Consider the following 57,671-nt stretch of genomic DNA (forward strand, 5'->3'; position numbering starts at 1 on the left):
GGTTGCCTCGCCTTGTGCGCCGCCGCGGTGCTGGAGCGCGGCCGGCTCGACGAGGCCGCCGCACTCATGGACCGGACCCGGGAGGCGGCCGACCGCACCCTCGTGCCCGGCCAGCTTCCACCGATCTACGCTCTAAACGCGACCATCGTCCTGCTCCAAGGCGATACGTCCCGAGCCGGAGAGCTTTGCCGAGCCGGTGTGACCTCGGCTCGGGCGGTCGGTGACCGGGTCAGCGAGACCCGATGCCGAACCGTGCTGGGCCAGATCGCCATGCTGAGCGGCCAGGTGGACACCGCGCTGCGCGATTTCGGCGCGGCGTACGCCTGCGGAATCGGCACTGCGGCCGACGACCAGGCCAGGGTCGCCGCAGCGCTCTGCGCCTTCATCTGCACGGCGATGGAGGACCCGCGTGCACGGGACTGGCTGGACAAGGTGGGCGACACACTGCCCGCTGATCCGGGGGTGAAATCCTTCGCGCAGTACATAATCGGCCAAACGCTGCTGGCCGAGGGCGATCCGGCGGCGGCCGCGACGTACGCGGAGGATATGCTCCGCGTTACCGAACAGGGCGACTATCCTCAGATCGCCTGCATGGGGAAACTGCTGATGGCGCAATGCGCGGCCGAACGCGACGACTGGGATGCCGCCGGGGAACTGTTCAGCGAGGCGATGGATGCCTCAGAGGCATGCGACCAGCCTCTGCTGAGGTGCGACGTACTGCTCAGCGGAATCGACACGGTACTCAAGATTGACGAGCCGATGGGCAATGGCGAGCTCGACGATCTCGATGAGATGGCGCAGGAGGCAGAAGCGATCGCGCGCAGGTCGGATGCGCCGGGATTGATCGCCCGGGTACTCCAGGCCCGGCAGCAGATCAGGGGCCGCCGACGCGGCCCGGTCGGATCCGGATTCGCCGGGCCGCTGCTCAGGGCGAGCCGTGACGTCGGGGACGCGGACGCCGTCGAAACCGCGATAGTGCTGCAGTACAACGAGGCGCTTGGCGCCGAGCGGTTCGAGGAAGCCGCGCAGCATCTGGCATGGCTCAAGGCGGTCATCGAGGCCGGGAACGAGGGCAAGCAACTTATGCTCGGCCTGATGGAGGCCATGTTCGAGTTCGCGCAGGGCCGTGCCACCGAGGGCGAGGAGCGCGCTCAGCACGTATACGCCACAGCAGTCACGGGCGAACCGGACGTGGCCGAGATCGCCGCGATGGCCGCAAGCCTGTTGGCCACGGCGGCCTCAGAGGCATCGGATCACAACAAGGCAGAACACTGGCAGGCTACGGCGCTAAGGCACCTGACCCCGGGCACCGCAGGCTGGTACGACGAACTCGACGGGCTGAAGGAAATAGCCGAGGAGCGCGCGGCGGTCGACCCCGCCTGGTGGCAGGGCCTGGAAGCGATCGCCGCCGACGCTATGGCCCGTCGCCCCGCGCTTCCCGACCTCGCCGCAGCGATCCACCAGGTCCTGGCCAAGATCGCGGACGACCGCGGGCCTGGAGCGCTGCGGGAACGCTGGCTGCGACAGGCATCGAGCCTGTGGCCGGTGAACGCGCTCGAGCACTCCGACTACGGGCCCCGGGCGACCAGGCACGCCCTCGCCATGCTGCTCGCGCGCGACGAGAAGGACATCGACGAGGCGACCTCGCTGGTGATCCGCAACCTGTGTCGTCCCGACGAGGACGGGAGCGATTACCACGACCCGCTCGACGAATATCTGCTCACCGCACTGCGAGGGTACTTGGGCGAATCGGTATTTGCTGCGAAGCTGGCCGCGCAGGCAGATGCCGAGCAGCAGGCACGGATTCTCGGCGCCACCCGTGCCTGGGGAGGCGCGTCCGACCAGGCGTGACGTAGGGCCGCCGCGCTGGGCGCCGACCAACCTGTGAGCCTCGGTTATACGATGCGCGTTGCGTGGGCTGGTCGTTCTTTGTCGTGCTGGCCGTGTCAGGCTGCTGTGGCGATCCAATACTCGTGGCTGATGCTGCCGAGGATCGGCTGTCGGCGGACGCGGTGTTCGGTCAGGTTGATCGGTACGGGTGGTGCGTGCTCGGCTTGGTCTGGGTCAGTTGCCCGAGGCTGCGATGTGGTCTGCCGTGCGCGTAGTGGTGCAGCCACTCGGTCAGCACGCGCCGCGCGTGGTCTTCGTGCAGGATGAGGGCCTTGTCGAGCAATTGTCGGCGGATGGTGCCGATCACGCGTTCGCCGATGGCGTTCGCGCGGGGTGCGCGGACCGGGCTGTGTAGGATCTGGATGTCTTCGGCTTCGCAGACCGAGGTGATGCGCCGTGCCGGTCTTGCACCCACATCGCCGTGGTACCGCGCGGATTGCCCGGCTGCGTGACCTGCGCCATCAAAGATGGGGCCTGCTCACTGCAGCGGGGATGGAGGGACAACGAGCGCCTCCGTTAACTGCGATGGCCAGCGAATCAGCTCGGAGAATGCCCGGTAGTCACGCCGCTGCGCCGAGAATCACCAAGATCTAAGGCTGAGTCAAGCTGAGCGCCCCAGCGCGGAGGGTCCGTTTCCGGATGTCAGAATCCGGACTCCATTCCGGCATCCGTTACTCATTCGTTATATAAGGGCTCTTCACCGGTGGCTCTATCGGTGGTCACATTATCTACGTTACCCGCTGGTAGGGATGCTGGCGGCGTGGCGGGTTGCTGTCTCAATACACGGGGGGTGCGCATGTCCAGGATCCGTCTGCGTCGTCGCGTTCAGCTGGCGAAGATGCCGCGGCGCCGGGTTCCGGTGCCGGCCAGGATGGCGCGCTGGCGACTCCGCGTACCCACGTGGCGGAGCCGTGCGATCCCCATCGTCGTGGTCTTCTCGTTGATCGCTGGGTTGGTCACGTGGACGTCGATGGCGGGCGGTGCGAAGCACAACGCGTCGGCCAAGGCCGGTGCGTTGCCGAAGTCGGCCGCGCTGGTCAAGCCGGCCCTGACGGTGCCGGGCCAGCGCGCGGCGGGAGTGGCGGGAGTGTCGTCGCGCAAGGCGAAGCAACTGCCCACCCCCGTGGCGGAAATCGTGGCCAAGCGGACGGCCACTACCTCGACGTGGCGCAACGCCGACGGCAGCCTATCTGTCCGCTACTACCTCACGCCCCAGTTCTACAAGACCGCGGCCGGATCCTGGTCGCCGATCGACTCGAACCTTGCACCGGTGGCATCTCAGCCCGGCTGGTGGCGGTCTGGGGCGAACGATTGGTCGGTGGCGTTCGGTCCGGCCGGCGGCCAGGACGGCGCCGTGCGGTTCACGGCAGGCGGGCACACGTTCGGGGTCACCCCGCAGGGGGTCGGTGACGCGAAGCTTGCCCCGTCGGTATCCGGGGACTCGGCCACCTACGTCGGCGTCTGGCCGCAGGTCAACATCGCCGAGCACGTCTCCGCCACCGGCGTCAAGGAGGATCTGGTCCTCAAGGGCCCCGGCGCGCCGTCGAGCTTCTCGTTCAGGCTGTCGGGTGCGACGGCGACACCGAACAAGTCGGGCGGCCTGGATGTAGTCGCCGGCGGTGCGAAGCTGGGCGCCATCCCGGCGCCGACGCTGAGCGTCACCTCGAAGAAGTCCGCGCTGGACAAGACGGCCGTCTCCAAGGTCCGCATGAGCGTGTCCGGCGATGTGGTGCAGGTGTCGGTGTCGCCGGACTGGCTTTCCAAGCTGCCGGCCTCGGCGTTCCCGGTGGTGATCGACCCGACGTTCAGCGAGCTGTCACCGGCCAGCGGCTGGCAGGTCTCCAGCGTCAGCGACACCGGCCAGACGTTGACCGGTGTCATGCAACTCGGACAGGACACCGCCGGCGTCAACTGGCGTCCCGAGGTGTACGTCCCGGCCCCGGCCACGCCGGCCACGCCGGCGGGCGACCAGCCGTGGCAGTTCGCCGAGATCTGGATGCAGGTGACCAGTGACAGCCAGCTGACCAATGTGCCGGAGTTCGGCCTCTCCGGGCAGTCGACGTTCTCCGCAATTCCCGGCGGCCAGCCGCTCGCAGTCATCGCGGGGCCGACGTCGGCCGCCGGGATCGTCACCTTCCCCGGGATGCCATCGTGGTCGTACGTGGCGAGCCGGACCGACGGCTGGTGGTTCGGGCTGGGCACGCCCAGCGCCGTGGCCGGCCCCAACGGCACGGGCCTAGCCACCTTCAACGCTAGCAGCGCGTACTTCATCGCCGTGTTCGGGGAGCAGCCCAATCCGACGACTGTATCCTCGCCCGCCAACGGGAGCGTCGTGTCATCGACCACGCCGCAGCTGGTCGCCCCGGCAACCCACCTGGACCCGGCCGTCTGCCAAACCTCCGGCGTCAACTGCGAGAACTCCGACTGGTACGACTTCAAGATCTCGACGGCCGCGGACGGCACCGGCACGGTCGTCGACTCCGGCTGGCTCGACGGGTACAGCACGAGCGGCACGGACCCATACAAGTGGACGGTCCCGGCGGGCAGCCTGCACGACGGCCTCACTTATTATGTGAGCGTTCTTACTTCCTTCGAGCCGATCTACACGGGTGACCCGATCTACACCGGGAACCTCAAGCCCACGTCGAGCCCCACGATCCGGTTCACGGTGAAGCAGCGCCTCGGCGACGGCGGACCGGCACCGACGGACGACGTCGGTGCGCCGCCGGCTGGCACGACCGCTCCGTCCAAGGGCGCGCCGTCACCAGGCGTGCCCACGGCTTCCGAGACCGTGAACCTGCTTACCGGGAACCTCAGCCTGGTGCTCGGGACGCCGAGCATGCAGACCGTGTCGGGATCGGCCGGGTTGGCGCTCAGCTACAACTCGGCGCAGTCCTCCATCTCCAAGGGCGGCAACTACGGCCTCACCGGCCAGTACTACCCCGATAGCGGGGCCCACACGTTCACCGGCACGCTGGCTGGACAACGGGTTGACGCCACGGTCGACGCGACGTGGAAGAGCCCTCCGATCGGTGGTCTGAAGACGTCCAGTAGCAACGGTGCTGCGACGCCGTTCATGGTCCGCTGGACCGGCGCATTGAGCCTGCCGGCCGGGACGTGGCAGCTGGGCGGCTCGACCAGCGGCGGCATGCGTGTCTTCCTCAACGGGTCGGCCACAGCCACGTATGACGATTGGAACGGTGCGGCCGGCACCACGGCCCCGTCGTATGGGACGGCCACGGTCGCCGGTTCGCAGGTGTATCAGGTCGAGGTCGACAGCTGGGTTCTGGGCACGTCGGGTGCGACGGACACCGTCCAGCTGTGGGCGCAGAACACAGCTCCCGCCAGCGGGACCGCGGCCCAGTTCGTGGTGCCCAGCAGTTGGCTGACGCCGACCGCGACCGGCGTCCCGGCGGGCTGGAGCCTGCTGGCGAACCCGGTCTCGGCACAGTGGATCCACGCCGATGACGAGGGCAGCCAGGTGGTGCTGCAGGGGACCGCCGGTCAGACGGCGGTGTTCACGCGGCAGGCGCCGGGGTACTACCAGGCGCAGCCCGGTGACAACGACGCGCTCAACGTCGACGGCAACGGGCGGCTGCAGCTGTCGACGTCGGACAACTACCTGTACACGTTCAACCCCGACGGCAGCCTGGCCTCGATGACCAGCGCCACCGATGACACGCACCCGGCGGCGCTGCAATACACGTACTCGGGCACCCCGGCGCTGCTGCGCAGCATCACCGATCCGGTCTCCAACCGGTCGATCGGCCTGTCCTACGGCGGCGACGCGGCCTGCCCGGCCACCAACCCGGCGCCCGCGGGCATGCTGTGCAAGGTCGCGTTCTGGGACGGCACCGCGATGACGTTCGGCTACAACGGCAACGGTCAACTCACGTCGGTGACCAACGCGATGGGCAAGACCAGTGTGCTGGCCTACGACAGCGACAACCGGCTGGCCGACATCCGCGACGCGTTGGCCGGTGACTACGTCGCCGCTGGCGGTGTGGTCGGCACCGCGGTCGCCTGCCCGTCGGGCACGACGGGCCTGTCGGTAACCCCGGTGGACACGCAGATCTGCTACGACAGCAGCGGCCGGGTCGCCACGATCATACAGCCCGCGCCGACGACCGGCGCTGCCCGGCCGGCCCGCACCTACACCTACGCCTCCGACCACACCGACATGTCGATCGCCGGATTCACACCCGCCTCTGGCTACGCGTCGCGGACCTCCTTCGACGCCCAGGGCCGGATCACCGGTCAGACCGACTCGGCCGGGCACACCACCACGACCGTGTGGGCCAACACCACCGCGCCCGGCAACAGCTGCACGGATACTTGCGGCAGTGACCAGGCGGTGGTCACCGCCACACCGGCGGGCCTGCAGACCAGCACGATGTACGACGTGCACGGCAACGTCACCGACACCTACGGGCCCGCGCCGCTGGCCTGTTTCAGCGGTGGCTGGCCGACTGGGGTCACGCCAGCGGCTCCGGTCGTCGGGTACCTGCCGGTGAACAACCCGCAGGGCACGACAGGCTGCGGCGTCTCGGCCATCCCGCACACCCACACCGGGTATGACGAGGGACTGGCCGGCCTGGCCGCCAGCTTCTGGTCCAACGGGCAGGCCGCCGGTCCGGCGGTCTTGCACAGCTTCGGCCCCGGCGGCACACAGACCGTGGCCCTGTGCGGGGCGACCAGCGGCCGGCTGTGCGCGCACTGGGACGCTGGCACCCCGCCGGTCGCCTCCGGCGCGTCCGGGCAGTGGAGCCTGCGGCTGACCGGAACGGTCAGTCTGGCCACCGCTGGCGCCTACACCTTCGGCGTCGCCAGCAGCCAGGCCGTCACCGTGACGGTTGACGGGGTTCCGCAGGTCCATGACGGCACGGACGTGGCCGGCTTCGCCCCCGGCACAACCCGCACGACTACCGGCACCAGCACCCAGTTCGCCGCCGGCGTCCACACCGTTCAGGTGGACTTCCAGGGTTCTGCGACGCTGGCCAACGAGTTCGCCGTCCTGCTGACGCCGCCTGCGGGCACTGCCGCGGTCGTGACCACCAGCCTGCTCGACCCCGGCTACCTGCTCAAGACGAGCACCACCGATCCGGACGGAATGGCCACCACCACCAGCTACTCCGACAGCATCATCGGGCCGCAGTACGGGCTGCCCACCGCGACCACGGTGGGGGCCGGCACCAGCACGGCGCTGACCACCCGCACAATGTACGAGCAGCCCAGCAGCACGACCTACCTGCGCAAGACGCGCCGCACCCTGCCAGCCGGCGACCCGAACAGCGTTTACACCTCCTACACCTACTACTCCGGTACGGCAGGGCCCCTGGCTGCGGTGTGCGGAATCGACGCCAACACCCCGCAGGGCGGGCAGCTGCGCACCCAGGTCGACCCGGCCCCGGCCACCGGCCAGCCGGCCCGGGAGCAGGACTTCGTCTACGACGCCGCCGGACGCAAGGCCGGTTGGCGGGTCGGACCGTCGACCAGCATCAGCACCGTGCCGTGGATGTGCACCAGCTACGACGCGAACGGACGGATGACCAGCCAGTCCTGGCCGGCGTTCAACGGTGCGCCTGCGCGCACCGCCACCTATGCCTACGGTGTCGGCGGCAACCCGCTGGTTTCCAGCGTTACCGATCCCGCTGGCACCATCACCACCACCGTCGACCTGCTCGGCCGTCTGGCTAGCTACACGGACGCTAACGGCAAGACCAGCACCATCACCTTCAACCAGGCTGGACAACCGACCGCAACGGCGGGTCCGCAGGGCGCGATCAGCAACACCTACGACCCGAACACCGGTACCCTGGCCACCGTCACGGTCGGCGGCAACCTGCTGGCCACCACGCACTACGACGGCGGTACCGGCCGTCTGGCCAGCGTCACCTACGGCAACGGAACAACCGGGACCATCGGCTACGACGGCTTCGGCAACCAGAACAGCCTGGTGTTCACCAACACAACCAGCGGCGCTCTCGTCGCCGGAGACCAGACCACCTTCTCCCCGGGCAAGCGCACCACCAGCGAACTGGTGGACAGCAACGGCACGCTGACCAACCCGAACCCGGCCGGAGCCACCTCGACCACCTATACCTACGACGGCGCGGGGCGGCTCATCACCGCCTACCTGCCCGGATCCAGCGCCAGTTACGGGTACGGCGCCAACTCCAGTTGCACCAACCCGAACCAGGGCGGCAACACCAACCGCACCAGCGTGACGATAACGCCGACCGGTGGCACCGCGAACACGACCGGCTACTGCTACAACAGCGCCGACCAGCTCGTGTCCTCCACCACCGGTGCCGCTACCAGCACCCAGTACGCCTACGACGGGCACGGCAACCAGACCAACGACAACGGCACCACTCTGGCCTGGGACGCTGCCGACCGGCTGACCGGCGCGACGCCTTCCGGCGGCAGTACCACCGGCTACAGCTACGACGCCCTGGACCGGGTCGTCTCGCACACCGCCGGCAGCACCACCGTGCGCTACGCCTACTCAGGGTTCAGCGACAGCGCCGTCGCCACCCTAGACGGCTCCGGCAACGTCCTGCAGCAACTCGTCCCCCTGCCCGGCGGCGCCCTCGCCACCGTCCAGAGCAGCGGCACAGTGTGGTCCTACCCGGACCTGCACGGCAACGTCACGGTCACCACGGACAACACCGGCAGCCCGCTCAACAACCCAGTCGCCTACGACCCTTGGGGCCAGCGTGTCACCGGCAGCCAGACGCTCACCAACGCAGCCGGCGGCAACGTCCTCGGCGCATTCGGCAGCAACAACAAACTCACCGACACCGCCACCGGCATCACCATCATGGGTGCCCGGCCGTATGAGGCAGCGGAAGGACGCTTCCTCAGCGTCGACCCCATCGAAGGCGGCTGTGCCAACAACTACGCCTATGTCTTTGGCGACCCATTCGGCAAAAACGACCTCACCGGCCGAAACGTCTGCCGCGACTACACAATTACCCATATCGCTCCCGATCACGGGGTTTCTGAACAAATGGGCCTCTTCGGTGGGGGGATAGTTGGCGGCTGGATTGGGTTCACGGCCAAATTGTGGGTCACGTGGGGTAAGAGCTGGGGGGCCCGTTCCTTCGTGGCGAATGGCGTTGGGGCCGGCGCTGCAACGGCTTGGTATGACTACTCGACCACAGGGAAAATAAACCCGTGCGCCATAGGTATCTCTATCGTAGTCGGCGTCATCCTCGCAGCCCTCTTCTAAAGGAGAGAATGACGGCAAGCCTAAGACGTCTCAGAGCGTTGCCCTGGAGGGTGCGGCTCATCATAGCCGTGGGTCTGGTTTCCCTCATTGCGGTCATAGCGCATTACGTGCTCCATCTGCCATGGACGCTAGCCCCGGTGGCTGTGCTCGGGAGTCTCAGTGTCAGCATCTGGGACAAGCTTCCGAAACGCGGCCGCGGTGCCGACGGTCGAAAGCAGCAGTGAGCGACCGGGTGCCCCTTCGGGGGGCACCCGATCCGTGGACTGACCTCCGCGGACCCGCTGGAAGTCGGGCGGCGGGCCGCTTTACAGGAGCTGGAAACGCAAGACCCGTCCACTTGAACAAGGACCATGTGCGTCGCTTGGGCTGCGGCGGTTGATCGTATGGATGTGGGCGCGCCTGCCGCGTCTTGTGGCCTACTTCGACAACAACGTCATCCCATGCTCTGCCGCAAGGCCGGAGTCCCGGCCGCAGTGCAGGGGAGCCGAAGGGAGCGGGGAGCGGTGCGGCGGTCGCCAGTGCTGTTCTTCGCCCATGGCGGGGAGCGAATCGGGGAGCAGGCGGCGCGGTCAACTGCGCTGAACTGTTTGGATTGCGTGTGACTGTGTCGTGCCACACCGTGATAGCAGCTGCTCAGGGTGAATTACTGGGAGCCGATAAATGAACCCCTATATATGAACACAGATCTGACGCAGAGGCGCTCCCTCTACGAGCGCATTTGGGCGTGGTTGGCGCTGGTTCAACGCCGGTTGAGTACGGTTGGTGCAGGTCGGAGTCGTGGCGTGTGTCGTCGTAGGTTCGTCTTCGGGTGGGTTGAATGGTCTTGTTTGTCCGGTGAACTCTTTGATGCGGGGAAGTGCTCGATTCGTGAACCCGTTGGAGGATCCTGAGCCTGCTTCAGGTGACGGAAGCGCTCGCTGCTTGAACCTGTTCGCGGGCGCGGGGCTGACCTGGCAGGGCGAGGGTGGCAGGGTCCACGCCGATGATCCGGTAGTCACTGTCTTGGCCGTCTCGGGCAAGGCTTTGGTGAACAGCACGTCGGGTGCAAGCACCGAACCGTAGTGCCGCGGCGGGCTCGCGGCGGCGCGCACCCAGCCACCGGCCCACGGCCCGGTCCAGGGCGTCGGCATCGATTCGGGCCAGCGGCCTGCGGATGATGGCCTCGTCGGCGACCGGGCGGCGCCCGGTCAGCACGTCCACTCGTCTGCCGAGCGCGACCAGCGTGGTGGTCGGCGCATCGGCGATCCATTCGCCGACCACCATCAGCGAACCGGCGCCGCCAGCACCGCCGCCGCGGCAACGACCGATAGATAGATAAGGTCGTGGCGCATACCACGCGGCGAACGCGGATCGGGGACAGCGGCAGGCACTCCAACAGCCCGGGCATCGGGCGCTGGGATCGGAGCGGCGTCGCGTAGTTGGTCAAACGCGGGCGGGACGAGGGAGGATGCAGCGGCGGGCACGGTCCTCTTCGCTGGTCATGTGGCTTCGAGAACCAGCATGATCTTCCGAGGCCATGGCCGCCTCAAAGTCAGGGCCCCGCTATACACCCGGCCGGACACGGAGGGGGAAGCACGCATGTCCGCGATGGTGCGCCGGCGACTGATCTCCCCGCCGAACTCGCGGACGCTACAGTCATGCGATGGCCGACGTCGTCGTGTTGAAGGGCGTCAGCTTTCGACCGTGCGAATAAAGCCAGACGCTGCTGCATAGCTACGCGTCAGACCATCGTAGGGCCGCGCCCCACGTCCGTTCGTGACAAGCCCAAGGCGGATTCGGACCAGTGGCCCCACGAGGCGTCACGTCCCGTGGAAGTCGCTGCCGATTTATCGAGGCGGCCCCGGCTGTGCCGACCATCGCGCCAGAGCGTGCCGGGCACGCGAGCGAGATTGGCGGAAGAAGACCGCCGCTCGGTGCAGCTGTGATCAGCGCTCGGACAGTGTCAACTGAGTCAGGTCGTAGCTCCTGTCCGACGTCAATCGGGAGCGACGCGTGATCGCCAGTAGGGCGCGGCTCGTCCTGCCTCGTGATCTACACGGCATCAGCCCCGATCGAGATCGCGCTCTGTACGCCTCAGCATTCGAGTTCGCGGTCCGATGTCGGACAATTTGCAGAAGTCTCCTGACGTCGGCGGGCGGCTCTGGCACGATGACCATGGCGGACTGGGTACTCGGCGCGGTCGGTTATCAGGAGTCTGCTGCGTGTTCCGAATTGCCGGCCACTTTGCCCTCTCGGAGGTCCTTGTCATGGCCAACGTCCAGCTCGGTCTTGCGGACAAGGTCGCGCTTCTATCCTTGATGTCTCTGGTGCATGAGGCCTCGAATGCCGACCTGCACGCTGCGTACGGCGTCACGATCGATCGAGAGTCGCGATCACGGCTGGAGAAGCACGGCTATGTCACTTGCCGGCGTGACAGCGGCCGGCCGGGTCGTCCGTACGTGCACGAACTCACCGAGCAGGGCTGGCGCCGAGGCCGCGAAGAACTGCGTGAAGCGCCGCCGGAGAAGGCGGGAAAGCCGTATCGCATCCTGTACGCGTATTTGAACCATATGGATCGGCTGATGACCCGGTTGGAGCTCGGCCTGGAGGACCTCCTTACCGTTGCGGGCGTGGGCGACGCGCCGCAACGCCAGGACGTCGAACAGCGCATCCGGACCGTCTATGCGGACCTTGCGAAGGAGCCGGGGTCTCCTGTGCTCTTGCGGCTGCTCCGTCAGCACTTGGCGGACATCTCGCGTGAAGAGGTCGATGCCGCGCTGTTGCAGCTCGTTCTGATGCCCGGCGTCTATCTGGAGCCTGAGCCGAAGCAGAGCATGCTGTCGGATGCCGACTGGCACGCGGCGATCACCGTCGGCGGTGAGGCAAGGCATCTGCTCACGATCGGCAGATCGTGAGGGACGCTGAGCGGCGCGGCCTTGCCGCGCTCAAATTCGACTGGGCGCCAACACACGACGATGTCTGGGTATCCAACTCCGCGCACGTCGAAGAACTCAACAGGCGGGCGGCCACGGTTATCCTCGCCGGCATCGACGAGATCGCTCGCAGTCCGCGTCGTAACCCTCTGGGCATCCCTCTCATCGGCCAACACGGTGCCGGGAAGACGCACATGCTGAGCTGGGCACGTGAGCAGGTTCAGCGTAAAGACGGCTATTTCATTCTCGTCGATCTTGAGAAGAACCCTGAGTTCTGGCGGAGCATCGTGGTGTCGCTGCTGGACGGGCTGCGCCGCGAGGACCCGCGCACGGATCAGCTGACCCTGCTGCTGGAGCGGCTCTGTCGCCAAGCCGGTACCGAGCCGGACGTCCGCGAACAGATTACAGGTCGGGAGCCGCTCACACCGTTGGCGCTTGCGCAGTTCATCCGGGACCTGCGGCGCATGGACAGCCGGATTGGTGGCGCGTGTCAAGACACCGCTCGCGCCCTCGCGTTGTATCGCGCCCAGGACTTCGATGCACAGGACCTCGCGGAGCGCTATTTGATGGCACGCGAGGACGACGCCGCGGACTGGGCGCATTGGGGAGTAAGACGCCTTGGGAAGTCGGCCCACGAGGTCGCCGCCGAGATCTCGCGGCTCATGTCACTTACCGGCCCGACGCTGCTGGCTGTCGATCAGATCGACACGCTGGTCTCCGAGATGGACGCCTCCTACGATGACGAAGGGGAGATAACCGTCCAGCAGGCTCGGCTCCTAGAACGGGCCGGCGACGGTCTGATGAGTCTGCGGCAGACGATGCCCAGAACGCTGATCATCGTCGCGTGCATGAATCAAACGTGGAGACTGCTGAAGCGCAAGTCCACCGAAGCAGCCGCGGACCGGTTTCGTTCGGAGCTGAGCCTTGGGCAGATCCCTTCCGCCGAGGTGGGCCGTGCGCTGGTGGCGGCATGGTTCCGGCCGCAGTTCGAGAATGCCGAGTTCGAACCGCCATACCCCACCTGGCCGATTCGGCCAGAGGCGTTCGCGAGCGCGCCTTTCTTCTCGCCGCGAGGCCTGTTGAAGCGTGTGGCCGCGCACATCGAGGACTGCCTCGCAGGCGATGAGCTTGTCGAGCTGGAGCGGCTCTCTGTCGGGTCTGAGACGGCTGTGTCAGGCGGTGTTGCTGTCCAACCTGCGGTATTGCAGAGCGCTCCAGTGATCGCGGAGCGTGAAGGTTTCGCCGCGTTGGACGCCAAGTTCGAGAGGCTGTGCCGCACGGCCGACACGACTCGCGCGTTCGAACGCGAACATGAGGACAGGGTCATGTCCTGGCTCCTTGCCGAAGGTCTCAATGCATGGAAAGTCGAGCAGGGACCGGCGGGCAACCAGTACTGGGTCGAGCCGGACGCCGCCGAACGAGGCTCATTCCACGCGAGGCTGCACCGCTCGCTCAACGAGGAGACCGAGGACGAAGCGCGCTGGGCGTTCAAGGCGATCTCCGCTGTCAACGCACGGGCAGCTCAAGCGCGACTCGACCGTATAAGAGGCCTGACCGGATCCGGGCCGGACTCTTCGAAGCGAAAGGCGTACGTGGTGCGCCGCGACGCTTGGCCCAGCGGGAAGGCCATGAGCAAAATGGTCGCGGACTTCATACAGGCGGGCGGTGTCGTGCTCAACGCCGATCCCGAGGACCTGAAGGTCTTCGCGGCGCTCGGCAAGATGAGGGAGGAGCAGGACTCGGACCTGGACGACTGGCTGGCCGTTCGTCGCCCAGCAAGTCGGACCGGCTTACTGACCGCTGTCTTTGGTCCGCCGCAGGGAGCCACAGCCGTGAACGTACAGCCGCCGGACCGCCCGTCCGCGGGAGGCGGCGCGGATGACAGTTCCAGGCCGGCGCCTGCTCGCGGCGCACCGCCCGCAGACGAGCCGGTTCATGTCAGCGCTCTGCCGATCGGCCGCACGGTTGATCGCGGCGCTCCGGTTCGCATGTCGTTGGAATCACTGCGCAAGCACACGGCGATCTTCGCCGGCTCGGGTTCGGGGAAGACGGTGCTGATCCGCCGCATCGTGGAGGAATGCGCCCTGCTCGGCGTATCCTCGATCGTGCTCGATCCCAACAACGATCTCGCGCGCCTTGGCGATCCGTGGCCCGTAACACCGCGGGGATGGGACGTCGACGATGCGGCGAAAGCCGCCGACTACCTCGCGAACACCGATGTCGTCGTCTGGACGCCACGGCGCGAGGCGGGACGTCCGCTGAGCCTGCAGCCCTTGCCGGACTTCGCCGCGGTCCGCGATGATCCGGATGAGTTTCGGCTCGCCCTCGACAACGCGGTCGCCACGCTCGCACCGCGTGCGCGCATATCCGGAGAGACAGCCAAGGCTGAGCGAGGACGCGCGGTCTTGCGCGAGGCCCTGGAATATCTGGGCCGTCGGGGCGGCAGCCTGGCCAACCTCATCGATCTGATGGCCGAACTGCCGGACGGGATTTCGAGCCTGGCCAAGGCTCCGGACATCGCCGCGGATCTCGCGCAGACTCTGCGTGCCGCGATGATCAACGACCCGCTGTTCGGCGGCGCGGGCGTACCGCTCGATCCGGAGGTACTCTTCACCCCTGCCGCAGGCAAGCGCGCGCGGATCTCGGTGATCAGCTTCATCGGCCTGCCGACCAACGAACAGCGCCAGAGCTTCGTCAATCAGCTCCAAATGGCGCTGTTCGCCTGGATCAAGCAGCATCCGGCGAGGGATCGTCCGCTCGGCGGACTCTACGTGATGGACGAGGCGCAGACCCTCGCGCCCTCCGGCGCGATGACGGCGTGCACCGGCAGCACCCTTGCCCTGGCCTCGCAGGCTCGCAAATACGGGCTCGGCCTCGTGTTCGCCACGCAGTCGCCGCGCGGAATACACAACCGCATCGTCGGCAATGCGGCGGCGCAGTTCTACGGATTCCTCAACAGCCTGTCACACATCCAGGCTGCGAAGGAGTTGGCGGCGGCGAAGGCGAGCGGCGTCGTGGATATCTCACGCCTGACCGCCGGTCAGTTCTACGCCGTGGGAGAGGGCCTTGCGTTCCAGAAGATCGTGGCGCCGATGTGCCTGAGCCATCACCCGTCCAGCGCTCTGAGCGCCGAGGAAGTGCTGATGCGGGCCCGCGCCAGAGCATAGGCCCGCAGGAGGGAGGAGGACGGGTGGATCTCGTCATTCAGAGCAGGCCGGAGCGGTTCCAGCAGGAGAGGGATCTCGTCGGGCTCAGCCAGGACGAGGCTTTCGAGGCCTTCGCCGGGTTCTGCGTGCTCAGCAGCTACTACGAAAGCGAGTTCGATCCGGACGTTTTTCGCACCGGAGGTGAGAACGATCTGGGCATCGACGTGTTCGGCATTCTTGTCAATGGCGAACTGCTGCACGACAGCACCGAGGTGCTCGCCGTCGTGGAGAATGCAAAACAGCTTGACGTGCAGTTCATTGTGGTCCAGGCGAAGACCAGTCCCCGCTTCGAGGCGAAGGTGATCTCCGACCTTGCTGACAACCTCCGGCATGTGTTCGCTCCAGCAGCGCTCGTATATCCGGCGTCGGGCGACGTTGTGGATCTGCGCACATCGATCCGCGCCCTCTACACCGAGATTTCCAAGTTCGCCGACAAGCCGCCGCGATTGCGCGTTAGGTATGTGACGACGGGCGAGCAGGTCGCCGACTTCGTCGAGAAGAAGTTGCGTGCGGCAGAACGGTCGCTGTCAGCGCTCGAGCGGTTCGCCGAAGTCGAGTTCGCGTGTGTCACTCGCAGCGAGCTTATCAAGCTGGAAAAGCGTGCGACCGGAGCCGTGAATGCGAGCTTCGCGATGGTCAAGAAGTTCGCCATGCCGAAGGCGCCGGGCGTCGAGCAGGCCTGCACCGGACTGCTGTCCGCCACCGACCTCGTCACGAATGTGCTCACCGACGCAGGCGGCGGGATCCGCAAGACCCTGTTCCACGAGAACGTCCGCGACTTCCAGGGCTACAACACCGTCAACGGCGAGATCAGGAACAGCCTGCTCGACGAGGATCGTCGTCGCCGTTTCGCTGTTCTGCACAACGGGATCACCATCGTGGCCCGCGACATGTGGGTCGTCGGTGATGAGGTCCATATCAAGGACTTCCAGATCGTCAACGGCTGCCAGACTTGCCATGTACTGTTCGACTTGCGGGATCAGCTCACGCCAGAGATCCAGGTGCATGTGCGAGTCGTCCACTCACAGGACGAAGACGTCATCGGCGGCATAGTGGCGGCGACGAATCTGCAAACCGCGATCAGCGAGGAGGACCTGACCTCACGCGAGCAGTTCCACAAAGATCTCGAGGACTACTTCGTCGCGCACGAGCCACCGCGGCGGCTTTACTACGAGCGCCGCTCGAAGCAATACAGTTCGCGTCAGGACGTCGAGAAGACGCGAATCGTCACGCGCCCGCAGCTCACCCGCGCATACGCCGCGATGTTCCTGGGCGAACCGTCCGGAGTCGGCCGCTACCAACAGTTGGTTGAAGCCCGTAAGGACAGCCTGTTCAGACAAGACCAGCAGCCGATCGCGTACTACACGGCGGCCGCGGCGTACTACCGGGTGGAATGGCTGATTCGCAATCGCCGGATCGAGACGAAGTACAGCGCGGTCCGCTATCACCTTCTGGCGGCGGTCATGATGCGGCTGTGTGGGCCGCATCCGTTGCCGCGCAACAACAGGAAGGCCGTTGAAAAGGCCTGCAACGCCGTCTTGACCGTCATGTGGGACGCGTCGAAGGCCGAAGGTCTCGTGGGTGAGCTCCTCGCGCGGATCAAGAAGGTGGTCGAGCGGGAGACGGCGAGGGGAATACCACTTGGTGAGATGGTGCGTACGCAGCGCTTCGCCGACAGCGTGCGCAAAGAACTGGGTCTCCCTGCTCCGATGCCCGGCGAAGAGGAATAGAACGTCGCCGCGTCGGAAAGCGCTGCAACGCTTTGTGGTCTACGCGCTATGCATCACCCTCAAGATTCGCTTCACACTGCTCTCGCTTATCCCGTACTGCTTAGCTATGTCCTTCGGCGTCGCGCCGGCCCGCCGCGCCTCGATCATTTCGCGCACGGCGGCTTCGCCTAGCTGATCAACTACCCGCCTCGGGACGGCTGGTCTCGGCTTCGCCCGCACGCTTGCTGTTAATCTCCGGCAGGCTCTTCTTGATCGTTTTTTACATATGGTTAGACGCGGACGGCCAGGGTTGTCGACGAACTGCGCCGGATTGAGGCGGTTACTGCAACCGTTGCGTGACGGATCGTCGGCTTCCGGGAGTCGCTGAGCTATCGGCTCCGCGAACTGCACGGCTCGCAGCGGCCTACGACGCCCTGGGGCTCGAGGCGCCGCAGGACATGGCGTTAGGGCCGTCCTGAGGATCTGGCGCGCTACGGCTACGGCACGGTGATGACGGGGCAGCGGGCGCGGCGGACCAGCCAAGCCGGAAGCGAACCGAACACCTGATGCCAACGATGCTGCGGGGCACCGAGCACGAGCGCCTCGGCGTGTACCCACGCGGCCACGTGATGGAGCGAGCGGCCTCGTCGCCCGCACAGCTGAGCGAGGTAGACGCTCACGTCGTTGATATCCGCCAGCTTGGAGACCTCGTCGATCAGCCACAGCAGCGGCGCCATTTGCGCACCACCCGGCGCCGGGTACGCGGTGACGACCGCCTCGCCAGCGCAGGCCGGTGCGACGTGGACTACCAGTAGCTGTCGGCGCATGCGGCGGGCGAGACCTGCGGCGTACAGCAATGCGCGGCGGCTCGCTTCGGATTTGTCGTAGCCGACCAGGACGGGTCTGCGGAGCCGCACGGTCCCGTTGTCGCCTGAAAGCAGCTCGCGTACGTGGGCGGTCTGTCCGCATCGGTGGCGCATTCTATTAAAGCCGAGGCTCGGGGCGCTTATATTGCACTATGCAATGATATCTCGGATTGGGTGATCCACAACCTTCCCGGCCGTGCCGGCCGCCTCCCTGCTCCGTCAGCGCCGGGTCAGCGATCGGTCAGTCGCCTCCGAGACGCTGACTCGTGGCTTGCCCGGGCCTGATGCCGTTCAAGCCGCACCTCGCCCGACCGCAGCGCACCGAGGATCTCCGGATCGAGGAGCCCATGACGATCGCACAGTCACTTCTCACGTACATCGCGGACACCTGGATGAAAGGCGACGCCGACGGGCTCGACGAGAACGTGCCGCTCCTCGAGCTCAACATCATCGACTCGTCGGAGATCTTCGACCTCGTACACCACGTGCAGACGGAATACCGCGTCACCGTGCCGCTGCGTGAGGTCGCCCCGGACAACTTCCGCACCGTCGCGGCGATCGCCGCGCTGGTGGAGCGACTGCGCACGGAAAGCGAGGGCGTGCGATGACGAGCATGGCCAGCCTGGATGTGGCTTCCGCGTCGGTGCATCGACGCGTCGTGGACATCATCGCGATGCACACCCTGTACGACACCGCGCATCTTCAGCCCGACAGCCACTTAGAGGGTGAACTCGGCATCGACTCCGTCGTCCTGGAATCGATCCTCGCCGAAGTGAAGGAGCAGTTCGGGATCCGCGCCGATCTGGCCGGCGGTCAGGCCACGATCCGGGACCTGGTGCGAGCGGTAGAGCAGATCCTCGGTGATTCGAACGATCTGCGCGAGCCGGCGGGCGCAGGCACTGCGGCGCGACAGTTCCGAGGCGGCGAGGACGTACCCGAGGACGTGCTCGAGGACGTACTCGCGGCGGCGATCGCGCACACCCATTACCCGCGCCACCAACTCGATCCGGACGCGGACTTGGAGGGAGACCTCGGCATTGACTCGGTCGTACTCGCGGCGATCGCCGCGGATGCAGCACGCGCCCTCGCTCTGCCACATGGTGCGCACGCGCCGGTTGCGGCACGCACGCTGCGGGATCTTGCCGCGCAACTGACGGCAGCGCGGCCGGCCGGCGCCGTGCTGCCGTCAGTTGCCCGGCCTCGCTCATCAGAGCCGGGATTAGCCATGGCCGAGGAAGACGTCCGCGTACTCTCGGACCTGCGGCGGGCCGAGACTTCGGCAGCGGACCGCGCACGCGTTGAGCCTTCGGCCAGGGCGACCCCGGCGCGGCGAGAGTGGGACCCGCGCTCGATGAAGGATTTCGTCGAGCAGCGCGATCCGGACCTGTTCGCCAAGGCCCGCGCCTTCGCCGCCTACCGCCGGCGCCGCGAGCAGGAAAACCTCTACTGGTACGGGATGCCGCTGCAGTCGCGCTGCGAGAACCGCGCGGTCATTCGCGACGAGCAGACCGGCCGCACTCGCGAGTACCTGATGTTCGCGTCCAACAACTACCTCGGGCTGGCCAACCACCCCAGGGTCATCGACGCGATCTGCGACGCCACCCGCGTCTACGGCGCCACGAACACCGGATGCAGGCTCATCGGCGGCACCAACGTGCTGCACAAGGAGCTCGAACGGCGACTCGCCGCCTTCAAGCAGCGCCCGGCCTGCATCGTCTTCCCAGGTGGATACTCGGCGAACTTGGGCACCATCGCCGCTTTGGCCAAGAGCTACGACACGGTCGCGGTCGACAAGCTCAACCACATGAGCATCGTGGACGGCGGCAAGCTGTCCGGCGCGGCCCGGCGGATATATCAGCACAACGACATGGCTGATCTCGAGCGGATCCTCGAACGCGCGCAGGACCGGGACACCGGCACGCTGATCGTCACCGACGGGGTGTTCAGCATGCACGGCGACATCTGCGACCTGCCGGAGATCGTGCGGCTCGCGAAGGGCTACGGCGCCCGCGTCCTGGTCGACGACGCCCACGCCACCGGAGTCCTCGGCGCCCGCGGCACCGGCACCGCCGAGCACTTCGGGCTGAAGGGCCAGGTCGACCTGGAACTCGGCACCATGAGCAAGACCCTCGCCGGCATGGGCGGCTTCGTCGTCGGCGACGAGGACGTCATCGAATACCTGCGGTATTACGCCGACTCGTACGTCTTCGCCGCGACGATTCCCGCCGGCGTGGCGGCCGGACTGATCGCCGCCATCGACGTCATCGAATCCGAACCTGAGCGCATCAATACCCTGTGGTCGAATATCAGGCTGCTGCGAGGGCGGCTCCAGGAGGCCGGGCTCGACCTGGAGAACACGGACAGCGCCATCCTGCCGATCGTCATCGGCGACGAGCGCACCACGATGGAGATGGGTCGCGCGGTGCGTGCCCGCGGTCTGTTCTGCCAGACCGTTGTCTTCCCGGGGGTGCCGCTCGGGCAAGGCCGGCTGCGCGTCAGCGTAACGAGCGAGCACACCGTCGATGACCTCGATCAGGCCGCGCAGATCTTCATCGACGCCGCGCAGGAGGTCGGGGTGTTAGCGGGCCACCGCGGACAGCGCAGGCCGTCGACCGGGGAAGTAAGGGGCCTGAGCGCATGATCGACACGGCGCTGCTTCGGCTGCCTGCTGCGCTAACGCCCGAGCAGGCTATCCGCCCGGCTCTCCTTGGACGGGACACTGTCACCTACGGCACGCTCGTCGCGCAGGTCGACCAAATGCGCCGAGGGTTGCGGGACCTCGGGGCGACGCACGGCGACCGTGTGGCGATCTGGATGGGCAAGAGCCCGCGTTACGCCACGGCGATTCTCGCTGCCATGCACGCCGGGTGCGCCTATGTTCCGCTCGACGCCAAACAGCCGGCAGCTCGCGTGCACACAATCCTCGCCGACGCCGAACCCGTCGCAGTGTTCACCGACCGCGCGCACGTAGGGGAGTTGGTCGGCCGACCGCTGCCCGAATCCGTGCGGGCGGTGATCGTAGCTGACGATGAGGATGGCAAGGCTCGTGTCGAAGAGGCGCTCAGGTACAACAGTGCGCTGATTCGGTCTTGGTCGTCGATGGAGCAGGCGGCCAGCGCGGGATCGCCAGATACGGCCGCCCCGGAGGATCTCGCGGCGATCCTGTACACGTCCGGATCGACCGGTATCCCCAAGGGCGTGAAGATCTCCTACCGGAGCCTGGCCAATTTCGTCGGCTGGGCCCGCGGAGAACTGGATCTCGGACCCAGCGATGTCTTCGCGAACCATGCCTCGTTCAACTTCGACCTGAGCACCTTCGACCTTTTCACGGCTCTCAGCGCGGGCGCCTCGGTGTGGATCGTGCCCGACGCCGCCACCCGCGACGTCGCGGCACTGGCCGCAGGCATTCGCGAGCACGCCGTCACCGTCTGGTATTCGGTGCCTTCGATCCTGCACCTGCTGACCGCCTCCGGCGCGCTGACCTCCGAGTCGGCCAAGACGCTGCGCTACGTGCTGTTCGCGGGAGAGGTCTTCCCGATCGCCCAGCTGCGCGCGCTGGCCGCAGCGCTACCGGAATTGTGCTCCCTCTACAACCTGTACGGTCCCACCGAAACCAACGTCTGTACGTATTACCGCGTGGGCGCCGCAGACCTCGAACGAACCGATCCCGTGCCGATTGGCGGCCCGATCAGCGGCACCCGGTTGCTCGTGCTCGACGAAGAAGACCGCCCCGTCACGCAGCCCGGAGCGCTCGGCGAACTCGTCGTCGAAGGCGACTGCGTGACCCCCGGCTACTGGCGGCGCGAGGCAGAGCCCGCCGCCCGCGACCACCGCGCCGGCCGTCATCGCACCGGTGACCTGGTCTGCTTCGAGGAAGGGCGGCTGCTCTACCGCGGACGCAAGGACCGCATGGTCAAGCTCTCCGGATATCGCGTCGAACTCGGCGAGATCGAAGCCGCCGCCCTGCGCCACCCGGATATCGCGGCCGCCGCGGTGATCACCGTCGGCGAGGGTGCGGCGACTCGCCTCGCCCTGTTTTACGTCCTGCGGCCCGGGGCTCCGGCTCCCAGCCTCCTGGCGATCAAGCGCCACTGCGCGCTGCACCTGCCTCCGTACATGGTGCCGCACATGGCTACCCGTCTAGGCGACCTGCCGCGTAACGCCAACGGCAAGACCGACTACCGCCGCCTCGGCCGCGAGGAGGAGACCGGCCGGCCGGAACCGACCCCCACGTCACGGAGCCGATCATGACGCTTGCACCGATCGAAGAGCACTGGCAGGGGTCTGAGCCGGACACCGTGGCCGGGCTGTTGCGCCACCACGTGCGCCACCGGCCCGACGCGGTCGCCTACCGATTCCTGACCGGCCCGGCCGACAGCGCCACCTACACCTTCCGGCAGCTCGACCTGCGCGCCCGCACCATCGCGGTCCACCTGACCGAAGCAGGACTGCGCGGTCGGCCGGTGCTGCTGCTCCACCCGCCAGGACTGGAGTACATCGCCTGCTTCTTCGGCTGCTTGTACGCCGGCGCCATCGCCGTTCCGGCCTATCCGCCAGACACCCGGCGCTTCGGCCAGAGCATGCAGCGCCTCGCCGCCATCGCCCGGGACGCGCGTGCCACCCACGCCCTCACGACCAAGGCGCTGGCCGACTTCGCGGCCGCCAAGCGCGAGGAGATCGCCGCACTGGGTCTCAGCGCACTGAACTGGGTCGCCAGCGACCTGCTCGACGACGCGCGCGCCGAGACCTGGCGCGACCCGGAGGCGACCGGCGGCACCCTGGCGTTCCTGCAATACACCTCCGGCTCGACCGCCACGCCCAAGGGCGTGATGGTCAGCAACGGCAACCTGGTCAGCAACCTGCGCTCGATCCACCGCCGGCTGCGGCACGACGCCGACAGCGCGATGGTCTCCTGGCTGCCGCCGTACCACGACATGGGTTTGATCGGCGGCATCCTCTCGCCGCTCTACGGCGGATTCCCGGCCCACCTCATGGCGCCGATGACGTTCGTCACCCGGCCGCTGATGTGGCTGCAGACCCTCTCCGAGACGGGCGCCTCGACCAGCGTCGCCCCTAACTTCGGCTTCGAGCACTGCCTGCGGCGGGTGACTCCGCAGCAGCGCGACACGCTCGATCTGAGCGCATGGCGGCTCGCGCTCAACGGCGCCGAACCGGTGCGCGCCGACACCCTTGACCGCTTCGTCGACTACTTCGGGCCGTGCGGATTCAAACGCAGTGCTCTGATGCCGTGTTACGGACTGGCCGAGGCGACGCTCATGGCCAGCGGCGTCGCCGCGCACGAACCGCCGGTCGTCACCAGCTTCTGCACCGAGGCGCTCGGCGCGGGCGAAGCGAGGGCCGCGGCGCCGTCCGGCTCGCCGGCGACGCGCCTGGTCGGTTGCGGCGAGCCGGTCGAGGACGTCGGCATCGCGATCGTCGAGGCGCAGACCGCGCGCCGGGTGCCGGACAGCCGGATCGGCGAGATCTGGATCTGCGGACCCAATGTCGCGCGCGGCTACTGGCGCCGGCCCGAAGCGACCCGCGAAACCTTCCGAGCTCGCATCGACGGCGAACCGGAAACCGAGTACCTGCGCACCGGAGACCTCGGCTTCATCCGCGACGGGCAGCTGCACATCGTCGGCCGCACCAAGGACGTCGTGATCATCCAGGGCCGAAACCACTATCCGCAGGACATCGAGCTCACCGTGGAGCAGGCCGCCACCGCCGTCCGCCCCGGCTGCGGCGCCGTCTTCGGCGTCGAACTCGACGACACCGAACAGCTGGTGCTCGCCTTCGAGGTCGAATCACGGCCCGACGATCCGGCGGCGCTGCTGGCGGCCGTGCGCGCCGCCGTCCTGGAGCAGCACGAGGTGACGCCGCACGCCGTCCTCCTGCTCAAGCGGGCCACCATCCCGAAGACGACCAGCGGCAAGATCCAGCGCCAAGCCTGCAAGCAGCGTTTCCTCCACCTGGACCTGTCGGTGCTCGCGGCCAGCGTGAGCAGGCAGAGCGCGGCGCCGTCGACGTCGCCTTCGGCCGGCCCGGCCCAAGGTCTTTCGGTCGCCGACCGCCGCGAACGGGTGGCTGACGCGATCGCGCACGTGCTCAGCGACGTGCTCGGCCGCGAGCTGCGCCGCGACGAGCTGGCCGGCCGCCGCCTCGCCGAGCTCGGCGTCGACTATCCACGCCTCGCCCGTGCGGCCCAGTCGCTCGAAGAGCGGCTCGACACTCGGGTAGACCTCGGGGCGCTGCTGATGGATCCGCGCGTCGAGACCCTCACCGCGCAGCTGCTCGGCGAAAGCCTTACCCGCGACCTGGGCTCGCTCTTCGTCCAGCCGCCGCAGTCCGTGCGTACCGCGGCCGAGATCGAATCCTGGCTCATCGCGCGGGCAGCGGACCGGCTCGGCCTGCCCGCCACCGCCCTGGACCCCACCCGGCCGCTGTCCGCGCTCGGCATCGACTCGCCGACCGCCGTGATGATCCTCGACGAACTGGGGCAGTGGCTCGGCAGACCGCTCTCGCCGACCGCCGCGTTCAACCACCCGACCCCTCGCGACCTCGCTGCCGCGTTGAGCCGGCCGCGCGACGGCCGGGCGCGCGACGAGCGGGCCCGCGACAACACGAGGCCGCGCGACAACCGGCCCGACGGCGGCCGAGCCTTCTTCCGCTCCACGACCGGTTCGGGGGCCGCCGAGCGCGGCGCCGAACCGATCGCGATCATCGGCATCGGCTGCCGGCTGCCGGGCGCGCCCGATCCGCAGGCGTTCTGGCAACTGCTGCTCGACGGCCGCGACGCGATCACCGAGGTGCCGGCGCAGCGCTGGTCGGCGCCGCGTGCGGACCTGCCGCAGCACGGCGGCTTCATCGACGACATCGACCGCTTCGACGCCCGGTTCTTCGGCATCTCGGCACGAGAGGCCGAGCGCATGGACCCGCAGCAGCGGCTCCTGCTGGAAACCGCCTGGCACACCCTCGACGACGCCGCGATCGCGCCGACCGCGCTGGCCGGTACGAACACCGGAGTGTTCGTCGGCATCAGCAGCCACGACTACTCCGAGCTGCAGATGCGCGACCTCGACGCCGTCGACATCCACAGCGCCACCGGCAATGCCCACTCCATCGCCGCCAACCGGCTGTCCTACCTGCTCGACCTGCACGGACCGAGCATCGCGGTGGACACCGCCTGCTCCTCCTCGTTGGCCGCGATCCACCTGGCCTGCCAAAGCCTGCGCGCGGGGGAGTGCACCGTCGCGCTGGCCGGCGGAGTCAACCTTCTGATAACGCCGGGCCTGTCCGCGGCCTTCTCCCGCGGCCGCATGCTCGCCACCGACGGGCGCTGCCGCACCTTCGACGACGCGGCAACCGGTTATGTGCGCGGCGAGGGCGTCGCCCTGGTCTGCCTCAAACCGCTGTCCGCAGCGCTCGCGGACGGCGACCGGATCTACGCCACCGTCAACGGCTCGCATCACAGCCACGGTGGACGCGCGAACGGTCTCACCGCGCCGAAGAGCACTGCGCAGCGCGACGTCATCGAGCGCGCGCTCGACCAGGCCGGGCTGCACGCCGACCGGATCGCGTACGTCGAGGCGCACGGCACCGGCACGCCGCTAGGCGACCCGATCGAGTGGGAGGCGCTGGCGCAGGTCTACGGCCGCGACGACGCCTCGTGCCTGGTCGGTTCGGCCAAGGCGAACATCGGCCATCTCGAGGCCGCGGCCGGGGCGGCCGGGCTGATCAAGGCGGCGCTGATCCTGCATCACGGCGAGGTGCCGCCACAGATACACTTCCGCACGCCGAACCGGCATCTGGCCGAGCACGGCAGCACCCTGACGGTCCCGGTGCGCCGCCAGCCACTTGCCCGCCCAAGCGGCGGCCCGGCCTGCGCGGCGGTCAGTTCCTTCGGGTTCGGCGGCGCGAACGTGCACGTGGTGCTGTCCACTGCGCCGCCCTCACCGCCTGCCGCGATGCCGCCGACGCGAGGCGTTCACGCGCTCTGCTTGTCCGCGCACACACCCACCGCGCTGACGACGCTCGCTCACCGCTACCGCACTCACATGGCCGCCAACCCGGAAATCCGGCTCGACGAGCTTTGCCACACCGCGAACACCGGCCGCGCGGCGCTCAGCCACCGGGCAGTGCTCGTCAGCGACTCGATCGCAGCACTCGACGACACGCTCGACGCTCTTTCCCGGGGCGAGGCGCGCCCGAATCTGATCAAGGGTGAGGCCGCATTCCATTCCGGCCCGCCGGTGGCGTTCTTGTTCAGCGGACAAGGCAGCCAGTACGCCGGCATGGGCCGATCTCTCTACGAATCGTTTCCGCAGTTTGCCGACACGATCGACCGAGCGGAGCGGATTCTGAAGCCGCTGCTCGACCGCTCACTGCTCGACCTGTACTTCAGCCCGCACGGCGCGGAGCAGCTTCGCCGCACCCGACACTGCCAGCCCGCCCTCGTCGCCTTCGAGATCGCGATCGCGCAGCTGTGGATCTCGCTCGCTGTGCGGCCAGCCGCAGTGCTTGGACACAGCATCGGCGCCCTCGCCGCCGCTTGCGTCGCCGGAGCGATGTCCTTCGAGGACGCACTTACGTTGGCTGCCGAGCGCGGACGGCACATGGACGCGCAGCCGGGCGATGGCGCGATGATCGCCTGCGCCGGACCCGCCGGGACCATCCAGTCAGCCGCCGCCGACTTCGCCTCCGTGGCCATCGCGGCGGTCAACACGGATGACCAGATCGTGCTTTCGGGGCTCGACACCGAGATCAATGCCGTCAGGGACGTGCTGGAAAGCCGCGGCGTCACGGTTCGGCCGCTCGCCGTCTCGCATGCCTTTCACTCCAAGCTGATGGCGGGGGCAGCCGCCCCGCTGCGCGCCGCGGCGCGGCGTATCGGGTTCACCCAGCCCGTGATCACTTGGGTGTCGGACGCCACCGGCCAGGCCGCCGGTGTCGTGGACGCGGACTACTGGGTCGAGCACATGCTCGGAACCGTCCGCTTCGCCGATGGATTCAGAACGCTGATGCGACAGGGCTGCACCGCATTCGTCGAAGTCGGCCCGCACCCGACGCTCCTGAATCTCGGCAGGGCGATAACTCGAACCGACGCTGCATCTGACGCTGCGACAGGTGGCGCGCCACTGTGGCTGCCCTCGTTGCGTCGCGGCTCCGAGGACGCAGAAGTGCTGTTGCGCTCCCTCGGGCAGCTTCACTGTGTCGGCGCGACGGTCGACTGGGGGGCGCTCGACCCGGCGGAGCGACGACCGCGACGAGTCTCCCTTCCGCGCACCGTGCTGGAACCGCAGCGCTACTGGTTCACCGCGTCCGCGCAGGCTGCGGCCGGAACCTCGAGCGCTGAGTTCCCGCAAACAGCGGTCCCTCAAGCAGCGATCCCGCACCAGGTCAATGGCAGCGCACCGGCCCTGCCACGTTTCACCGACTCTATGAGGACGGCGACGGGACGCCAGATGGCCGCCATCGCGACGGCGCCGGGTTACTCGGCAGGCCGAAGCGGTGAGGCGCTCCGTCAGCAGGTCATCGGCCATATCTCCCAGGTGTGCGGCTTCCCGCCTGATCAGATCCCGCCGAACGCCCGGCTCGGCATGGACCTGGGATTCGACTCGCTGATGAAGACCGACCTGCAGCGACGCGTCACCGCTGGGAATCTGGACCTGCTTGACCGGATCCGCGAAGCGCTGCCCGACGATCCCACCGTCGCTCAGCTGATCGCGCTGCTGAACAACGGCCGCGATCTCGGCGACCCTGTGGCTCCGCTCGTCCCGCCCCAGCAGGCGTCGGCGCCAGTGCCAACGCCGACACCGATGCCGACCCACTCACCCGAACCGGCGGCACCGGTCCAGCGCGAGCGATCCTTCACGGACTGGGCGGAATACGCCGAGCTGCGCGGCCGGCTGCGGCAGGCCGAATCCAGCGGCGCCAATCCCTACGGCCGCATCCACGACGGATTCAACGCGGCAGTGGCCGTCGTCGAGGGCCACCAGATGATCAACTTCTCGGCCTTCAACTACCTCGGACTCTCGCACCACCCGCGCGTGCGCAAAGCCGCCCTCGACGCGATCGAGCGCTACGGCACCTCCTGCTCGGCCACCCCGTTGCTGTGTGGCGAAACCCCGCTGCATCACGAGCTGGACAGCGAGATCGCCGCATTCCTCGGCACCGACGCGGCCATCGTGTTCGCCGGAGGCCACGCGACCAACGTGGCCACCGTCGGCCACCTGTTCGGCCCGCAGGACCTGATCCTGCACGACGCCTGGATCCACGACAGTTCCGTGCGCGGCAGCATGCTGTCGGGCGCCCGGCGCCGCCCCTTCCCGCACAACGACTGGCAGGCGCTCGACCGCATCCTCGGCACCTTGCGCGACCAGCACCGCCGCGCGGTCGTACTCATCGAGGGCGCCTACAGCCAGGACGGCGACCTGCCCGACCTGCCGCGCTTCATCGAGGTCAAGCAGCGCCACGACGCCATGCTGATGATCGACGAGGCGCACTCCATCGGGGTGCTCGGCCGCACCGGGCGCGGCGTCGGCGAGCACTTCGGCGTGCCACGCGACCAGGTCGACCTGTGGATGGGCACGCTCAGCAAGGCGCTGGGCAGCCTCGGCGGATACATCGCGGCGAACGAACAGATCATCCGATACCTGAAGTTCACCACGCCGCTCTACATCTTCAGCACCGGCATCTCGCCGGCCAACGCGGCTGCGGCGCTCGAAGCCCTGCGCGTCATCCAGGACGAACCGCACCGCGTTGCCAACGTCCAGCGCCTGGCGGAGTACTTCCGCACGGCGGCCCGCGACCGCGGCATGGACATCGGAGTCTCCCGGGCCTCCGCCGTCGTCCCGATCATCCTGGGCGACTGGGAGCGCGCTATGGCGATCTCCAACACCCTGCACACGGCGGGCGTGAATGTCATGCCGATCGGCTATCCCGCGGTCGACCGCGACAAATGCCGGCTGCGCTTCTTCATCAACACCGATCACACCGAAGCAGACCTCGATCACTCCCTCGATCTTCTGGGACAGGCCATGGACGAGTACTCGGCCGATGAGCGGCCGACACAACCCTCATCACCCCGCACCGGCAACGGCATAGGCACAGGCACAGGCACAGGCACCGGGCGTGACGGCACCGCGTCGGCCCAGGCCGTGCCCGAAGTGCGCACCGAGCGCGGCAACGGCGCCCGCGGCAGCGCGGAAGTGCTCGTCGCGGGAGCCAGCGGATTCATCGGCGGCCACCTCGTGCGCCGGCTCGCCGACCACGGCTACCGGGTACGGGCCCTGGTCCGCCGCCGCAGCGACCACACCGCCCTGGCCGGACTGCCGATCGAACTGGCCACCGGCAGCCTCGACGATCCCGAGAGCCTGCGCCGCGCCGCCGAGGGTGTGCGTTACGTGTACAACTGCACCGGCAAGTCGGCCGACTGGGGCCCCTGGGAGGAGTTCCGCTCCGTCAACGTCGACGGCTGCGTGAACCTCGTCAACGCCGCTGCACAAGCCGGCACTGTGGAGCGCTTCCTGCACCTGAGCACCACGGACGTCTACGGCTACCCGGTGATCCCTTGCGACGAGAGTACTGAACCGCGGGACATCGGCCTGCCCTACAACCGCAGCAAGGTGATGGGGGAGCGGGCAGTACGTGAGGCGGCGGCGCGCGCTGGTCTGCCGCTGACGATCGTGCGGCCGGTGTCGGTCTACGGCCCGCGCAGCAAGGACTTCGTCATCGAGATCGCCAACCTGCTGCTCAAGAAGCAGATGGTCTACATCGGCGGCGGCCGGGTCCCGGCCGGACTGCTCTACGTCGGCAACGCCGCGGACGCCATCATCGCCGCGTGCACGAGCCCTGACACGATCGGCCGAGCGTACAACCTGCGCGACGCGGAACTCACCACCTGGCGCGAATACATCGAGGCGCTGGCGCGCGGCATAGGCGCCAAGGCCCCGTCGGTCAACCTGCCGGGACCGCTGGCCACCGGCGTGGCCACGGTCTCGGAGAAGGTCTACGGCGCGCTGCGCATCAGCGCCCGGCCGGTGCTCACCCGGCACGCCGTGCGGCTGCTGGACCGCTACCAGTCCTATCCGATCGACCGCGCCCGAGAAGACTTCGGCTTCAAGAGCGAGACCAGCTTCGAGGAGGGCATGCGCCTGACCCTCGCCTGGCTCGACTCGGCCGAGGGCCGCAGGCACGTTGCCCGCTAGCGCCTATTCGGGAACAGGATTCGGATCCATGCTGCTGACCGACCGGCCACCGCGCCCGCAGGAACCGGGGCCCGCACTCACGCGAACCCCAACCGCGGACGTCGACGCCTGGTTCCCGGACGTCAGTGCGACGCCCGATCCCGCCGCACCGCTGCGCCTGATCTGCCTGCCCTACGCGGGCGGCACCCCGTCGATCTTCCGCGATTGGAGCGCAGCGCTCGGCTCCGCCGTCGCAGTGGTCCCCGTCCTGTTGCCCGGACGCGGTCTGCGTATTCGAGAACAGCCATACACCTCGATGCGGCCACTCGCCGAGCAGCTGGCCGCAGCGATCGCGGCACGCGGCCTGGCCGAGCGGTACGCGCTGTTCGGCCACAGCATGGGAGCGCTCGTCGCCTACGAAGTGGCCTGCGAACTACGTCGGCGCGGCTTCGCGGAGCCCGCACACCTTTTCGTCTCCGGCAGCAAGGCCCCGCACCTCTACGGCGACCGGGCCGACCACCTGCTCGCCGACCCGCAGCTGCGCGACCTGGTCCGGGATCTGGGCGGCCTCGGCCCCGACGAGCAGAGCGGCGAGGCCTATCTCGAGCGGCGCCTGCCGGTGCTGCGCGCGGACTTGACCGTGTGCGACCGCTACCGCTGGACCCCGCGGCCCCCGTTGCGCTGCCCGATGACCGCGCTGTGCGCCACCCACGACCCGATCGCCACCGCCGCGCAGGTCGAGGCCTGGCGCGAGCACACCACCGGTTCGCTGCTGCGCCGGGACTTTCCCGGCAACCACTTCTATCTGACCGGCCCCGCCCGCTCGCTGCTCCTCACCCAGCTGCGCCGGGACCTGGACGCGCTCGTCCACGCGCACACCGGCGAACCCGCCGGCCCCTCCGGAAGGAACCCCTCATGACGACGCTGCATGTCGCCGGAACCACCCGCAATCGCGCGCCCCGCGCGGTCGCCCAAGCCGCCACGCTCGGCAAGGTCCTGACAACGCCGCAGGTCCCGCTCCTGCTCGCGCTGTCCAAGCGCTTCGTCACCCCGCTGTACCGGGCCACGTTCCTCGCCTCCGCAGCGGGCAACGGCCTGCTGCGCTGGATGGCGGTGCGTCCGTGCGACCTGGAGACGCTCGCGATCAAGCTCGGCGTCGAGGGCAAGGAGGACAAGCGGCGGCTGCGCGCCTGGCTGGAGGTGGGCGTCCGCCTCGGCGAATTCGACAAGCACGAGGGCTGCTACCGGCTCAAGAGCCGCAGCGCCAAACTGCTGGCCCGGATGAAGCACGACGCCTTGGCCGCCGCGCTCGAAGAGATCATGCAAACCCACGTACCCGTGCTGCTCAACGCCCCGCAGATGCTGCGCGCCGGACAGCGCTTCACCATGGCCGACCAAGACGGCAGCGTCATCGCCCGCTCCACCCGCGTCGTCGAGCCGCTCGTCGAGGCCGCCATCGACGCCACCCTCGAACGCGAATACCCCGTCCGCCTCCTGGAGATCGGCTGCGGCAGCGGCACCTACGTGCGCTACGCGGCCTCCCTCAACCCCCGGCTGACCGCCCTCGCCATCGACCTGCAGGACGAGGTCGCCCGCCAGGCCGCGAAGAACATCGCCGAGTGGGGCCTGACCGACCGGGTGGAAGTGCGCACCGGCGACCTGCGCACCCTGCAGCTCGAGCCGCAGTTCGACCTGGTGACCATGCACAACAACATCTACTACTTCGCTCCCGCCGAGCGGGTGGCGATCCTGGAGCGCGCCCGGCGCCTGCTCGCCCCCGGCGGCAAGCTGCTGCTGACCACCTCGTGCAAGGGCGGCCACGTCGGCCTCGACCTGCTCAACCTCTGGTTCGAGTACGCCGACTTCGGAGGTCCCCTTCCGGCCGCGGACGAGCTCGTCGAACAGTTCACGCAGGCCGGTTTCCTCGACGCGCAGGCCCGGCGGATCGTGCCCGGCGAACAGTTCCGCGCCTTCACCGGCACCAACCCCCACGCCCCGCTGTCCTGACCGCAGGAGCGCCCACCATGTCACCACGCACTATCGCGAGCACCAAGGCCGCGAGCACCACTGCCCCCACTGGCGCCCGCTTGATCGCCACGCTGAAAGACGCGTCCGGACCTGAAGCGGCCGCGGCCGACACCGCGCTGTTGGGCGGCAAAGCCGCGCGCCTGGCCGAAATGACCGCCGCCGGGCTGCCCGTGCCACCCGCCTTCTGCATCACCACCGAGCTGTTCGACCAATACCTCGCGGACACCGGCCTCGCCGGAAAGATCCACGCGATGGATCCGGCCGACGCCCGCAGCGCGATCGCCGACACGGCGATCCCGAAGCCGCTCGCGGACCTGATCACCGCCGCCTACGCGCAGCTGGGCAGCCCGCGCGTCGCCGTGCGCTCCTCCGCCTGCAAGGAGGACTCCGCAATCCAGTCCTTCGCCGGCCAGCACGACACCGTGCTCGACGTGGCCGGCGACGAGGCGCTACTCGAAGCGGTCAAGACGTGCTGGGCCTCGCTGTGGTCACCGCGCGCCGCTTCCTACCGCGCGGCCGGCCGGGACGCAGAGTCGATCGCGGTGCTGGTGCAGGAAATGGTGCGAGCCGAGGTGAGCGGGGTGCTGTTCACCGCGGACCCGGTCAGCCCGCAGCCGCACCGGATGATCGTCGAAGCCTGCCACGGTCTGGGCGAAGGGCTGGTGTCCGGACGGGTTTCCAGCGACTTCTTCGCCCTCGACGACCGCACCATGGAGCCGGTCGACGAGCGCATCCGCTACAAGGTCACCAAATGCGCGCCGATCGAACCCGGCCGCATCGGCATGATCAAGGTCGACGGCGCCGCCCGCACCGCTCCCTGCCTCACCCGCGCGCAACTGCGCGACCTGTGTTCCCTGGCCCTGCGCGTGCGCTCGCACTACGGCGACGAACAAGACATCGAATGGTCTCTCAGCGATGGGCAGCTATACCTGCTGCAAGCCCGGCCCATCACCACCAAGCCCGTCGCGGCGCTGGCCCGCAGCCCCTTCCTGCACCGCCAGCCCGACGCCATACAACACGGCGCACTGTGGTCGCGCATGGACATCGGCGAGATCTTCGTCGGCCAGATGACGCCACTAGGCCTCAGCTTCGCGCGCTACCACCAGAAGTACGTGCACGGGCACTGCGCCGCGGCGGTAGGCGTGCGCGACACCGGCGACTACGTCGGATACATGGGGTACCTCAACGGCCACGTGTACCTCAACGTCTCCTACACCTCCTACCTGCTCGGCCAGTGCCTCCCGACCCGCGACCAGCGGCACTTCACGGCGCGATTCGTCAGCGAGGAAGTAGATCTCGCCAACTATCGCAACCCGTACGGGACCTTCCCCGGCGGCATCGAGGACGCGAAGTCCACCGCCTTCTGGATCAAGCACACCGCCACCGAACTGGTGCGCATGAAGCAGCGCTGCAAGCAGCTGGTCGCCTCACGGCTCTTCGAATTCGACCGCGCGCGCGGCATCGACCTGTCGCGGCTGACCCGGCTCGAACTGCACACCGAGCTGGAGCGCTATCTCGAGCACTACCACGACATGCACGTCGGCTACATGCCGTACTACATCAACGCGTTCGGCGCCTACGGCCTGATGACCGAGCTGTGCGCGAAATGGCTCGGCAGCGCGGGCGCGAATCTACAGAACCGCGTCAAGACCGATATGTCGAACCTGCGCACCGTGGCCTCGGCGCGCGAGATGTGGACCGTGGCGCAGGCCGCCAAGCAGCGCCCGCGCGTGATGAAGATCATCCGCGAGAGCCCGCTTGAGCACATCGAGGCCGCGTTGCGTGAGGACAAAGACGGCGCGGTGTTCTGGGACCGGCACATGGAGCCGTTCCTGCGCGCGAACGGCACCCGCAGCCAGCAGGAGATGGAGCTGACCCATCCGCGCTGGATCGACGACCCCTCCTACATCTTCCAGATGGTCCGCCGTTATGCCGAGGACGGGATGTCCATCGACGACATCCTCAAGCGCAACCGCGGCGGGGGAGAGGAGGACGCCGCCGCCGTCCTGCGCACGCTGCCGCGCGTCAAGCGCACCATGCTCGAGAAGATCATCGCGTTGTACGCCAACTGCAGCGAACTGCGTGAAACCGCGCGCATGTCGATGGTCACCTCGCTCTGGTTGATCCGCAACGTCATCTACGAGGTCGCACGGCGGTTGATCGAGGAAGGCGCCCTCTACACCGTCGAGGAGGTCGCCTTCCTCGAGTTCGACGACATCCGCACCTACCTGGCCAGCGGCGCCCCGGCCCGCGAGGTGTTCGACCGCGCCGCGATCGACGAGACCCGGCGGGTATACGAGCACTACAAGCGGCTGCCGGAACCGCCCCTGTCGTTCATCGGCGAATACGACCCGGCCGAGCAGGCGCGCCCGGCCGCGGACGGTCCGCAGCTGATCGGGCTCGGCGCCAGCCCGGGCCGGGTCACCGGGCGCGCCCGCATCATCGAGGACCTGGTCTGGCAGGCCGATGAGTTCCAGCCGGGGGAGATCCTGGTCACCCGTTACACCGACGCGTCCTGGACTCCGCTGTTCGCCATCGCCGGCGGCGTGGTCACCGACATCGGCTCGATGCTCTCGCACAGCTCGATCGTCTCGCGCGAGTTCAACGTGCCCTCAGTGGTCAACACCAAGCACGCCACCCAGCGCATCAACACCGGCGACCTGGTCACCATCGACGGCGACGCCGGCCTCGTCGAAATCATCGAAGCCTGATTCACCGCGCGGCGCGACCGCTACGACGCCCCGCCCCGACGTGGGCGGGGCGGGACGGAGAGAGACCCCATGATTCCCAACCAGTGGTACCCGATCCTGCTGCCTGAGGACGTGACCAACGACAAGCCGACCGGCGTGCGCAGGATGGGCCAGAACCTGGTGCTGTGGCGCGACATCGACGGCAACCTGGTCTGCCAGGACGCCCGCTGCCCGCACAAGGGCGCGAATCTCGGCGACGGCCGGCTCAAAGGCAACTCGGTGGAATGTCGCTACCACGGCTTCCGGTACGGCCCGGAGGGCAACTGCGTGGCCATCCCCGCGCTCGGCTCCGACGCGCGCATACCGGCCGCGCTCTCGATCGCGCGCTACCCGGTGCGCGAACAGAACGGGCTGATCTGGCTCTGGTGGGGCGACGAGCGCCCGGAGAACGAACTGCCCGACGTGCAGATCCCGCCCGAGGTGGCCGACCACCCGGGCCTGCACGCGACCATGCACTGGACCCGTCCGGTGCACTACACCCGCTACATCGAGAGCGTCCTCGAGTTCTACCACGTCACCTACGTGCACCGGGACCACTGGTTCAACTACGTGGACTACCTGTTCCTCTACGGCACGCTGCGCAAGTTCGGCCTCGACGGCCGGGAACGCTACCTGGCCGCCACCAAGGTCGAGAACAGCCACCTGGAGGTCGACGGGCAGACCCTGCGTTACTCCTTCGACCACGTCGAGGAGGAGGACCCGACCAACACCAACCACTACGACGTGACCTTCACCTTCCCCTCGATGTCGCACATCGCCAGCAAACAGTTCGAGGTCACCGCCTGGTTCGCGCCCATCGACGACGAGCACACCGAGATCTTCCTGCGCTGGTACGAGTTCCCCCGGCTCAAGGGCGTGCTGCGCTCCGAGCGCCTACGCCGCCTCGTGCCGCGTCTTTCGCTGTACATGGAAAAGTGGGTCCAGGACCCCCAGGACGTGCGCGTGCTGCTCGGCCAGGAGCCGAAGGTCAGCGGACGCGGCGTCAGCAAGTTCATCCCGGTGGACGAACTGAACGCCAAGTACGTCTCCATGCGGACCAGGCTGCTGCAAGAGGCCGCCGCGACGACCAACGGCAACGGCTCGTCCAACCGCACCAACGGTGCTAACGGCAAGAACAGCGCCACCGATGCTCACGCCACCAACGGTGCCAACCACGTGAACGGCGCTAGCAGCACCAACGGCGTCAACAACATGAACGGCGCTAACAGCACCAACGGCTCATCACACGACATCGAGCAGACTACGGCCGCAGCCCCCGCGCACTGATCGGCACCTCGAGCCCCGTCGGCGGGTGCGGAACCTCCCCGCTCGCACCCGCCGGCGGATTCTGCGCGGCCGCAGGACCGCCTGGACCGCGTCAATCCGCGGTCAGCGATCCGTCAGCGCTTCGCACGAGACTGATTCGGCCCCAGCAATCACCTCCGGCCCCGCGCAGCCGCTGCGGCCTGCCGCGCCCGATCCGCCTACGTCCCGATACCTCAGGAGCTCGTCATGGCAAACGACTACGACGTCATTGTGATCGGCGGCGGCCCGGCCGGCTCGGCCGCGGCCGGCCTGCTGGCCAAGGCAGGGCGCAGCGTGCTGGTCCTGGAAAAGGAGAAGTTCCCCCGCTACCACGTCGGCGAATCCCTCGTCCCGGGCGCCATCCCGGTTCTCGAGGAGCTCGGCGTGCGCGACGTCCTCGAAGCCGGATACCTGCGCAAGTACGGCACCACGCTGCGCTGGGGCGCCGAGCGCGACCTGTGGACGATCCGCTTCGCCGAGGTCGGGCCGATCGAGTACGCCTACGAAGTCAAGCGCGCCGAATTCGACAACGTGCTGCTCACCCAGGCCCGCGTGCTCGGAGCCACCGTGATCGAGGAGGCGACGGTCACCGAGCCGTTGTTCGACGGCGAGCGCTGCACCGGCGTGCGTTACCGGCTAGGACGTCAGGGCACTGTCACAGAGGCGCACGCGCGGTACGTCATCGACGCCTCCGGCCAGGCGAAGCTGCTCGCCCATCGGGAGAATCTGATCGACTGGCACGAGGACCTGCGCAACATCGCCGTGTGGAGCTACTTCCAAGGCGGAGTGCACTTCCCCGGCACCGACCGCGGCAACATCCTGACCGAGTACCACGGCAACGGCTGGGTCTGGGTCATCCCGTTCTCCGACGGCACCCGCAGCGTCGGATTCGTCGGCCCGAACGACCTGTTCGTGCAGTCGGGCCTGACCCCCGAGCAGTACTTCACCCGCAACTTCGAGGCCACCAAGGAGGCCAAGCGGCTGCTGGAAGGCGCCTCGCGGATCTGCGACTTCCGGGTGACGAAGGACTGGTCGTACGCGGCCACCCGCTTCTGCGGCCCCGGCTACCTGATGATCGGCGACGCGGCGGCCTTCGTGGATCCGCTCTTCTCCACCGGCGTGATGCTCGCGCTCAAGAGCGCCTCCGTCGCGGCGGCCACGACCGGCGCCATCCTCGACGACCCGGAGCGCGAGGCGGAATACCAGAAGGGATACGAGCACAGCTACCGCGACTTCTTCGACACGGTGGTCTCCTTCGTCCGGTACTTCTACGACGCCCGCCGCCAGCGCGTCGACTACTGGTCGCGCGCCCAGGAACTGATCGACCCGGTCCGCGAGCTCGAGGAGCGGGCCGACTTCATCCGGCTGGTCTCCGGCCTCGGCGGCGGCCTCGAGGTAATGCAGACCCCGGATTCGGTCCGCGAGGCCGCGAACCTCGCCGCGGCCGACGCCAAGCCCGCCGCTTAGGCACCCGACAGCAGGAGTCGCCAGTCCATGCACTCCGAGCCGCAGACCAGCCGACAGGCCCGCGCCCGCGCCGCCGAACCGATCGCGATCGTCGGCATCGCGGCACTGTACCCGCACGCCCGGGGCGTAGCAGAGTACTGGGAACTCATGCGCCGAAGCACGCCGCCGTGCAGTTGCTCGCAGGGCGGCGTCGCGGCTTCGGGCCTGGACGACCTCGACATCGACGTGGCCCGCTTCGGCATCCCGCCGGCCCAGCGCGGCTCGCTCAACCGCATGCAACTGCTCATGCTCGAAGCGGCCGCGCAGTGCCTCGTGGACGCGGGACATGATCCGCGCTCACCGCTCGGCGGACGCACCGACGTGGTGTGCGCCACCAGTTTCGGACTCGATCGCCAACTGGCCAACGCGCTGCGCGTCGAGGCCGTCCGCTACACCCGCGATCTGGAAGCCGCACTCGCCGCGCCTGACGGCGCGCTCTCGGCAGCCGGCGCGCGCGAGGCGGCGGACGAACTGCGCGCGCTGCTCACCGGTCGGCTCGGCGGATCACCGCACGACCGCGTCGGCGAGATGCCGAGCAGCATCCCGGCGCGGATCGCCGCGGCGTTCAAGCTGCATGGCCGGACCGTGAGCATCGAATCGGCGGACGCCGGCTCCTTCGTCGCCCTCGCGGCCGCGGTCGACAGCCTGCGAGCAGGCCACGCGGACGCCGTGCTCGTCGCCGCCGGACAACGGCGGGAGGGCGCACTGCTCGAGAGGGCGCTCGACGCGAAAGGCTTGCTGCAACCCGACGCCCATCCGTTCGCCGCCGACGGATACGGTCTGCGGCCTGGCGAAGGTGTCAGCGCTCTGCTGCTCAAGCCGCTGTCGGGCGCACAGCGCTCCCAAGACCGAATCTATGCTCTGATCCGCGACTGCACACTAGTCCACCACGCCAGGCCGGGAGTCTTCCGGTATTCGCCCTCGACTTCGCACCGACTCCAAGCCGCCGCGGCCGCGCACCACTCCGCCGCGGTGCCGCCGACCGCGGTGCAATACGTCGAGAGTGCCGCCGCGAGCATGGCGCCAGTCGCCCGCGCCGACCTCGACGCGCTCGGCGCGCTGTTCGCGCACCGGCTGCCCGGCTCAATCGCCTTGGGCAGCGCGCAGGACCGGCTCGGTCACACGATCTGCGCCGCCGGCCTGGCCGCGGTCACCAAGGCGGCGCTCGCGCTGCACCACCGGCACCTGCCCGCGCAGGCCGCCTGCCCGAAAGCCGATCCGCTGGACTTGTCCGGCACCGCGTTCCGCTTCACGCGAACGACCGAGCCCTGGTTGTGTCCAGAAGCCGACTTGCCGCGCCGCGCCGCGGTCGTCGGCTCCTCGCTGACCGGCACCGTGTGCTACCTGCTGCTCGACGAACACGTGCCGAAAGCCGCCGCGTCCGGCGCAGCCGCGATCCCGGCCGCTGCGGCAGCACGAAGGTCGCAGCCCGTCGCAATCCTCGCCGCGGCCGGGAGCTTCGCCGACAGACGCACCGCCGACGACTTCTGGCGCACTTCGCTGCACGCGGACGATCGCATCAGACCGCTGCCCGCCGAACTACTCGACCGAGAGCTCTACTTCCGGCCCGGCAGCACCGGCCTGGCGCAGACGTACACCGAGCTCGGCGCCGCCCTGCCTCCCCCCAAGCAGCCACCGCCCGGCCTTCACATCATTCCCCGGCGCTACGCGGCCATGGACCCGGCCCAGCGGCTCATCCTGGACGTCGCCGATCAACTTTTCGCCTCCTGCCACACCAGACCGGCCGACCTGCGTGGCAGAGGGCTGATCGCCATCGGCAGCTCGCTGAGCCTCTCCCGCGAACGGCGACTAAACGCACAGCTCGCCCTCCCAGAGATCGAGCAGGCTGTCAAAGAGCTCGCCGCGCTGCGCCACCTGACCGCAGAGGACCGCGACGCCGTAGTCAAACTGGCCCGCGAGCGCTTCGCCACCGCCGACGAGGTACTCGGACCGGTCACGCTCGACGGATATCTGGCCAGCGGTGCGGCCGCACTCATCGCCAACGAATTCCGCCTCAGCGCCGTCCCGGTGGCCGTCGAGGCAGCCTGCGCCTCGGCGCTGGCCGCGGTGGACATGGCCATCAGTGCCCTGCGAACCGGAAGCGCCGACTACGCGATAGCCGGCGGCGTCGAATTGCCCTGCAACGAGCGCGACCTGGTTCTCTGTTCCGCCCTCGGGCTGCTGTCGCCGACCCGCATCACGCCGTTCGCAGCCGGCGCCGACGGATTCACTCCCGGCGACGGCTGCGCGCTGTTCCTGCTCAAGCGCGAAGAAGACTGCACACGCGAAGGCGAGCGGATACTCGGCCTCATCCGCGGTGTCGGCGCCTCCAACGACGCCAAATCCCTGATCGCCCCGGACGCCGACGGCCAGGCGCGCGCAATGCGCGAGGCTTTCGGGCAGGTCGACTTCGGCCCCGACGCGGTCGGATACCTCGAAGCGCACGGCACCGGCACCCGCGTCGGCGATCGCGTCGAGATCGACGCGACCACCCAGGTCTACGGCAAGACCTCCCGCGAGGAGCCACTGCGCATCGGCACCGCGAAGGCAGCCTTCGGCCACACCTTCGCTGCGGCCGGCGGCGCCGGCTTGCTACGCGCCCTGTACGCGGTACGCACGGCAACGTACCCGCCCACCGCAGGTGAGGGCGAGCTGAACCCGGCGATCGATCTGCACGCCATCCCGGCCGAGATACCGCGCCGTCCCCAGCCGTGGACCAGCCCGCCAGACCGGCCGCGCCGCGCCGCCGTCAGCAGCTTCGGCACCGGCGGCATCAACTACCACCTGCTGATCGAAGAACCCGGAGGCGCGATCCGATGACCTCGTACACGGACACGGTTACAACAGACACACCTGCAATAGACGCGCTTGCAATAAACACTGTCGCAACCGACGCCGTTGCGGACACGGATGTCGACGAACTGTGCCGGGCGGTGCGCGGCTTCGCCGAGAGCAAGCTGAGCGGCACTCCCGAGAGCCACGCCGACTTCCGCCGCCGCTGGCGCATGACGGGGCAACAGGGCGTCCTCGGCGCCTGCGTCCCGACGTCCTACGGAGGAGCCGGCCTGAATGCGACCGCGACGAGCGCCGTCATGGAAGCATTCGGATACGGCTGCCAGGACACCGGCTTCGCCTTCTCCTGCGCAGCCCACCTCTTCGCCTGCCTCATGCCGATCGTCCACTTCGGCACCGAGGAGCAGAAACGCCGCTGGCTGCCCGCACTGTGCTCCGGCGAACACGTCGCGGCCCACGCCGTCACCGAACCGGACGCCGGATCCGACGCGCTGCATCTGACCACCCGCGCGGAACACCGCGGTGAGACTTTCGCGCTGTCGGGCACCAAGTGCTTCGCCACCAATGCGCCCGTCGCAGACGTGCTGCTGATTCAGGCCGCCACCCGGGCCGGCGGCGGCTTCTTCGGCCTCAGTTCGTTCCTGGTTCGCGCGGACGCGCCCGGGGTCCAGGTCGGCCAGCCCTATCGGAAGGTGGGCCTGCACGGCTCGCCGACAGCAGACATCTACCTCGACGAGTGCGTGGTTCCCGCGTCCGACCTGCTCGGGCCCGAGGGAGCCGGCGCCGGAGTGTTCTCCCTGTCCATGCGCTGGGAGCGCACCTGCCTCTTCGCGATCTACCTCGGCGCGATGCGGCGCGTACTGGACACGACCGTCCAGTACGCGCGGCAACGCGAGCAGTTCGGCGTCCCGATCGGCAGCTTCCAGGCGATCAGTCACCGAATCGTCGACATGGAGCTGCGACTGCGCAGCGCGCGCCTTCTGCTTCAGCAGGCCGCCCGCGGCCTCGACGCCGGCGACGAGGACGACATCGCGCCCGCGCTCGCGAAGCTGGCGGTCAGCGAGGCGGCGGTGCAGTGCGGCATGGACGCGATACAGATACGCGGCGCTCTGGGGGTGCTCGACGGTGAGGCCGAGCGACTGCTGCGCGACGCGTTGCCCTCCCGGATCTTCTCAGGCACCAACGAAATCCAGCGCAACAACGTGGCCCGGGCGCTCGGCCTGGGAGCCCCGCGCCCCGCACAACGCCCGACCCCTAGCGAGGAGCCTCGTGGACATCATCGTGCATCGCATACGGCTACGGCCCGGAGTCGCTCCTGAGCAGTTCGAGACCTGGGTACGCGAACGCGACTACGCGGCCTGCCCCGAGCTGGCCAGCGTCGTCTCCTTCAGCGTTCAGCGCGTGACCACGGACACGACGGCACCGGTGCACTACTTCGAAGTCATCACGGTGCGAGACCGGGAGCTGTTCGCGCGGGACATGAAGAGCGCCGTGTTCGGGCAACTCGTCGACGCCTTCGAGCGGATGGCGGTCGTGGTCGACGAGTGCGCTGGAGAACGCATCGAACCGGGATACGCCGCCGCATAACGCGACGCGACTGCGGCCCACCGGTATCCCTTTTTCGGTCCGCCTTGTGCCGGAGCGAAAATGAACAGCCGTTCGGATTCATGTGCCGGGCGGCTGTTGTTTTCGTGACGGTTTACCGAACGGTCGTTGAAGAAAACGACGCCCGCAGCCGCATTAGGAGCACCTAACTCCGGCGAACTCGGTACGATAGTGCAAGATAAGGACGCTGATTGTAATCTCCGAGCACCACGGAATTCGTAGTGCTCAGACAGCATACTGACCGGTCGGATGGTGGTTGACCGTTCTACCGACGGATGACCTTGACACTAACATTGCAGCGTGCAAGAGTTCGAGCTGTGCCTCGGTCGAGGAACAACGGGGAAAAGATCATACCGTTGTCTGATTCCGGCCGCCGCCGGAGGTTCGGCCACAGGAAAGGGAATATCAGCTAGTTCTTGGGAGTGTCGTGTTCATCGACATACTTGGTACGGTCGCCGTCAGGGTGGAAGGGTGTTGCCGGGGAATCCGCGCGAACAAGGTGCGCGCGATGCTCGCGACGCTCGCCCTTGACGCCGGCCGTGCGATCTCACACGTCGATCTCGCCGACGAGCTATGGTGCGGCCAACCGCTCGGCAACGTGCGCAATGCGTTGCAGGCGCAGGCCACCAGGGTGCGGCGGGTGCTCGACGGGAAGACAGGGCAGGGACCCGGCCTGACCGTGCTGCGCGCGGTGGGCAACGGGTACCTGCTCGACATCCCGCCGGAGCACGTCGACGGAAACCGTTTCCTCGATCTGGCCGCTCGCGGCGCGGCGCTGCTGCACTGCGACGCGGACCGCGCGCTCGAGCTGCTTCAAGAGGCGCTGCGCCTGTGGCGCGGACCTGCCCTGCTGGACGCGGGCGACGGGTTGCGCTGCCGCAGTGCCGCAACGCTGTTCGACGAGCGGCGCCTGACCGTCTGGGAGGACATCGTCAGCGCCCGCCTCGCCGTGGGAGACAACCGGCAGGCGATCGCGGATCTCAGTCAGCTGGTAGCCCACCACCCGCTGCATGAGCGCTTCTACGAGCAGCTGATGCTCGCTCTTTACCGCGTAGGCCGGCACAGCGACGCGCTGGACCTGTTCCACCGGCTGCGCGCGCGGCTCGACGAGGAACTCGGCCTGGAGCCCAGCGACCGGCTCAAGCACCGATACGCCGAGATTCTCTCCCAGGACCCACGGCTGGAATCGACGGCCGCCGTATGGTCGCAGCAGGTCGGCCAGCGCATCGCAGCGTACTGACGGCGCGGCTGCGCGCCGCCGCTCCGGCCCGGCCGCGCCGGGTCATCACCGCACCCTGATGGATCGACGGGTTCCTTCCTTCGCCGCAGGACCATCGCCGGCTTTCGCTGCCGTACAAGGCGGAATGCGCCCCGAACCCGTCGCAGTTCAGGCGTCGAGCGCCTTTCCCTGGCCGGTCGTCACGAGCGTGTCGACCGGCCTCGCGCGGCTCGCATCAAAGGGCTGCGACCCACCGCATCCTCGCAACCGGGTCTGACCAGTCGCTGACCGGCCGTTGAACCACCCGATCCGGTCCCCGACGGTCAGTCATCGGTCAGCGCACGGTCAGCGCACGGAAACAGACTGGTCGCCGCAGCCCCGCCAGACGGAGGAGTAGCTACTGTGGCCCTACCTCGCCGCGCCCGTCCGAAGGGCGGCGCCCTGTGAGCCGGGCCGCCGTCCTCGCCGGACTCGGCAGCGCGCTGCCTGAGCGCGTGGTGACCAACGAGCAGTTGCCCGCCACCGCGAACAGCACGGACGAGTGGATCCGCACCCGCACGGGCATCCGGCAACGGCACTTCGCCGCGCCGGGCACCGCCACCTCGGACCTCGCGGTCGAGGCCGGGCGCGGTGCGCTCAAGTCCTCCGGCCAGGGTGGGGCCGACGCCGTCGTGGTGGCCACCACCACGCCCGACCGGCCGTGCCCGGCCACTGCGCCGTTCGTGGCCAGCAGACTCGGGCTCTCCGGGGCCGCGGCCTTCGACGTCGCGGCGGTGTGCACCGGATTCGTCTACGCCCTGGCGACAGCCGCCGGCCTGATCGCCGCCGAGGCCGCCGACCGAGTCCTGGTCATCGGCGCGGACACCTACTCCAGCATCCTCAACCCGCACGACCGCACCACCTTCGCCCTCTTCGGCGACGGCGCGGGCGCGGTGCTGCTGCGCGCCGGGAAGCACGGTGAGCCGGGCGCCCTCGGAGCGTTCGACCTCGGCAGCGACGGCGAGGGCAGGGACCTGATCACGGTACGCGCCGGCGGCTCGCAGCAACGGCTCGCGGCGAGCGCGGGCGACCCTGACGACCAGTACTTCACGATGGCAGGCCGGGAGGTGTTCCGCCACGCGGTGCAGCGCATGGAACGCTCCGTGCGCACGGCGCTCGAACAGGCGGGCTGGCGGCACACCGACCTGGACCGCCTCGTGTGCCACCAGGCCAACCAACGCATCCTCGACCGCCTCGCCGACCTGCTCGGCATCGATCCGCAGCGCGTCGTCAGCAACATCGCGCTGGTCGGCAACACGGCCGCCGCCTCCATCCCGCTGGCCCTGCACCAGGCCCATGAGGAGGGCTCGCTGCACGCCGGGCAACGCGTACTGCTCACCGCCTTCGGCGGCGGCTTGACCTGGGGATCGGTCACGTTGACCTGGCCCCGGCTCGCCGCGCCGTGACGCCTCACGAACCACCACCCGACACGAAGGAGCGCCCGATGGCGAACTCTTACGACGCGCTGGTCGACCTGCTGGTGCACCGGTTCGACGTCGACCCGGCGAAGATCACGCCGCAGGCCACGTTCGAGGATCTGGACATCGACTCGCTGTTCATGGTCGAGCTGCTGCTGGTCGTCCAGGCCGAGCTCGGCGTGCAGATCGACGACGACGCCGCCACCCCGCGCGACACGATCGCCAAGGCCGCCGAGCTGATCGGCGCGCGGGTGGCCGCCTCGGCGTCATGACCGCGGTCGCGGTCACCGGGCTCGGGCTGATCACCGCGGCCGGAATCGGCGCGCAGGCCACCTGGGCGGGCGTGTGCTCGGGCCGCTCCGCGGCGCGCCGGGACCCGCAGCTGGCCGGACTGCCGGTGGACTTCTCGTGCACGGTGCCCGGCTTCGAACCGGCGGTCCACGTCGGCACGCGCAGCCGGCTGATCCACGACAGGTTCGTCCAGCTGGCACTCGCTGCCGCGCGCGAGGCGGTCGCTGACGCCGGACTCGACCCGGCCACCTGGGATGGCGCCCGAGTCGGGGTGGTCGTCGGCTGCGGGCTCGGGGGAGTGTCCACCTGGGAACGCCAGCAGCGGGTGATGATGGAGACCGGGCCCGGCGCGGTCTCCGCCCTGCTGATCCCGATGCTGGTGCCGAACATGGCGGCGGGGAACGTGGCCATCGATCTGAAGGCCACGGGCCCGAACTTCGTCACCGCCACCGCCTGCGCCTCCGGCGCGACCGCCCTGGGCGCCGCGCGTGACCTGTTGCTGGCCGGCCGGTGCGACGTCGTACTCGCAGGCGGCAGCGAAGCAGGTGTCAGCCCGCTGATCGTCACCGGGTTCGCGCAGATGGGCGCGCTGTCGCGGCGCCGCGACGATCCGGGCGCCGCCAGCCGCCCCTTCGACGCCGATCGCGACGGGTTCGTCATCGGCGAAGGCAGCGCGATCCTCGTGCTCGAACGCGAATCCGACGCCCGCGCCCGCGGCGCGCGTGTCCGGGCCCGCTTCGCGGGCTACGGCGCCAGCGCGGACGCCCATCACCTCACCGCGCCGGATCCGCAGGCGACCGGCGTCATCCGGGCGACACGCGAAGCGCTGCGCGAGGCCGAGCTCGCACCCGAGGACATCGACCACGTCAACGCGCACGGCACGTCCACCCCGCTCAACGATGAAATCGAGGCGAGCGCGCTGGGCACCCTCTTCGGCGCCGGACCCGCGGTCACCTCGACCAAGGGCGTGCTCGGCCACACGCTCGGCGCCGCCGGGGCGATCGAGGCCGCCCTCAGCGTCCTGACCCTCGAACACGGCACGGTCCCGCCCACGGCCAACCTCGACTGTCAGGATCCGAAGATCGAACTCGACGTGGTCCACGGTCGGCCGCGCCATGGACACCTGCGGGCGGCCGTGAGCAACTCGTTCGGCTTCGGCGGCCAGAACGCGGTGCTCGTCTTCACCGCCGCCTGACCCTCTCCGCTCGGCCCGCAGCGGCCGAAGCCCATCCCATCAGCCCTCTCAAGGAGCCATCGTGGTCCAGCGCACCGTTCTGTTGAAGCGTGTCTCGGGCGCGCTCGCCCTGATCAACGGCATCTCGAAGTTCATCCCGCAGCCCGACGCCGCCGACAAGCCGCTGACCGACACACTGCTTGGTCGCGGCGAGTTGCCTGGCACCTCACGCCGGCCGCCCCGCGGTGCCCTGCTGCTTACTCTCGCTGTTCTAGCCGGCCTGCTGCTCTACCGGCGCCCGTGGGCGCGAAGCGGCGCGTCGCTTGAAGCGCTTCTCACCGACAGCGAGGACTAGGACGCGGGTCATGTCGTTCGCCATCCCTCACGACGACCTTCAGGCCCTCGAAGACCGCGTACAAGCCGCGCTGCGCACAACCGACGACAGCGCCCTCGACGTGCTCGGCTACGGCGAAGTCACCCTCGTGCTCAAGCTGACGACCCCTCACGGCGCCTACGCGTGCAAGCGGCTGCCGGTGTTTCCCACGCTGGAGCGGTACGAGCGTTACACGAGCACGCTCGCAGACTACCTCGAAAAGCTCGAGCAGGCCGGCATCCGTGCGGCGCCCACGCGGCTATGGCACGAGCGCCTGTCCGGCGGCCGTATCGTCGCCTACTGCGTCCAAGAGGCCTTGCCCGCCGAACGGCTGTGCTCGCGGCTGCTACGCGACCAGCCCCAGTCCTGGGCCGTCGACTTCTTCAAGCGCTTCCTCGATCACGTCGACCGTGCCGTCACCCCGGCCTTCGGCCTCGACGCCCAGGCCTCGAACTGGATCGACCTGGACGGCGAACTCACCTACCTCGACGTCACGACCCCGCTGCTGCGCGACGACCAAGGGCGCGAGCGGCTCGACGTGCCGCTGTTCCTCACCTCGCTGCCGTGGGTCCTGCGCGACGCCGTACGTCTCACCATGAGCAAGTCGATCTTCGACAAGTTCTACTCGAGCCGCGGCGTGCTGCTCGACTTCCTCGGCAACCTGCACAAGGAGCGGCTCGAGAAGCTCATTCCGCTCTTCCTGGAGGTGGCCAACCCGCGCCTGTCCGCGCCGATCACGGCGCAGGAGGTCGCTGCCTACTACCGCGGCGATGCGCGCATGTGGGAACTGATTCAGCGGCTGCGCAAAGCCGACCGCTTCTGGCATCGCAACGTGCTGCGACTCCCCTATCCGTTCCTGCTGCCGCCCGAAATCGACCGATGACCGAGCATCCGGACGGCCGGACCGTCTGCGCGGCCCTCCAGCGCGGCCTAACCCTCGACCCGGCACGCCCGCTGCACCTTTGCCACGCACCCGGGCCGCTGACCCTCGCCGTAGTCTCGATCGCCTGGCTCGGCAGCCTGCCCGAAACGGCCCGCGCCGCGCTTGAACGCCGCGAACTGCACCCGCAGGAAGCGGCGCACGCCGCCACGCTCTGGCTGCTCAAGCGCCGGTTGGAATGGGTCGCCGGACGGTTGGCCACATCCCGCGCCGTACGCGCCCACCAGCGTCGCCACCTCGGTCACGAACCAGGTCCGCGCCGCATCAAGGTCTCGCAGATCCGCAGCGGACCGCGCGCGGGCAAGCCCACAGCCAACGCTCCGGTGCAGATCGGACTGTCACACTCCGGCGACTTCGCGGTGGCCGCCTGCGGCCCGCGGCCGATCGGCGTCGATCTGGAGCGCACCCGCCCCATGCCGCCGCCACTGCTCGACCTGCTGGCCACACCCGACGCGGATGAGGCGGCTGAGGCGGCGGAGCCGGTGCCGGCGCATCCCGCGCTGCGGGAGATGGCGCCGTCATTGCACTGGGCATGCAAGGAGGCTGTGCTCAAGCGTCTCGGCGTCGGCCTGCGCGTGGATCCGCGCGAAGTGACGCTCACCGGCTGGCAAGCAGACGGCCGCTTCTCCTGGCGAGCCGGCGCTGACCTGCGACAGCACGAGCCCGACGCCGAGCAGGCGCAGCGCTTCGCCGGATGGGCCCGCGACATCGACGGCTATTCCCTGGCCCTGGTATGGAAGTAGCGTGACACGTGCGGACTCCCACGGCCCCTGCGCCCCCTCCTGCGCCGACGCAGCCCTTTGACCTCGTCTTGAGCCAAGCCGCGAAAGTCGCCGCGCTCAGCCCGTCCTCGCACAACTGCCAGCCGTGGGCGCTTGCGCACCTGGCCGGGGACGAGGCCCGCAGCGCGGCGGCGAAGCTGTTCCACGATGACGTCGCCGGACCGCACCGCTATCTCGCGCTGGCCCTCGATCAGGACCGCCGGCTCACCGCTTTGGCCGCGCACGGACTCGAGATGCTCCTCAGCTGCGGGCTGTACGGCCAACTACTCGTTCGGGCACTTGCCGCGCAGGGCTGGACTCTCGCGCAAGCCGGCTTTCTGGAGGAGGACGCTCCCAAGCTGCACCCGCGCTGGCCCGAGCGATGGACCGCGCTCGGAGTCTTGAAGCTCGTCCCAGGTGTCCACGCCGCAGAATCCATGTCCGAGCTGAGTGCCGCGGCCGCGGCCCGATGCACGAATCGGGCGCCCTACCTCAATGAGCAGCTCGATCCCGCGGTGCTGGAAGAGCTAAAGGCGCCGGGAACGGCGCTGTGTGAGAACCATGACATACAAGTGCACCACCTATTCCGTGCCGAGGACCGATCCCAATTCGCCCGGCTGCTCGCCCGCCACGGCGGCCGCGACTTCAGTGACCTGACCGCTTGGAGCGAGACCTTCTCATTCATCCGATCGCCGCAAGAGGCTGCCGGGCACGGCGACGGCTTCACGCTCGCCCAGCTCTTCGGACCCATGCGCCCGACGCGCCGCCACCTGATGAAACTCGCCCTCGCGCCCAGGACCATGCGCGCGCTTCGCCACCTCGGCTATCCCCGCCTGCTGGCCGGGCAATTGGCCGCGCTCACCCGCGAAACGCCGACGATCAGCATCTTGAGCCTGCCCACCGCGGCACCGACCGCGCACGACATCCTGCGTGCGGGCGCTTACCTGACGGACTATTGGCTTCGCGCCACCCGCAGCGGCCTCGCCATCCACCCGCTCAGCATCCTGCTGCAACACGAGGACGCGCGCCGTGATCTGCAGTCACGGTTCAACCTGCCCGGCCGGGTCTTCTTCGTCGCCCGGCTCGGCCGTCCGACCAGGGCCTTCCCACGCACCGCGCGGCGAGCAGCGTCCGGCGCGCACATCGAGCTCTGACTCCAGCGAAAAAATCATTGCACGATGCACTGAATTAGCATTGCATCATGCAATGATCGGTGTAGCATTGGCCATATGGACAATCCGCAACGGCGGCACATTCGCGCAGGTCGAAGACCATCTACCGTGGAACAGGGAGCTGCGACGCGCCAGGCGCTCCTGGACGCCGCGGCCGCACTGATCGCCGAGACCGGCTGGTGTGCGGTCACCACCCGCGCCATCGCCGCCCGGGCGGGCGTGCCGCACGGGGCGGTGAGCTACCACTTCGAGGGCAAGGACGACCTGCTGCGCGAGGCCGCCCTGTCCGCGACCCGCCAGGCGCTGGCCGCTCCGCTCGCGCTGGCCGCACAGGCCGGCAGCGTCGCTGAGCTGCTCAGCGGGACGTTCGCCTGGTACGCCGCCGGCGGCCTGTCCGACCCCGCGGTGGCCCAGCTCCTCGAAACCGCCCGCGAGGCCGTGCGGGACAACGCGCTGCGCGCTCCGATCGCCGCGGACCTGCACGACTACCGCAAGGCGCTGGCTGACCTGGTCCGGCGCGACCAGGAACGCGGCGCGCTGGTGGGCGCCGTGCCCGCCGACGGCGTCGCCGCGGCAATAGCCGCCCTGCTCGACGGCCTGCTTCTACACCTCGTCCTCGACCCCGAACTCGACACCCGGCCGGCCGCAGCCGCCGTGCTGGGCCTGCTGGCAGGAGAACCGCAATGACCGCATACCACTGGGGCGTCCGGATGGCGCGCCACCGCAAGGCCGTCTTCTATACATGGATTGCGCTCCTCATCGCGTGCATGGCCTCCTTCCCGCTGCTCGAATCGCACTTGGGCGGACCGAACTACGGGGTCAACGGCTCACAGTCCGAACAAGTCAGCGCGCTGCTTCAACGGCACTTCGCCGGTGAGGGGGCCGAACAGGACGTGATCGTCTTCAGCAGCTCCGGGGATATCACCGCTGCCGCCGGGCGGAGCGCCGTCGCCAAGGTGCTCTCCGCGGCCAAAGGCCAGACCGGAGTGGTCGGCGTCCTGAGTCCCTTCGCGCCGCAAGCCCACGACCAGATCTCGCCCGACCATCGCGCCGCGCTCGCCCTCATCGGGCTCAACGGCAGCCCCAGCCAGCTCACCTCGCGTTCCGGCAAGGTGCAGACAGCAGTGCGGAACGCCTCGGGTGACGGCGTGCAGGCGTATCTCACCGGCTACTCGCCGATCACCAACGACCTGACCGCGGTCGAGAACGCGGATTCCGAGCATGCCGAGTCCATCGGCATGCCCGTCGCGCTCCTCGTCCTGCTGTTCGCCCTCGGCGCCGTGGTCGCCGCGGTGCTCCCGCTGCTGCTCGCCATCGCCGGGCTCATGCTCGCCTTCGGCGTCGTCGCCCTGCTCGCCCTCGGCTTCAACTTCGACGCCTTCCTGGTCACCATCATCACCATGATCGGCACCGGCATCGGGATCGACTACGCCCTGTTCATCGTCAGCCGGTTCCGCGAGGAACTGGCCCGGCGCGGGGTGAGCGGGAAGGGCGGCGGCGCGCAGCACCGCGCCCAGTCCGCGCAGATCGCCGAGGCCGCGGGCTCCGCCATGGCCACGTCCGGCCGCACGGTGTTGTTCTCCGGCGTCGTCGTCGCCATCTCGATGTGCTCGCTGTTCATCGTGAACTCCTCGGTTTTCCGCGAGATCTCCGTCGCCGTGCTGATCGTGGTCGTCTGCACCCTGGCCGCGGCCTGGACGCTGCTGCCCGCCGTGCTGGCCATGCTCGGCGCACGGGTCAACAAGGGCTCGCTGCCGGCCCGCTTCCAGCCCGCCGACATCCAGCCCGGAGCGTTGGAGAACACCGGCGGCTGGGCCCGCTGGGCGCACACGATCATGCGGCACCCGATCGTGGCGGGCGTGGCCGCAGTGGCGATCCTCGTGCTCGCGGCGCTGCCGGTGGGCGACATGCGCTACGGCATCGACCTCGGCACCGCCTCGCTGACCGGCAAGCCCTCGGCCAAGGCCCAGCAGGTGCTTGAGCGCTCCTTCGGACCCGGGGTCGTCTCACCGGTGCAGATCGTCGTCACCGGTCCGGGTGACACACCGCTCCAAGCGGCAGGCGCTCAGCAGGCACAGCGACTGGCCGCGGCGGTCTCCCACGACTCGCGCGTTAGCGCCGTCGACACGCAGCAGGTGGGCGGGCGCGTGCTGATCGACGCGGTGCCCTCCGTGCCGATCGACTCATCGGCGGCGACCACGCTCGTCCAGCACATCCGCGACGACCTCGTGCCTCAGGCCACTGCGCACACGAGCACGGTCGCGCTGGTCGGCGGCGCGACCGCGGTGTTCCTCGACCTCACGCACGAGACCAACGCCAAGGTTCCGTACATCCTGCTGCTCGTCCTCGGGCTCTCGCTGCTGTTCCTGCTCGTGGTGTTCCGCAGCGTCGTGCTGCCGGTCAAGGCCGTCGCGATGAACCTGCTGGCGACCGCTGCGGCGATGGGCCTGACGGTCGCGGTCTTCCAGTGGGGCCACGGATCGAGCGTGCTGAACTTCACCAGCGTCGGATTCCTTCAGGTGTATCTCCCGATCAGCGTCTTCGTGATGCTGTTCGGCCTCTCGATGGACTACGAGGTCTTCCTCATCCGCCGCATGCAGGAGGTCTGGCAGCAGACCCGCGACAACGCGACCGCGGTGGCCACCGGCATCGAGCACACCGCCCGCCCGATCGCCGCGGCCGCGGCGATCATGGTGGCCGTCTTCGGCAGCTTCATGATCGCGAACGTGCTCGAGCTCAAGCAGTTCGGCCTGGCCCTGGCGGCGGCGATCGCCCTGGACGCCACGCTGATCCGCCTGGTTCTGGTCCCGGCGCTGATGCGTCTGCTGGGGCACTGGAACTGGTGGACGCCCTCGGTGTTGGAGCGCCTCCTGCCCGGCGGGACGGCTCCGGCGGCGAGCGTGCCGGCGCCGTCGCGCCCCGCGGCCGAGGCGGTCACCAGCGATCCTCCGCGTGGTGCGGCCCGCTAGCGCAGGCCCGAGCAGGGCTCGGCGGCGGGGATCGGCGCGGCACGCCAGCGCCAGCCCCTCCGCCGAGCCGCTCACCGTCTCCGAATCGCTCACCGTCTCCGAACCGGTCAGGCAGTGGTCAGCGATCGATCAGTGCACTGTGCCACGCTTCCCGCGTGGACGTCTTCGACATGCTCGCCGACGAACGGCGGGCGCTCGCCGACCTGCTCGACCAGCTCACCGCCCGGCAGCTGGCCACCCCGAGTCTGTGCAACCGGTGGCGCGTCCACGACGTGGCCGCGCACGTGGTGATGGTTCTCGAGGTCAGTTCGGGCGAGTTCCTTCGAACCCTGATGACTTCCCGGGGCAGCTTCGACCGGGCGAACGACAAACTCACCGCCCGCTGGGCCGAGCACTCGGCCACCGAGCTCACCGAACGGCTGCGCCGCCTCGCGGAATCCCGGTTCATCCCGCGGGGCCAGGGTCCGGAGGCGCCACTGGCCGACCTGCTCGTCCACGATCTCGACATCCGCCGCCCGCTCCGCATCGTCCGCGACGTCGAACCGGACCGGCTGCGCGCCGCGCTGCAGTGCCTGGTGACGCTCAAGCACCCGCCGGGCGCTCCCGGGCCGACTCTAGTGCCGCGCGGCTGCCTCGACGGGCTGCGCCTGGAGGCGGAAGACATCGACTTCACCTGGGGACGTGGCGCTCCGGTACGGGGCGCGGCGGACGACCTGCTGCTCGCGATAACCGGCCGCGGCGAGGGAGCGCGACGGCTCAGCGGCCCAGGCGCTACGACGCTTGCGCGCCGCATCGGGTGACAGCGCTCAGAACGGGTGACAGCGTTCAGAACGCAGCGTCTTCGCCTGCTTGGCCGGTCCCTGACCGGTCATCACGCGTGAACGTCTGCTGATCCGCGGGGCGGAAGGCCAGCAGCGGCACTTCATGCACCAGCCGAAGCCGCGCGCTTGGCGAGGCGTCGTAGTCCCACCCCACCAGCCATGTGAGAGCACGCCTGATCATCGGCGCGGCCCAGTGGTGGTCGTGTTCGTAGTGCGCGAGCGCTTCGGCGGCTTCTTGCTCCCCGAGCACGCGGTACGCGGGCGAAAAGCGCTCGTTCGCGACCGCAACTTCGACGGCGCCGCCGGCCCGCACATTGCGATACCAGTCCGCGTGCTCGCCGAGTCCAGCCATGACGACGAACTCATTGCGCCCTGGGTCGGCGCGGACGATTTCGAGCATGGTCCGATATCGGCGCCCCGACTTTCGGCCGATGTGCGTCAGGCGCAGGAACCGGTGATCAAGCAGCCAGCCGGCGTGCAGGTCGTAGAGCCGCGTGGGTGATCTGAGCAGCCAGCGAGTCGCCGATCCCGGCCTCTTGTGCACAGCCGGGCTGTCGGATGCTTCGTTGGTGGCCATCACATCGCCTCCCTCACGGTCCAGGCTCGGTTTCCAGCGACGTAGCTACCCAAGAATTATTGCACTATGCAATCTATTGGGAGGGGATGCGCCCGGGCCGCAGACCGCGGCGGCTCGAACCGCTTCTGTTAGAAGGCTGTTAGGCGCCCCGCCGAGGATGAGTATGCGGAATCCGCTCAAGGACAACGACGAATACGTAGGAGACACAGCCTGTGAAGCTCAAACGATTGGGCGCGCTGGTCGCGTCCGTGATCGCGGGCCTGACGCTCGTGGTCGGCGGCCCGGCGGTGTCGGCGCACGCCGCGACCGCGGACTGCATCCCCACCGTCGACTACCCGCAATCCAACGGAACGGTGTGGGCGTCGGTTTGGTGCGGAGCCGGAGACATCGGAAATATCGACCAGAACGTCTACGAGGACGGCCATCTGGTGTGGCAGCGGTCGTCGTATCAGTGCATCGGGTCGGGCGGCACGGTGGTCTTCGTCAACTGCTCCGAGACCAACCACTTCGGCACACGTACCCCCGGCCACGAGTGGTGCCAGATGACGTGGTTCTTCCTGAGCGCCGGAACTGACTCGGAACGCGAGTGCATCTACCCGGACGGGCACATCACGTACAGCTCAAGCGGTTGGTACTGATCGGACAGCCGCCCCGGGTGCGGCACGCTCCCTCCCGCCTGACCCGCGGATAGCCGCGGTGGCCTCACTGCCCGGGCGAGATCGCTCAAGGTCGACCCGGTTCGCCATCGGCGGCCGGGTCGACCGTCGTCAGCATTGACGGCCTGGATGGCTTTCGGACTCAGCGGCGCCGACAGGCAGCGCTCACGATCGCCTCGGGCCGTGGCGGAGGAGGTCTCGTACCTGTTGCACACGTGGATCACCGAGATCGGACAAGATGCCCTCAGCGGCGCTTAGATGCTCTCGCGCTTCCCGGTCCCGGCCGAGCCTCGCCAGGTCCTCGGCCTGGTCCTGCAGCGCGTCGGCTTCCTGAGTCCGGTCGCCGGCCGCGCGGATCTCGCACAGACCTCGCTCACGGGTACGGACTGCCAGTTCGACGTCGCCCAGACCGCTGTATGCCCGTGCGAGTTTGCTCAGTGCGTCGCCCTTGCCGTGGATGTCACCGTTTTGCGGGTAGGAGCCGAGGGCGCACAGCAACGTATCCCGGGCCAGTTCGAAGCGCCCCTGAGCCAGATACACCTCGCCGAGCGACGCATAGCCGGTGCACTTCCCCAACGCATAGTCGGCCTTCTCAGCGATCGCGATCGTCTCTTCGAGCACGGCCAACGCGTCGTCGAAACGCTCGAGTTTACGATAGAGGATCCCGAGGTTGGACAGACAAGCCGCGACACCTTCCGGGTTGCCCAGACGACGGCGCACCTCGAGCGCTTCCTCGAAGTGGGCCACGGCGTCCTCGTACCGGTGCTGCTTCGCCTCGGTGATGGCAATCACGTTGAGCAGCGCGCTGCGCCCGCTTTCCGCCTTGGCCTCGATCGCGCTCGCCAGACCCGTCAACAGGATACTGAGGACCTCCTGATAGGGATGCTCAAGCGCGAGGTAGGTGTAGAGCTTGAACGCCAGCTGCCAGGCGAGATCGTGGCGGCCGATCCGCACCGCTTGCGCCACCGCGGTGGTGAGGTTGTCCTTCTCTGCCCGGAACCAGGCGAGGCACTCGGCGTAATCGCGCGCGGGTGGGAACCGCCACGCCGGATCGGGCTCGCGCTCCAGTGGCCGCACCCGGCCGGGCGCCATCGCCAGCGTGGTCCGGACGACCGCGTGCAGGGTCCAGTCCAGCAACCGGGCCACGCTGTCCGCGCCGCGCTGCGCCGGATCCTGCAGCCGGGATTTCTCGGCGGCATAGAGACGCAACAGGTCGTGGTAGCGGTAGATCCCCGCCTGCGGTGACTCCAGCAGGTGCGCGTCGACGAGCGACTCGAGCAAGCATTCGGCTTGCACGTATTCGACGCCGAGCGCGGCGGCCGCGCTCATGATGCTCAGATGAGGCCCGTCAAAGAGGGAGAGCAACCTGAACGCCTCGCGCTGCCCGACGCCGTCCGCGGCTTTCAAGTCCAAGGCCGCGTAGCTGACTTCGAAGCTCGCCCGTATACCGAGGTCGCCGGCGGTCAACTCGCCGAGGCGGTCCTCGGCGCGCTCCAGGCGGTCAGCCAGGTCGGCGAGCCGCCACCCGGGCCGGGCGAGCAGGCGCGCGCCTGCGATCCTGATCGCCAGCGGAAGGCCCGCGCATCGGCCCAGGACGCGGGTGAAGGCCTCCGGCTCGGCTTGGCAGCGCGCGGAGCCGATGATCCGCTCAAGGAGCGCGCTGGCGTCCGCGTCCGGGAGTACGTCCAGATTCAGTCGGTGCCCGGCCTCCAGCTCGATGAGGCGGTCTCGGCTGGTGACCAGGACGCACGAACCGCCGCTGCCGGGAAGCAGCGGCCTGATCTGATGGGCGTCGAGGGCGTCGTCGAGCACGATCAGCATCGTGCGGTCCGCCAGCCAGCCACGGTAAGCGGCGGCAAGCTCTTCCGTTTCGGCCGACAGCGCCGCAGGATCCGCGCCGAGCGCGCGCAGGAAACGGGCGAGCACCTCGGCGGCCGTGGCCGGGCGGTCACCGCCTCCGCGCAGGTTCGCATACAGTTGCCCGTCGGGGAACCCGGCCCGCGTGGCATGAGCGGCGTGTACCGCGAGGGCCGTCTTGCCGATGCCTCCAGCACCGGTGAGCGCCGAGACCACCACGACCTGCGGCGGCCGCCGGCTATCGCCGAGCAGCGAGGTCAGCTGCGCCAGCTGCATGCCGCGCCCGGTGAAGTCGGCAACGTTGCCGGGCAGCTGTGCCGGCACCGGGCCCCGCGCTCGTACCTCAGGCACCGGTTCGCCGCGCAGCAGACGCTGATGTAGCTGCCGAAGGTCGTCGGAGGGCTCGATCCCCAACTCCCCGACGAGAATCCTGCGCAGCTCCCGATAGGCCTCCTGCGCCTCCGCCTGTCGGCCGGAGCAGTGCAGCGCGAGCATGAGCCGGGCGTGGAAGGATTCGTGAAGGGGGTGTCGGTCGACGAGTGTGCGCAGCTCGCCGACCAAGTCCCGGTGGCGCCCGAGCCTGAGGTCTGCTTCGATGCGGGCCTCCAGCGCTCGCAGCCGCAGCTCGCCGAGACGCTGCGCCTCGGTCTGGCACAGAACCGTCGGCGCGCATCCCGCGAGCGGCTCGCCGCGCCACAGCCTCAGCGCTTCGGCCAGGCCGTTCGACGCGCTCTCCCAGTCGCCGTTGCGGGCAGCGCGCTGCGCTTGATCGTAGAGCCGGGTGAAGACGTGCAGGTCGAGTTCTCCGTCGTGTACCTCGAGCAGATAACCCTGCGTAACAGTCCGGAGCCGGGAGCCGTCGCCGGTCAGTGCGGCGCGCAGGCGCATGACGTGGTTGTACAGCGAAGCGGTGGCGGCCGCGGGAGGATCTTCGCCCCAGAGCATCGCGGTCAGCCGCTCGGTGGTGACGACCCGGTTCGCCTCCAGCAGCAGCGCGGCCAGCACGGTGCGCCGCATAACCGCCTGAATCCTCAGCTCCGCCCCGTCGCGGATGACCGCCGGCGGCCCGAGCACCGAAAACTGAAGCAAGGATCGTCTCGCTCAAACGCATCATGGCGCGGCAAGCGCGCATCGAATGTGATTGCCCCATTACCGAAAGCGATTCGGCGGACATCGTATCCGGCGCAGAGGATCATGTTCCATACCCTCAAGAGGCTGCAATACCGGTCAGGCATCCTGGACGGCTTTATCGCCGGAACCGGACTTACCCGGATGTCCCGGATAGCGGTCCCGATCTCGTTCGGTTGGCCCGGAGTCGTGTGGGCCGCCGAGAAGAAGGTTGGCGAGTGCGGTGCGGTGGTGGATGACGGCCTTGCCGTCGCGGACGCTGGTGATGAGTCCGGCGGCGCGTAGCGCCGCGGTGTGCGCGGAGATGG

The 57,671-nt window shown here is 68.7% G+C and carries 34 protein-coding genes and 1 pseudogene (1 of these 35 running past the window's edge); 29 read left to right on the forward strand and 6 right to left on the reverse strand.

The annotated features are described in order from the left end of the window. Nucleotides 1-285 precede the first annotated feature (285 nt). On the forward strand, nucleotides 286-1,851 hold the full coding sequence (locus VFA06_RS18625) for a hypothetical protein (RefSeq protein ID WP_324841891.1): 1,566 nt from the start codon (nucleotides 286-288) through the stop codon (nucleotides 1,849-1,851). Between the two features lie 169 nt (nucleotides 1,852-2,020). Here the strand turns inward: VFA06_RS18625 and VFA06_RS18630 are convergent, their stop codons facing one another. Then, on the reverse strand, nucleotides 2,021-2,305 hold the full coding sequence (locus VFA06_RS18630) for an integrase core domain-containing protein (RefSeq protein ID WP_324841892.1): 285 nt from the start codon (nucleotides 2,303-2,305) through the stop codon (nucleotides 2,021-2,023). 513 nt (nucleotides 2,306-2,818) lie between these two features. On the opposite strand from VFA06_RS18630, the gene VFA06_RS18635 reads away from it, so the two are divergent. Continuing rightward, nucleotides 2,819-9,124 carry an RHS repeat-associated core domain-containing protein gene (locus VFA06_RS18635; RefSeq protein ID WP_324841893.1) on the forward strand — a complete coding sequence of 2,102 codons (6,306 nt, stop codon included), beginning with the start codon at nucleotides 2,819-2,821 and terminating at the stop codon, nucleotides 9,122-9,124. Nucleotides 9,125-10,021: 897 nt separating this feature from the next. Here the strand turns inward: VFA06_RS18635 and VFA06_RS18640 are convergent. Then, nucleotides 10,022-10,387: a hypothetical protein gene (locus VFA06_RS18640; protein WP_324841894.1), complete on the reverse strand. Its 366-nt coding sequence runs from the start codon at nucleotides 10,385-10,387 to the stop codon at nucleotides 10,022-10,024. 938 nt (nucleotides 10,388-11,325) lie between these two features. Here VFA06_RS18640 and VFA06_RS18645 point away from each other — a divergent pair. From VFA06_RS18645 to VFA06_RS18655, 3 genes are read left to right on the forward strand one after another with little or no spacing between them, the layout of a single operon-like run. After that, nucleotides 11,326-12,018, forward strand: coding sequence for a hypothetical protein (locus tag VFA06_RS18645; protein ID WP_324841895.1), 693 nt, complete (start codon nucleotides 11,326-11,328; stop codon nucleotides 12,016-12,018). Continuing rightward, on the forward strand, nucleotides 12,015-15,203 hold the full coding sequence (locus VFA06_RS18650) for an ATP-binding protein (RefSeq protein WP_324841896.1): 3,189 nt from the start codon (nucleotides 12,015-12,017) through the stop codon (nucleotides 15,201-15,203). The genes VFA06_RS18645 and VFA06_RS18650 overlap by 4 nt, the downstream gene beginning before the upstream one ends. 23 nt (nucleotides 15,204-15,226) lie before the next feature. Further along, complete coding sequence (locus tag VFA06_RS18655; RefSeq protein ID WP_324841897.1) at nucleotides 15,227-16,972, forward strand: AIPR family protein; 1,746 nt, start codon at nucleotides 15,227-15,229, stop codon at nucleotides 16,970-16,972. A 476-nt stretch (nucleotides 16,973-17,448) separates the two neighbouring features. On the opposite strand, the gene VFA06_RS18660 is transcribed toward VFA06_RS18655, so the two are convergent. Next, on the reverse strand, nucleotides 17,449-17,868 hold the full coding sequence (locus VFA06_RS18660; RefSeq protein ID WP_324841898.1) for a universal stress protein: 420 nt from the start codon (nucleotides 17,866-17,868) through the stop codon (nucleotides 17,449-17,451). Nucleotides 17,869-18,164: 296 nt separating this feature from the next. On the opposite strand from VFA06_RS18660, the gene VFA06_RS18665 reads away from it, so the two are divergent. The 23 genes from VFA06_RS18665 (at nucleotide 18,165) to VFA06_RS18775 (ending at nucleotide 53,124) form a co-directional block, all read left to right on the forward strand. Beyond that, nucleotides 18,165-18,425: a hypothetical protein gene (locus VFA06_RS18665; RefSeq protein ID WP_324841899.1), complete on the forward strand. Its 261-nt coding sequence runs from the start codon at nucleotides 18,165-18,167 to the stop codon at nucleotides 18,423-18,425. Beyond that, entirely contained in the window at nucleotides 18,422-20,458 is a 2,037-nt protein-coding gene (locus VFA06_RS18670) for an aminotransferase class I/II-fold pyridoxal phosphate-dependent enzyme (RefSeq protein ID WP_414639932.1), read from the forward strand. The genes VFA06_RS18665 and VFA06_RS18670 overlap by 4 nt, the downstream gene beginning before the upstream one ends. Then, a complete protein-coding gene (locus tag VFA06_RS18675; RefSeq protein ID WP_324841901.1) occupies nucleotides 20,455-22,068 on the forward strand; it encodes an amino acid adenylation domain-containing protein in 1,614 nt (537 codons plus the stop codon). The genes VFA06_RS18670 and VFA06_RS18675 overlap by 4 nt, the downstream gene beginning before the upstream one ends. Continuing rightward, entirely contained in the window at nucleotides 22,065-30,023 is a 7,959-nt protein-coding gene (locus VFA06_RS18680) for an aminotransferase class I/II-fold pyridoxal phosphate-dependent enzyme (RefSeq protein ID WP_324841902.1), read from the forward strand. The genes VFA06_RS18675 and VFA06_RS18680 overlap by 4 nt, the downstream gene beginning before the upstream one ends. A gap of 28 nt (nucleotides 30,024-30,051) precedes the next feature. Further along, on the forward strand, nucleotides 30,052-30,921 hold the full coding sequence (locus VFA06_RS18685; RefSeq protein WP_324841903.1) for a thioesterase II family protein: 870 nt from the start codon (nucleotides 30,052-30,054) through the stop codon (nucleotides 30,919-30,921). Beyond that, on the forward strand, nucleotides 30,918-32,009 hold the full coding sequence (locus VFA06_RS18690) for a class I SAM-dependent methyltransferase (RefSeq protein ID WP_324841904.1): 1,092 nt from the start codon (nucleotides 30,918-30,920) through the stop codon (nucleotides 32,007-32,009). The genes VFA06_RS18685 and VFA06_RS18690 overlap by 4 nt, the downstream gene beginning before the upstream one ends. A gap of 17 nt (nucleotides 32,010-32,026) precedes the next feature. Then, on the forward strand, nucleotides 32,027-34,741 hold the full coding sequence (locus VFA06_RS18695) for a PEP/pyruvate-binding domain-containing protein (protein WP_324841905.1): 2,715 nt from the start codon (nucleotides 32,027-32,029) through the stop codon (nucleotides 34,739-34,741). A gap of 69 nt (nucleotides 34,742-34,810) precedes the next feature. Further along, on the forward strand, nucleotides 34,811-36,046 hold the full coding sequence (locus VFA06_RS18700) for an aromatic ring-hydroxylating dioxygenase subunit alpha (RefSeq protein WP_324841906.1): 1,236 nt from the start codon (nucleotides 34,811-34,813) through the stop codon (nucleotides 36,044-36,046). A gap of 225 nt (nucleotides 36,047-36,271) precedes the next feature. Then, nucleotides 36,272-37,531, forward strand: coding sequence for a tryptophan 7-halogenase (locus VFA06_RS18705; protein ID WP_324841907.1), 1,260 nt, complete (start codon nucleotides 36,272-36,274; stop codon nucleotides 37,529-37,531). Between the two features lie 27 nt (nucleotides 37,532-37,558). Continuing rightward, nucleotides 37,559-40,390: a polyketide synthase gene (locus tag VFA06_RS18710; RefSeq protein WP_324841908.1), complete on the forward strand. Its 2,832-nt coding sequence runs from the start codon at nucleotides 37,559-37,561 to the stop codon at nucleotides 40,388-40,390. Beyond that, nucleotides 40,387-41,682, forward strand: coding sequence for an L-prolyl-[peptidyl-carrier protein] dehydrogenase (gene redW, locus VFA06_RS18715; RefSeq protein WP_324841909.1), 1,296 nt, complete (start codon nucleotides 40,387-40,389; stop codon nucleotides 41,680-41,682). The genes VFA06_RS18710 and redW overlap by 4 nt, the downstream gene beginning before the upstream one ends. Next, nucleotides 41,633-41,950 carry a hypothetical protein gene (locus VFA06_RS18720; RefSeq protein ID WP_324841910.1) on the forward strand — a complete coding sequence of 106 codons (318 nt, stop codon included), beginning with the start codon at nucleotides 41,633-41,635 and terminating at the stop codon, nucleotides 41,948-41,950. Before redW ends, VFA06_RS18720 begins: the two co-directional genes overlap by 50 nt. Before the next feature lie 526 nt (nucleotides 41,951-42,476). Further along, nucleotides 42,477-43,208, forward strand: coding sequence for an AfsR/SARP family transcriptional regulator (locus VFA06_RS18725; RefSeq protein WP_324841911.1), 732 nt, complete (start codon nucleotides 42,477-42,479; stop codon nucleotides 43,206-43,208). A 422-nt stretch (nucleotides 43,209-43,630) separates the two neighbouring features. Beyond that, complete coding sequence (locus VFA06_RS18730) at nucleotides 43,631-44,632, forward strand: beta-ketoacyl-ACP synthase III (RefSeq protein ID WP_324841912.1); 1,002 nt, start codon at nucleotides 43,631-43,633, stop codon at nucleotides 44,630-44,632. 38 nt (nucleotides 44,633-44,670) lie between these two features. Beyond that, nucleotides 44,671-44,916 carry an acyl carrier protein gene (locus VFA06_RS18735; RefSeq protein ID WP_324841913.1) on the forward strand — a complete coding sequence of 82 codons (246 nt, stop codon included), beginning with the start codon at nucleotides 44,671-44,673 and terminating at the stop codon, nucleotides 44,914-44,916. Then, entirely contained in the window at nucleotides 44,913-46,130 is a 1,218-nt protein-coding gene (locus VFA06_RS18740; RefSeq protein ID WP_324841914.1) for a beta-ketoacyl-[acyl-carrier-protein] synthase family protein, read from the forward strand. Before VFA06_RS18735 ends, VFA06_RS18740 begins: the two co-directional genes overlap by 4 nt. A 61-nt stretch (nucleotides 46,131-46,191) precedes the next feature. After that, a complete protein-coding gene (locus tag VFA06_RS18745; protein ID WP_324841915.1) occupies nucleotides 46,192-46,464 on the forward strand; it encodes a hypothetical protein in 273 nt (90 codons plus the stop codon). Between the two features lie 10 nt (nucleotides 46,465-46,474). Then, entirely contained in the window at nucleotides 46,475-47,365 is an 891-nt protein-coding gene (locus VFA06_RS18750) for a DUF6206 family protein (protein ID WP_324841916.1), read from the forward strand. Then, nucleotides 47,362-48,165, forward strand: coding sequence for a 4'-phosphopantetheinyl transferase family protein (locus VFA06_RS18755; RefSeq protein ID WP_324841917.1), 804 nt, complete (start codon nucleotides 47,362-47,364; stop codon nucleotides 48,163-48,165). Before VFA06_RS18750 ends, VFA06_RS18755 begins: the two co-directional genes overlap by 4 nt. Nucleotides 48,166-48,233: 68 nt before the next feature. Further along, nucleotides 48,234-49,337: a hypothetical protein gene (locus VFA06_RS18760; RefSeq protein WP_324841918.1), complete on the forward strand. Its 1,104-nt coding sequence runs from the start codon at nucleotides 48,234-48,236 to the stop codon at nucleotides 49,335-49,337. 126 nt (nucleotides 49,338-49,463) lie between these two features. Continuing rightward, the gene (locus tag VFA06_RS18765) at nucleotides 49,464-50,042 is read left to right on the forward strand and encodes a helix-turn-helix domain-containing protein (protein ID WP_324841919.1); all 579 of its coding nucleotides are present in this window, start codon (nucleotides 49,464-49,466) and stop codon (nucleotides 50,040-50,042) included. Next, a complete protein-coding gene (locus tag VFA06_RS18770) occupies nucleotides 50,039-52,324 on the forward strand; it encodes an MMPL family transporter (protein WP_324841920.1) in 2,286 nt (761 codons plus the stop codon). The genes VFA06_RS18765 and VFA06_RS18770 overlap by 4 nt, the downstream gene beginning before the upstream one ends. 155 nt (nucleotides 52,325-52,479) lie before the next feature. After that, a complete protein-coding gene (locus VFA06_RS18775; RefSeq protein WP_324841921.1) occupies nucleotides 52,480-53,124 on the forward strand; it encodes a maleylpyruvate isomerase family mycothiol-dependent enzyme in 645 nt (214 codons plus the stop codon). Between the two features lie 25 nt (nucleotides 53,125-53,149). Here VFA06_RS18775 and VFA06_RS18780 read toward each other — a convergent pair whose 3' ends face one another. After that, nucleotides 53,150-53,722 (reverse strand): nitroreductase family deazaflavin-dependent oxidoreductase, encoded by a 573-nt coding sequence (locus VFA06_RS18780; protein WP_324841922.1) that lies wholly within the window; start codon nucleotides 53,720-53,722, stop codon nucleotides 53,150-53,152. Nucleotides 53,723-53,934: 212 nt separating this feature from the next. On the opposite strand from VFA06_RS18780, the gene VFA06_RS18785 reads away from it, so the two are divergent. Continuing rightward, nucleotides 53,935-54,360, forward strand: a complete 426-nt coding sequence (locus VFA06_RS18785; RefSeq protein WP_324841923.1) for a hypothetical protein — start codon at nucleotides 53,935-53,937, stop codon at nucleotides 54,358-54,360. Between the two features lie 183 nt (nucleotides 54,361-54,543). Here the strand turns inward: VFA06_RS18785 and VFA06_RS18790 are convergent, their stop codons facing one another. Beyond that, nucleotides 54,544-57,252 (reverse strand): AfsR/SARP family transcriptional regulator, encoded by a 2,709-nt coding sequence (locus VFA06_RS18790; protein WP_324841924.1) that lies wholly within the window; start codon nucleotides 57,250-57,252, stop codon nucleotides 54,544-54,546. Nucleotides 57,253-57,462: 210 nt separating this feature from the next. Further along, nucleotides 57,463-57,671: pseudogene (locus VFA06_RS18795) on the reverse strand (helix-turn-helix domain-containing protein); its annotated part runs 75 nt beyond the window's last position; the annotation flags it as partial.

Origin of the sequence: Actinocrinis sp., from assembly GCF_035653575.1 — a bacterium.
Taxonomy (GTDB): domain Bacteria; phylum Actinomycetota; class Actinomycetes; order Streptomycetales; family Catenulisporaceae; genus Actinocrinis.

Coding starts and splice junctions, on each gene's coding strand:
- VFA06_RS18725 (WP_324841911.1), top strand. CDS start 42,477: ATGCTCGCGACGCTCGCCCTTGACGCCGGCCGTGCGATCTCACACGTC.
- VFA06_RS18670 (WP_414639932.1), top strand. CDS start 18,422: ATGACGAGCATGGCCAGCCTGGATGTGGCTTCCGCGTCGGTGCATCGA.
- VFA06_RS18705 (WP_324841907.1), top strand. CDS start 36,272: ATGGCAAACGACTACGACGTCATTGTGATCGGCGGCGGCCCGGCCGGC.
- VFA06_RS18710 (WP_324841908.1), top strand. CDS start 37,559: ATGCACTCCGAGCCGCAGACCAGCCGACAGGCCCGCGCCCGCGCCGCC.
- VFA06_RS18640 (WP_324841894.1), bottom strand. CDS start 10,387: ATGGTGGTCGGCGAATGGATCGCCGATGCGCCGACCACCACGCTGGTC.
- VFA06_RS18755 (WP_324841917.1), top strand. CDS start 47,362: ATGACCGAGCATCCGGACGGCCGGACCGTCTGCGCGGCCCTCCAGCGC.
- VFA06_RS18750 (WP_324841916.1), top strand. CDS start 46,475: ATGTCGTTCGCCATCCCTCACGACGACCTTCAGGCCCTCGAAGACCGC.
- VFA06_RS18665 (WP_324841899.1), top strand. CDS start 18,165: ATGACGATCGCACAGTCACTTCTCACGTACATCGCGGACACCTGGATG.
- VFA06_RS18735 (WP_324841913.1), top strand. CDS start 44,671: ATGGCGAACTCTTACGACGCGCTGGTCGACCTGCTGGTGCACCGGTTC.
- VFA06_RS18680 (WP_324841902.1), top strand. CDS start 22,065: ATGACGCTTGCACCGATCGAAGAGCACTGGCAGGGGTCTGAGCCGGAC.
- VFA06_RS18685 (WP_324841903.1), top strand. CDS start 30,052: ATGCTGCTGACCGACCGGCCACCGCGCCCGCAGGAACCGGGGCCCGCA.
- VFA06_RS18770 (WP_324841920.1), top strand. CDS start 50,039: ATGACCGCATACCACTGGGGCGTCCGGATGGCGCGCCACCGCAAGGCC.
- VFA06_RS18790 (WP_324841924.1), bottom strand. CDS start 57,252: ATGCGGCGCACCGTGCTGGCCGCGCTGCTGCTGGAGGCGAACCGGGTC.
- redW (WP_324841909.1), top strand. CDS start 40,387: ATGACCTCGTACACGGACACGGTTACAACAGACACACCTGCAATAGAC.
- VFA06_RS18780 (WP_324841922.1), bottom strand. CDS start 53,722: ATGGCCACCAACGAAGCATCCGACAGCCCGGCTGTGCACAAGAGGCCG.
- VFA06_RS18700 (WP_324841906.1), top strand. CDS start 34,811: ATGATTCCCAACCAGTGGTACCCGATCCTGCTGCCTGAGGACGTGACC.
- VFA06_RS18675 (WP_324841901.1), top strand. CDS start 20,455: ATGATCGACACGGCGCTGCTTCGGCTGCCTGCTGCGCTAACGCCCGAG.
- VFA06_RS18740 (WP_324841914.1), top strand. CDS start 44,913: ATGACCGCGGTCGCGGTCACCGGGCTCGGGCTGATCACCGCGGCCGGA.
- VFA06_RS18690 (WP_324841904.1), top strand. CDS start 30,918: ATGACGACGCTGCATGTCGCCGGAACCACCCGCAATCGCGCGCCCCGC.
- VFA06_RS18695 (WP_324841905.1), top strand. CDS start 32,027: ATGTCACCACGCACTATCGCGAGCACCAAGGCCGCGAGCACCACTGCC.